Source organism: Pseudomonas sp. PvP009 (assembly GCF_017832995.1).
Lineage (GTDB): Bacteria > Pseudomonadota > Gammaproteobacteria > Pseudomonadales > Pseudomonadaceae > Aquipseudomonas > Aquipseudomonas syringae.
In genome coordinates this window covers 497,501-555,171 of sequence record NZ_JAFIBG010000001.1, presented here as the reverse complement: position 1 = coordinate 555,171, position 57,671 = coordinate 497,501, and the positions used below count along the sequence as shown (strand labels likewise).

The window sequence follows — 57,671 nt, the reverse complement described above, 5'->3', positions numbered from 1 at the left end:
CGGTAATACATGTCTGGTTGATCCAACCACGGCATGCGCCTGATCCGAGACTGTGCCGAAAGCTCAAATGACACCGCCAGTGTCAACGAGCACATTAAATGTCGCACTTGAGCGGAATCAGTGTCGCATCACCAAGGGTGAGGACACCGACGAATACCGATTTTTTTGTTTCAATTTGGACGAGAGCTTGGCTTAGCCAAAGCTACCAGCACACGCCATGCTCTCAGCCCCTTTAGGGATGATTTGATGGACGAAGTGATTGAACATGGTTGTAGACTCATCGAAACAAACCGCACCCTTGCTTGGCCGCTTGGCCGCTTGGCCGCTTGGCCGCTGTAGGTGAGCAAAGTTAATCGCCATTTTGGCCGAAGTTAAGCATTTCGGCCTAAATTAATGGCCCGCTGCCATGAAGACAAACCCCGGTTGGCCGAAAGGTCTGCCGGGGTTTTCTTTTGGCTGCTGCCAGCATTGCCAATTGATAGACTGCCGTGATTTGGCATCTGTGCCGTACCAGCTGTACTCAAAAGGAATTCACATGTCCGCGCTCACTGCCCTGCTCAACACTTATCGCACTGCCTCAGTCAGCGAGCGCGAGAAGGGCACCTACTTTGAAGAGCTAATTTGTACCTACCTGCGCAACGAGGCGACCTACCGTGACTTGTATGAACAGGTGTGGACGTATTCCGACTGGGCGAAGGAGCACGGGTTAGATGGTCGCGACACTGGTATCGACCTCGTAGCCAAAACCAAGGGCACGGGCGAATTTCACGCCATCCAATGCAAGTTTTACGCAGACAATTACCGTGTTCAAAGAAGTGACGTCAATAGCTTCCTAGCTGCATCGGGCCAAAAACCGTTCGAGCATCGCGTTATCGTCACTACCACCAACAACTGGAACGAACACGCCGCCGACGCCTTGCAAAACCAGCAGCCGCCGGTGAGCAAAATTGATCGGCAAGATCTGGAAAACAGCCAGATCGACTGGGCACGCTATCAGCCGAATCAGGCAGTAGTCTTCAAGGCCAAGAAGGAGCTGCGCGATCACCAAAAACGTGCTCTGTTATCCGTTGCCAACGGCCTGCAAAACGCCGAACGAGGCAAGTTAATCATGGCTTGCGGTACGGGTAAAACCTTCACCAGCTTAAGGATTGCAGAACAGTTAGCTGGCGCGGGCAAGCGCGTGCTGTTTTTGGTGCCTAGCCTGTCGCTGCTGTCTCAAACCCTGACTGAGTGGACGCAGGAGAGCGAAACACCGTTGCACAGCTTTGCTGTTTGCTCCGACAGCGACGTGGGTAAGAAGCGCAAGAAAGACGATGATGCTGTGCAAACCTTTACCCACGAACTGCGTTACCCGGCCACCACCGAGCCAGCTAAGTTGGCGGCAGAAATGCTCAAGCGTCACGACGACCAACACATGAGCGTCGTATTCAGCACCTACCACTCCATTGGTGTGATAAATGATGCCCAGCACCTGTATGGTTTTGCCGACTTTGACTTGATCATCTGCGACGAAGCCCACCGCACCACTGGGGCTACCTTTGGTGACGATGACGAAAGCGCCTTCGTTAAAGTCCACAGTGCCGATTTTATCCGCAGCTCCAAGCGCCTCTATATGACCGCCACGCCGCGCATTTATGGCGAGATGGCCAAGGCCAGCGCGGAAAAAGATAATGTTGCCCTGTGCTCCATGGATGACGCAGTCCTGTACGGCAAAGAGCTGTTCGTCATCACCTTCAGCGAAGCGGTAAAGGCCGAGCTGTTGGTCGATTACAAAGTGCTGGTGCTGGCCATGGATGAAAAGCACATCAGCAGCCGCCTACAAAAACTGCTGGCTGACGATGACAACCAGATCAAGCTGGAAGATGCCGCCAAGATCATCGGTTGCTGGAAGGCCCTGAGCAAACAAGACACCCGTGAAGACCTTGTAGACGATGGCGATCCCATGCGCCGTGCCGTGGCTTTCTGTCAGGTGATCGAGTACCAACGTTTCGCCAAGACCCACAAAGTCAGCTCTAAAAACATCGCCAGCATGTTCGATCAAGTGGTCGAAGCCTATAAAACTAGCAACCCCGAAAACACCAACACCGCAGCCACTCTCATCTGCGAAGCCTCCCACGTGGACGGCGGTATGACCGCCAGCCAGAAAGAGGCCGAACTCGACTGGCTTAAGGCCGAGGTGCCCGACAACACCTGTCGCATCCTCAGCAACGTGCGCTGCCTGTCTGAAGGTGTGGACGTGCCCGCCTTGGACGCCGTGCTGTTCCTCACTCCGCGAAATTCACAGGTAGACGTGGTGCAATCGGTTGGTCGCGTTATGCGCAAGGCCGAAGGCAAGAAGCGTGGCTATGTGATTTTGCCGGTCGTCATCCCTGCCGGCATGGCACCCGATGAAGCGCTGAACGACAACAAAACCTACAAGGTCGTCTGGCAAGTGCTGCAAGCCCTGCGCTCACACGATGACCGCTTCGACGCCATGATCAACAAACTCGACCTGATCGGCAGCGACCCGGCCAAGATGGAAATCATCGCCGTTACCGAGAAGCTCAACAAGAAAACCGACCGCAGCAACACCGGCAAAGACAATGGGAAGGACACTTATGGCATCGGCGAAAAGAGCGGCAAATATGATCACGGCCCTGCGCCTGAACAGTTCGGCCTAGAGTTTGAGATTGGTGAAATTGAGCGCGCTATCTATGCCAAGGTGGTGCAGAAGTGCGGCAACCGAAGCCACTGGGAAGACTGGGCCAAGGACATCGCCCAAATTGCCCGCACCCACATCACGCGCATCACCAGCATCATTGAGGATAAAGCCAACACCCGTGAGCGCGAAGCCTTTTTTAGCTTTGCCGGCGAGCTGCGTGACGACTTGAACGACAGTATCAGCAACGGCGAAGTAATAGAGATGTTGGCCCAGCACCTAATTACCAAACCAGTGTTTGACGCGCTGTTTGAGGGGTACAGCTTCGCCAGCAATAACCCCATGTCGTGCGCGATGCAAAACGTCCTGGACGTGCTTCAAGAGCACCACCTGGACAAAGAAGCCGACACCCTCCAGCGCTTTTACGACAGCGTAAAAATGCGTGCCGACGGCATCGACAATGCCGAAGGAAAACAGAAAATCATTGTCGAGCTATACGACAAGTTTTTCCGTAACGCCTTCCCGCGCATGACCGAGCGCCTAGGCATTGTCTACACCCCGGTGGAAGTGGTGGATTTCATCATTCACAGCGTAAACGACATACTACAAAGCGAGTTCGGCCAAACCCTGGGCAGCGATGGCGTGCATATCATCGACCCCTTCACCGGCACTGGCACTTTCATCACCCGCCTGCTGCAAAGCGGCCTGATTAGCAAAGAACAGCTACAGAGCAAATACCAAGGCCAAATCCATGCCAACGAAATCGTATTGCTGGCCTATTACATTGCAGCCATCAATATCGAAGCCGTCTATCACAGCATTGTCGGTGGCGCGTACCAGTCCTTCGAGGGCATCTGCTTAACCGACACCTTCCAGCTCTATGAAAAAGACGACCTAGTCAGTGAGCTGCTGGTGGATAACAGTGCCCGCCGTAGCCGCCAGAAAGCGCTGGATATTCGAGTGATCATTGGTAACCCGCCATATTCAGTTGGGCAGGCCAGCGAGAACGACAATAATTCTAATGTTGTCTATCCACTGCTCGACAGCCGTATTCGAGACACCTATGCAGCCCAGTCAAAAGCTACGCTTTCCAAGGGGCTATATGACAGTTACATCCGTGCCATTCGTTGGGCCTCTGACCGCATTGGCGACAGTGGTGTTATCGGCTTTGTAACCAACGCCGGTTTTACCGACTCAAACTCGGCAGACGGCTTGCGCAAGTGTTTGGCGGATGAGTTCTCCAGTATTTATGTGTTCCATTTACGCGGAAATCAACGGACATCTGGCGAGCTTTCTCGAAGAGAGGGGGGCAAGATATTCGGCAGCGGCAGCCGCGCCCCGATTGCCATTACGCTGCTGGTCAAGAACCCAGCCGCCAGGCAACACGGACAAATTCACTGGCACGATATTGGAGACTACTTAAGCCAGAGCGAGAAACTAGAAAAGATCAGCGCTTTTGCCAGTATTGCCGGTATTACCGCAGCAAACGCTTGGCAGCCCGTCGTCCCCGACGACCATGGCGATTGGGTGAACCAGCGCGACAACAGTTTTGGTGAATTTATTGTTCTGGGCGATAAGAAAGGAGATGCAAAGAAGGTTTTTGAAAACTTCTCGCAAGGGGTGCTCACAGCACGGGACGCTTGGTGCTTCAACGCTAGCAAGTCTAGGGCAGCGTCCAACATGAACGGGATGATTGAATTTTATAATGCGGAGGTAACACGCTTTAACGTCGCGTATGCTGGCCTAGACAGGAAAGCCCGCGACTCTAAGGTGGAAGGTTTCATCAATACCGATCCAACGCAAATCAGTTGGTCGCACAACATCAAGCAGGAACTGGCTAAAGACCGTCGTTTAAACTTTGAGGCTACCTGTTTGGTTCCTAGCCTCTACCGGCCCTTCACCAAGCAGTGGCTCTATTACAACCGCACTCTCAACGAAAGGGTCTACCAAATGCCGCGTATCTTCCCCGGAGATGGGGCGGATAATCGGATAATTATGGTTAAAGCAAGATGGTCAAATGGCCAGATTGCCCTCATTACTGATCGCGCTCCTGGGTTCACGCCTGATGGCGGAGAACAATGCTTCCCGCTTTACCTTTACGACAGTCCTGAAGATCAAGCCAAGGCCAGTAAGGCAGTTCCGAGCCTGTTTGACACCTCGGCACAGCCAAGTACCAGCCGCCGCGACGCCATCACCGATGAAGGTCTGGCGCACTTTAGCGCCGCTTACCCAGGCGAGGTCATCAGCAAGGAAGACCTGTTCTATTACGTCTACGGCCTGCTGCATTCGCCGGAATACCGCGACAAGTATGCCGATAACCTCAGCAAAGAGTTGCCGCATATACCGGCGGTAAAAGCCGCTACTGACTTCTGGGCGTACTCCAAGGCAGGCCGTGACCTGGCTGATATGCACTTGGGTTATGAAACCGTGCCCATGTACCCCGCCAACCTACAAAGCAGCGCCAGCAGCGACAGTGACTACCGCGTAACCAAGATGAAGTACGGCAAAAAGGGCAAGGACAAAGACCTCAGCACCGTGCACTACAACGCCAAGATCACCGTCACCGGCATCCCGCTGCAAGCCTACGACTACATTGTCAACGGTAAGCCCGCGCTGGATTGGGTCGTAGAACGCCAATGCGTCAGCACCCACAAAGACAGTGGCATCACCAACGACGCCAACGACTGGGCCACAGAAACCATGGGCAACCCACGCTATCCGCTAGAGCTGTTCCTGCGTGTGGTCACGGTCAGCCTTGAAACCATGAAAATCGTTAAGTCCCTCCCTCCCCTCGATATCTGATCGAGAGCGTGTCACCGGCTCGTTTGTTGAAACGACCGGTGACATTTTCTAGTTGCATATCGTCCATCAACTCAGGTAAAACTGTTAGCGCTGGGTGTTACCGCCCAGGTGCTCTTTAAACATGGTTATAAATCGGGCTTGCAGTTGGTGGTCGGGAAACTGACCAGCTTTGGTGTTCTCCAGAGCTACCTTCGCCCCACACCTGTCGTCATCCCGATGTGCTCAGCGCTGAGGGTTTCGTGGCAAACGTCACGAGGCTGTCAGCGACGTTCCATCGGTTAATCGACAGAAGTACGGCGGACGGCTTATCAAGGAGTTGATAAGCAGAACTGTGGTTTGTAGCGGCATCTTCAAAGTTCCATTCGGCCCGGAATACCTGGCGGCGGAGTAATCCACCGTAAGGAACTGTAACCATGAAAAAGGTAAAGAATGCTGTCGGTATTCGTACCGATCAGCACATGCACAACACTGAAGATGCCCGCGTCATCGTAAAAGCAGTGCCCCATAAACCGGAGAGGAAATGGATTTGTAAGTCGAAGATTGCAGCCAAATGGCTCGCAAATTTTCTGCTAACTCGTTCCGCAGTCTGGATATGGAATAACGCTGGGAGTATTTGGGATTGGCTTCACAGTAATGTAGGGCCTCTCCTATGACGCAACAAACCACATCATTCGAATTCTAGTGAGGCCGATCCAGTGATCGGCCTCACGTCATTTCAGGGACAGGAAATGGATGCTTCGCTTTATCCCTTCAAACCGATCTACAGCCTGAAGGCACTGTCGTTGACCCTTGGTGAACCCGCCGAACTTCTCGAAAGTTTGGCCAAGCGCAGCTCCAATTTGTATCGTCATGTGCCGCAAACCAAGAAAGACGGCACTCCCCGTGATACGTATGATGCCTACGAACCGTTGAAAGCCATTCAGCGCAAGATCGTTGATCGACTGCTGGCTCGCGTTCGCTTTCCAGGCTATCTCCATGGCGGGATTAAGGATTCGGTTAAACGCCGCAGTATTTACTCCAATGCGCACATCCACGGTCGTGCCCAGTGCGTGGTGCTTCAGGATATTAAGGACTTTTTTCCATCTATCAAGACGCAGCATGTTCAGCAACTGTTCGTGGGCTTGTTCGGGTTTTCCGAGCCCGTGGCGAGCATCTTGGCGCTGCTGACAACCCGCCATGGCGTCGTACCGCAAGGTGCCAGCAGTAGTGGTTATATAGCCAACTTGGTGTTCTGGGATATCGAACCGGCATTAGTGGCAAAGTTAGATGCGCAGGGGTTCAACTATTCTAGGTTCGCGGATGACATCACCATCACATCCATTAAGCTCCTCGATCCATCAGCACTAACAAGCATCGTCTCGGCTGTCACCAACATGCTGGCTCAGAAAGGCTGCCACCAGAAGCGCTCAAAGCTGCATATTCGCAAGCGCGGACAAACAGTTCTCTCCAAAAATGGATTCGAGCCTTTGACCGTTACCGGGCTGACGATCTTTAACGCAGTCCCAGGTATACCCAAGGCCGAGCGTAAGGCGATTCGAGCGGTGGTAAAACAGTTAGAGGATCACGCGATGCAGGGTACGACGTGGACAGAGCTTGAGCCTTTGGTTCGCCGTGCAATGGGCCGTGTGGGGCGCTTGATTGCCTGTTCGCATCCCGATGGTGAACGCCTGAAACAACGACTGCATGCCCTCAAAGCCCGAAGCCAGGTTCCATTATTGGATCGCTACACGGCGGCAATGCAAGACGCGGCGATTACAGGTCAGTTACCTGGAAAATGCGAATCTAATTAGAGTTTGACCGTTAGTACCTTGATGCCCACTCCTCAGCAGAACCGTCCCACGGCGGTCAACCAAGAATACTGGTGACGAGACGAGCACGGGTAGGTAAAGGCGTTGACCTGACGGTTAGTCTCCACAGAATCGATTTTTTGGCTCACGATGGCGGTAAATGCTGCCATCGGCCTTTTTGCCACTGCTACTGTGGCAGCCACCGCATAGAGGAGCTCAGCATGGGCTGGTTTAGAAAAACTCGGGAAATGACCTACTGGGAGCGTCGTAAGCAAGCGGTCATCGATACAATCAACCAACTCAAAACGTTACACTTCACGCCGGAGGGCGCCATGTCTATTGATCCGGAGGAGCTTCGCGAACAGGTCATGGCTTCTCGTGAGCACCTAAAGCAATTTGTGGTCAAGTAGTAGGCCAAGACAGTCGGCGGCCTCCATTAAGCTCTTGATTGCACAGAAACGTTTCCCAAGCAAAAGCATTAGGGTTAGGTGCTTTGCTATCTCCGGTCGAAATTCCGTGCGGAGGTAGGCTCGTCGGCCTGTAGATAGAATCAAATTTTAATTGCATCAGGTACGTCATAAATATTACTGGTGACCTCACTCATCAAGCGGTGATCCAACAGCACTTGTAGAATCGTAGGTGCCGTTGCACTGCAGACGATAATCTTGTCATTCGTTTGGTCAAAGTTCATCCCCCAGTTCCTTAGTGCATTAACTTGTTTTAGACTGGTCATAAACCCAGGGTTTGAATAAAGGGATTTTTGCTCAATCGTAGCCATGCGTCGCAATTGCGTGGAATTGGTTCCGATATACTCAACAAGGGGAGCAATATCAGCGAATAGGTTGGAAAAATCGACATTGGCTTGCAACGTCGTGAAAGCTTGCGTGTAAGCCTCTTTGTATTGCATCAGTGATTCGAATGCGCGTTTAGCAGTGATCAACAATGTGTCTGCTGAACAGTAGAAGTCAAAGTTTTTTTCTATAGTAAAGCCGTTATCCTCGGCAGCCGAGAGCTCGCCGTTCCTGAAAACCATATTGATGAATTTTTTGGGGTACGAAGTTTTCCATGAGGCCGTGGAGCGTTTCACTGCATAGAGGGTTTGGCCGTTATGAGTAAATTTTACCACGTAGCCTTGGGCGCCCTTCAACTCGGCAACGGACTTTACGGCACACTCAGGCTCTGGACGGTCTACCTGGACTTTTAATAGCGAAAAATTTGTGGCGAGTGCCGGGGTGGACAAGCAACTGTTTTCATTCGTTTGAGCAAGGTAGGAGTATTGTGCAAATTCGGTGGTTCGATTAACCTCGTGTATAAGCACATTTTTAAGCTGGGTATTGACAGCCTCATCAGTTTGAACATAGGCGGTGTTGAATTTTCGATCTGTGGTGCTTTTTTTGAAAATCCACAAATGCACCGTGGAATCGATATAGTTAAAATTTCTAAAGCTATCAAAGTGCACTTGCATGGCTATTCCTTGCAGATATAAAAATCTTGGACGGTTTGTGCTTTGTAGTTTCCAGGAGGGAAAGATACCCTCTTCAGGATTTTTACCACTCGCGAAACACCATTGATTTGGATATTGGCCTCATAAAGATTCCAACCGAAAATCAACAAAAGCGGATTCATGATGATTTGTCCAGACTTGTAGGTGATGGCAAACATCCACAGGAGAAACACCAAGAAACCTAGAAGCTTTTCCGGTTCGGAGTAGCTTATTCCCATGAATGACACTACATAGGGAAATGTATAGTTGATAATTTCGTTAGGTACTGCTTTAACGGATAAGACTTCAATGCGATGCGGGAAAGCGATCCGCTTGAAGAGTTGGCTCGCTAAAAATGCCGAACTTACAGTTAAAGCGACCATTAAAATAGCGAGCAACGGATTTTTAAATGGGTTGGTGGCGCATGTAAACGCCAGTAATTTAGGCAGTTCGCAAATAGGGCGAGACCACCACTCGAATGGAATATTTTGGATCGCGAGAATGATTGCCAGCGGCGTATAAGACCCAATGAAAATCAGGAACGCAGCGCTAAGCCTAAACTGCATAGAGCCCCCTCGTAACAAGGGCGCCTGGAGCCGTAGCTGTATTTTTTCGAGCGCTTCCGTGCACCATCCGTATGTCCCTTTCAGTCAATGGCTAAAAGCTATCACAGTGCACTTCAATGTGCGTGGTTTTTGTGACCAAAGGCAAGTAATCATCCGTCCCGGTGATTGAGACTTTTAGAAGAGATGCTGGTTGCTGGCCATCCCCTGATCACCTTTTTGAATAACTGGCCAAGAATTCCGGCACCATCCCCCCACTAGGCTCCCCCGCAGACTTACTGCAGAACAGGAGGCGTGAAGATGTACCGGCCCTGCGTAACTCGCTGGAATGTCTTGAGACTGGCCCTACTGTAGCCATCAGGATTTCCCTTCCGAAGAGTCGCGATCAACGAAAGGCAGTGGCGCATCAAGCTTGTCTTCGGACACGTTGAATTTATGGGCGTTGTACTGCCACCGCATGAAGCGCTCCAAGAGTCGCGCGTTCTCACGCTCCAGCCGATTGTTCTCGGCTTCAAGCCGCCGAATCCGCTGCTCGGCGATACTCAAACTCGCCGGGCGTTTCGTGGAAACGAACCCTGACTTCAGCCTGGCCTTATGGTGAGTGAACGCGCTCTTGATCTTCTCGTGCGAATTCAGGGTTTGCCGAGTAGGCCGCGTCCCTATCAACGGTTCAATAGCGTCGCAGAGCGCCTCCCAGGCAAACTTACCCTCCCAGCCGTCAATCAGGCTGACAATCAGATCTAGGTCTTTTGGACTCAAATGCTTTGCCATGGCTTACATCCCCATCAACGCACGGAGCTCGTCCATATCCGGCTCTTCTTTTTTGGGAGCAGGTAGGCTTGGCGCAGTTGACCGGGCGGCAATAGCACGCTTCAGCGGGCTGAACTCCTGGTCATTGCTCAACCGGATGATGGTGCCGTCAGGAGTGTCCTTCGTCTCCAAAATCTCGATCAGTTGATCAGCCCGTTCCAGGGTTTTGATCTGATGCTGACTCCAGCGGTCGGCACCGAAGATACCGTCTTCGTTCGCCGCCTGAGCCTTGCCAAGCTGAAGGCGGATACTGTCACGATGGCTTTTTAGTCTTTCGAGATTGTTGGCATCCCCCTTGACGCAGACTTGCTCAGTGCAGTTCAGGCAGTCACGGTGCTTCTGACACGGCAGCATTGAATAGTCATGCACACAGAAGCCGAAAATTGTGATGTGGGCAATCCCCTCCCCCATGGCGTCGAGGTCAGCCAACGTTACTGGTGTATTCTCCCTAATCTTTGTCAAAGCGACACCAATCCCCGCTTCCCTGGCCATCTCGACGTGCTCATCGGCTGTCATATGGTTATAGGTAGCGTTCTGGTGGATGTTGGCTCGCCCTGACCATTTGGCGATGTCCAACTGGCCTAGGCTGCCGCGCTGAGCCAGCGTATTTAGGTAGTGGCGAACTTGGTGAGACCCCATAGAAATAGGGGTTCCATCAGGGTTTTTGTAGCTATTCCTCTCCCAAATGCTGCGCTCCTGACCATCGATGTAGTTGATGTCCGTTGTGAACGTACTCTTCCCCGGAGACCAGACAATAATCGGTCGTGCCGGATAGTCCATTCTCAGTTCGTTTTGCCTGAAACAGCAGAGCGCCTCGGAATACTTGATGTGCCGCTCTTTGTTGAGCCACGGCCACCCCTTCGGCAGCTTGCTGTGCATGAAGCCGTTCAGAAACCGCAATGTGACGTACCCGTTCTCTGCATAAAAGGCCGGAAATGGTTTGTAGGATTTCATTCCCGCTTTCAGCCTAACGGTAGCTGCGGACGCTACGTCACTCGGATCTAACCCTAGAGCAAGGCATGCTTGGGTGTCAGTTAGAGGGTGATCTTCACCAACGTTAGGGCAGCTTTCATGGCGATAGAACTTGTCCGGATTGCTTTCAAGCCACTTCGCGAGCATGCGCCCAGGCTCCGACATTTCTGTGAGACGGCGAACCGCTTCCTCAGCGGTTTGCATCAGAACAGTAGGAAGCCATTTAATATCAGATTCATACCCCTTCCCAGCGTAAAACCTGAGCCCGAGACGCTCTACGCCTTTGCTGTCGGTCTCCCGGTGCAAGCAGTTAAGGGGAAGGTCTTGTACTTCGCTAATGCGGGATGGAGCGCACATGCAGAGCGCAAAAATTGACGTAGTGAAGCGATCTCGCGCTCCCTGAAGGTCGTTGCTGAACATCTCCGCCATTGCTTCAAGCGTTCGCTCTGGAGGCATTTTGTCCTCGCGCCGTTGCTTGCCGACGGAATCAGTACGATGAATCTCCTTAGGTTTTTTAACCGGGTTCTTCCAGGAAATCGGTGCAGGGATGATTCGGCTTTGATTCAGGAACTCAACGAGTTTCGCCAAGCTGATGCCCGCTTGATATGAACTTGCGCCGTAAGTAAACGCTACCTTGGCGGCTTCATCCAAGACACTGATATCTGTCTGCGTGATGTCAGCACAGCCTTTGATTTCAAGCAAAGCAGCTTCAACGCAGCGAATGGCCTTGAACTCACTCTTCAGCTTGCTAGGGTTATGGCCTTGCTGATAACGAACGTATGCTTTGGCGAATGAAATGATGCCTGCGTCCAGAAGCTGCGCTTCGCTATAGCCGCGAGACGGAGCACCCTTTTTTGTGAAGTTGCCTACACCTGGCCACGCATGGCTGTTCCAATCTAAATCGGCACCAAACACTGCAAGCCTGTCCCGACACATGACGATGAACTCATCAAGGTTCTGCAGGCTGGCAGCTTGGGCCTTCGGAATAAACTGAAAGATGTTAGACATTGGCTAGGTCGCTCTTCATGGCATTGCAACGAGTTACTACGTCACTAACTGCGAGGATGAGCCGGTCATTGACGGATGCGATCTTCAGGTCGCCTGTGTCTTCATAGACGCCGTCACGCTCAAGAATTAGCTGATCTAAGACAGCCTCATGAGGTCCATCCAGCCAAGGCTGAAAATGCGAACAGGTATAACAGGCGAGCGGGGCCAGAGCGCCACAAAACCCATAGCTGCCGCAGCTACCTACGTTGCCGCCTGCACTGCAAATTCTGCTTGAACGATCCCCACCACGGCGAGCCTTGGTTTCATCAACAACAAGGACGCCTTGGAACGCTTGCGCAAGTGGAGCCAATTGCAGCGCCACAGCTTTATCAATGCGTTCAACGATCTCGGGAATGTTCCTCACATAGACTCCGGCATTTTGGATATCGGAGTGATCAAGCGCTTGCGCGATGATGTATTCACCTCTGCCTTCCCTCGCCAGGTTGGTTCCGAGAGTGTAGCGAAAGCGGTAGGGATTGATGTTGGTGTAAGCGCCAGTTCTGTGACTGATAACGGCGATCACTTCTTTAACACTCGACATTGAGTAACCGATCTCACTCACGCGGGCATGCAAAAAATCTCCTGCCAGTTGCACCCCAAGATCTTTATTCATATCGTAGTGTTTGATTGCCGGAAACAGTGGCAGTTCGGGCACAAGATTCTGCTGGACAGACCCACCGCAAAGATTAGAGATAACTGATTTCACATGGGCGAGCTGTTCCTGAAGAAGCATCCACAAGTCCTCAACAACTTCAAACTTAGAGAACGACTGACGCCACCCAACGTGCTTTTGCTTACCACGCGGAAAATTAATGAAGTAACGCTGCTCAACATGGATAAGGTCTTTAATCTTCAATGCTGCAATTTGAGCTGGGCGCCTGCCAGTCATAGCTAAAATCATCGCAAAGCAAGTTTGTCGCAGATCAATCCTCCCCTCTGCATAACAATCCAGTACGCCTGAAACAATAGCCTCCATCTCAATATCTGTGAGCGGACCATTTTCTGGACACATCGACTGTACTGCGTAGCCTTTTTCATTCCCTTTTATCCTCCAGCCCTCCATCATTTTTAGAGTATCGGCGGAGGCTCCAGGATATCCAAGACTGACCCATGTGCGAATGAACGCACGCATAGAGCTCAGCTCCCACTCAGCATCAGCTATCTGCGAGCGATAGGAAATCATCGATTCTGGGCTGAATAGCGGGAGAGCATGAGTTGCTTCAAAATAAGATCTGAACCGGCGGTACAGTGCCATCGTGTACTGCGCTGAACAGGTCTCTCCATAGATGGACAGAACCTGCTTAAATGTGCGCTTGAAATCATCATCCAGCCATGTGGGAAGAGTGTTGAGGAAGAATCCGATATCTTTACTCAACCTCCAATGACTCGCATATACATCCACCTCATGGCCATCTTTGGAGACAAACGAAGTGCGCTCATAGCGAGCTAGGACTGCATTATTATTCATTATCATCAGATGATTTTCCCAGGTGTTTTTTTTGCAATCCCATCACAGCCTTCCCAGCCTCTTGCTTGATATGGCGCTTGTTATAAATTGACGCAGTACCAGAAGTCTCACTCCACCCCATCAAGTAAGAGCGAAGCTTTTGTTCTCGCTCTGGGGTTATGCCGTCTTCATCGCATTTCCTCGAAAATATGTAGTTCCAATGGTGCCGAAGGGCATGGGTATGCAGGCCAGAAAATTCATCGGCTAGAGTCGACAGAGTTGCAATAAATTTTCCGAAGCCAGAGTTAGAAAGTGGCCAGCCCACAGTTCTTCCTGAACGATGAATCACAAAAAGATATCCATGCTTACGAGCACCTGAAATCTTGTTGCGGAATTTGGCGATGTACTCATGGATTCGCTGCATGAGCTCAGGGCTCAGAGGAAATGTGCGCTCCCGCGTCTTAGCGACCGGCTGATAAGTTCTCGGATCGCCAACAGAGTCTGCACGCCGCACAATCTTGACCGTGTTTTTCGCAAAATCGAAGTCTTCGGTTCTGAGGTTCAGCAGTTCTCCACGCCGCATTCCGGTGAGACGAAGAATTGTGAACATCAATGCGTTGCGAAATTGAAGACCTACCTCGGCAACCGGGTTGGATTCACTCCCTGGCTTGAGAATTTCTTCAACCGCATCCAAAACGAAGTCATCCAGATGGGAGTCAGATCTATCCTCTTCAGTTTTATCGCTAATTTTCGGTCGATTTGCTTTGATCTGAGCCACCATCGCATTAATTTCATGCGCACTGGTGCCTGTTACTGGGTGCAATCTTCCCGCAAGAAATCCGACGTACTCAGCGATAGCGGTAATTCGGTTGTACTGATTGTCCTTGGCGACCCTTCTTTGACGGCCTTTGAGGGCCACGATCTGCTTGTCCTTTGCACACATATCTTCCAGAGGCTTTTGCATGAAGTCCCGCAAAGATTGGATTTCATGACGACAAAGCAGCTTGCTTTGCTTAAAGCGCGACTCTAGATCAAGGTCGTAGTAACTCTGCCAGGCGCACATCGCCTTGAGCGCAGATAGTGCGTTATTAATAGTGTTAATGGAAAGCGAGCGCCCACGCATCTCAGCAGTTACGTACAGCGCAGGGTAATAGAGCGGCATGCCGGCGTTATCGACTAGGATTGAAAACCTCTCTCCTGATTCCCCCTGAAACCGTCTGATTGCTAACTGCATACAAACCTCGAATTCCTTACGTAAATTCAAGGTATGAACCTAGTTAAAACACGTCAACTTATTTTTTACACCGCGAAAACGAGAAAGCCCCCGCATTGCGGGGGCTTCCAGAAGAAACTTTACAAAGAAGTCTCTACAGCTCCTCAGAACGGAATATCATCATCAAAGCTATCAAAGTCAGCAGCTGGCTGCGGCGCTTGTTGTTGCGGCGCTGGGCGCGAGTCGCGCTGTTGTGGCGGCTGCTGGTTGTAGTTCTGCTGAGGTGCAGATTGCTGCGGCGCCGACTGTTGTGGGCGCGACTGCTGTGGACGCGGTGCGGACTGGTTGTAGTTGCCGCCGCCCTGACCTTGTTGAGCGTCGCCCTGTGGACGGCCGCCCAGCAGTTGCATGGTGCCCTGCATGTCGACGACGATTTCAGTGGTGTAGCGCTTGATGCCGTCTTTTTCCCACTCGCGGGTCTGCAGCTTGCCTTCGATGTACACCTGCGAACCCTTGCGCAGGTATTCGCCGGCGATTTCGGCGACTTTGCCGAACATCGATACACGGTGCCATTCGGTCTTTTCGACTTTCTGACCGGACTGCTTGTCAGTCCACTGTTCGCTGGTTGCCAGACTCAGGTTGGTCACGGCGTTACCGTTAGGCAAGTAGCGAACTTCGGGATCCTGGCCGCATGTACCGACCAATATGACTTTGTTAACCCCACGGGCCATAACGTTCTCCTAGGCTTCGCACGCTTCTGACGCTGGATTGACCAGCTTTTCGAGAGAGGCACGATCCAATAATTTTGTGTCGAGTTTTATGTAGATGGCTGCCTCTTCCGCAACCACCACTGCATCTGTCACGCCTGCTACGGACATCAAACGCTCTGCCAGGCCTGCTTCACGCTGCGCCTGCGGCGACAACGGCAGACGTAGGCTGGTCACGTAAGGCGGTTCTCGCATGGTCACTGCGAAGGCGAGCCAGACGGCGGCCATGGCTGCACCACCCAGGAACACCACATCGAGCCCACCATGCTGGAACAACCAGCCGCCCAGTATCCCACCTGCGGCCGATCCAAGAAACTGGCTGGTGGAATAAACTCCCATTGCCGTGCCTTTTCCGCCGGCCGGTGAAACCTTGCTGATCAGCGACGGCAACGACGCTTCCAGCAGGTTGAACGCGGTGAAGAATACCACTGTCCCGATGACCAGTGCCCGCAACGTGTCCCCGTATGCCCAGAAGAATAGCTCAGCCAGCATCAAAACTGTGACGGCGCCCAGCAGAACGCGCTTCATTTGACGTTTCTTCTCGCCATAGATGATGAACGGGATCATCGCGAAGAAGGAAACCAGCAAGGCGGTCAGGTAGACCCACCAGTGTTGTTCCTTGGGCAAACCGGCTTTTTCGACCAGCGCCAGCGGCAAGGCCACGAAGCTGGACATGAGCATCGCATGCAACACGAAGATACCCAAATCCAGGCGCAGCAGGTCCGGATGACGCAACGTCGCCCCCAGCGCCTGTTTGGCGACGCCGGACTCGCGGTGCATTAATGCCCCGCTGGCCTTGGGCACCACGTAGGCGACGATGAGAACGCCTATCAAGGCCATGCCGCCGGTGGCCAGGAACAACCCGGAAAGCCCGAACATGCCAGTAATCACCGGGCCGACGACCATGGCGATGGCGAACGACAGGCCGATGGTCATGCCGATCATGGCCATGGCCTTGGTGCGGTGTTGTTCGCGGGTCAGGTCGGAGAGCAGCGCCATGACTGCCGCGGAAATAGCGCCAGCCCCCTGCAGGATGCGTCCGGCAATGATTCCCCAGATCGAATCCGCGTTCGCCGCCACCACGCTGCCGATCGCAAAGATGATCAGGCCGAAATAAATGACCGGTCGCCGGCCGATACGGTCGGAAATGATCCCGAACGGTATCTGCAACACCGCCTGGGTCAGGCCGTAGGCGCCAATCGCCAGACCGATCAGTGCAGGGCTCGCGCCTGCCAGGTCCATGCCGTAGGTTGCCAGAACCGGCAAGACCATGAACATGCCAAGCATGCGGAACGCGAACACCAGGGCCAGACCGCCTGCTGCGCGGGTCTCGCCGCTACTCATACGCTCGCTGTGGGTATCGTGCATGGAATAACCTCGTGTGAACCGGCGGCGATTCTACCAGTCCCATCGTTGTACAGCACATACGCGACGCTTTGCCGCGTGATGGCTCGGAGCCGTATACTCCGTCGTTTATGCCCGCCAAGCGAGGCCGCAGTGGACAAGATCCTGATACGTGGGGCACGAACCCACAACCTGAAAAATATTGACCTGACACTTCCCCGCGACAAACTGATCGTTATCACCGGGCTCTCCGGCTCAGGCAAGTCTTCGCTGGCTTTCGATACGCTGTACGCCGAAGGGCAACGCCGCTATGTCGAATCGCTGTCGGCCTATGCCCGCCAGTTTCTGTCGATGATGGAAAAACCGGACGTCGACACGATCGAAGGTCTGTCGCCGGCGATTTCCATCGAGCAGAAGTCTACTTCACATAACCCGCGCTCGACCGTGGGTACGATCACCGAAATTTACGATTACCTGCGTCTTTTGTATGCGCGTGTCGGCCAGCCTCGCTGCCCCGACCACGATATCCCGCTGGAAGCCCAGACGGTCAGCCAGATGGTCGACCTGGTGCTGACCCAGCCGGAGGGCAGCAAACTCATGCTGCTTGCGCCGGTTATCCGCGAGCGCAAGGGTGAGCATCTTTCGGTTTTTGAAGAGCTGCGCGCGCAGGGCTTTGTCCGGGCGCGAGTCAACGGCAAGCTGTGCGAGCTGGATGAGCTGCCGAAGCTGGACAAGCAGAAGAAGCACTCGATCGATGTGGTCGTGGACCGTTTCAAGGTCCGCGCCGACCTGCAGCAGCGTCTGGCCGAGTCCTTTGAGACCGCCCTGAAGCTGGCCGACGGTATCGCCCTGGTTGCGCCGATGGACGACGAGCCGGGCGAGGAAGTGATTTTCTCCGCCCGCTTCGCCTGCCCTATCTGTGGCCATGCGATCAGCGAGCTGGAACCGAAGCTGTTCTCTTTCAACAACCCGGCTGGCGCGTGCCCGACCTGTGACGGCCTGGGCGTGAAGCAGTTCTTCGATATCAAGCGGCTGGTGAATGCCGAACTGACGCTTGCCGAAGGCGCGATACGAGGCTGGGACAGGCGTAACGTCTATTACTTCCAGATGCTCGGCTCGCTCTCCAAGCACTATGGCTTCAGCCTGGAAATGCCGTTCAAGCAGATCCCGGCCGACATGCAGAAGATCCTGCTCAACGGCAGTGGCTCGCAAAGTGTCGACTTCCGCTACCTGAATGACCGCGGCGATATCGTCAAGCGCGCGCACCCGTTCGAAGGCATCGTGCCGAATCTGGAGCGTCGCTATCGGGAAACCGAATCGGCCACAGTCCGCGAAGAGCTCGCCAAGTTCCTGGGCACGCAGCCCTGCCCTGACTGCCGAGGCACCCGTCTGCGTCGTGAAGCGCGCCATGTGTGGGTGGGTGAAAAGACTCTGCCTGCAGTCACCAATCTGCCGATTGGCGACGCGACGCATTACTTCGAAACGCTCAAGCTGACCGGACGACGTGGCGAGATCGCCGACAAGATTCTCAAGGAAATTCGTGAGCGTCTGCAGTTTCTGGTCAACGTGGGGTTGGACTACCTGACCCTGGACCGTAGCGCGGACACCCTGTCCGGCGGCGAAGCACAGCGTATTCGTCTGGCCAGCCAGATCGGTGCGGGCCTGGTCGGGGTGATGTACATCCTCGATGAGCCGTCCATCGGTCTGCACCAGCGCGACAACGATCGCTTGCTGGGCACGCTCAAGCACCTGCGCGACATTGGCAATACGGTGATTGTGGTCGAGCACGATGAAGATGCGATTCGCCTGGCCGACTACGTGGTCGACATTGGCCCGGGTGCCGGCGTGCATGGTGGTCATATCGTTGCCGAAGGTACGCCGGACGAAGTGATGTCGCACCCCGACTCGCTGACCGGCAAATACCTGTCGGGGCGCGTGAAGATTGCCGTTCCTGCCAAGCGCACCCCGCGTAACAAAAAGCTCTCGCTGACCCTCAAGGGCGCGCGTGGCAACAACCTGCAAAACGTCAACCTGGAAATCCCGATCGGTCTGCTGACCTGCGTGACGGGTGTGTCCGGCTCGGGCAAGTCGACGCTGATCAACAACACCCTGTTCCCGCTGAGCGCTACGGCGCTGAACGGCGCCACGACGCTGGAAGCGGCTACGCACGACAGCATCAATGGCCTGCAGCACCTGGATAAGGTGGTGGACATCGACCAGAGCCCTATCGGTCGTACGCCGCGCTCCAATCCGGCGACCTATACCGGGCTGTTCACGCCGATTCGCGAGCTGTTCGCCGGGGTTCCGGAGTCACGCTCGCGGGGCTACGGTCCGGGGCGGTTCTCGTTCAACGTCAAAGGCGGCCGCTGCGAGGCGTGCCAGGGTGACGGGCTGATCAAGGTCGAGATGCACTTTTTGCCAGACATCTACGTACCCTGCGATGTGTGCAAGAGCAAGCGTTACAACCGTGAAACGCTTGAGGTCAAGTACAAGGGCAAGAACATCCACGAAGTGCTGGAAATGACCATCGAGGAAGCGCGTGAGTTCTTCGACGCCGTTCCGGCACTGGCGCGCAAGCTGCAAACCCTGATGGATGTAGGACTTTCCTATATCAAGCTGGGGCAATCGGCAACGACCTTGTCAGGCGGTGAAGCGCAGCGGGTCAAGCTGTCGCGTGAGCTGTCCAAGCGCGACACTGGCAAGACGCTGTACATCCTCGACGAGCCGACCACAGGCCTGCACTTCGCGGATATTCAGCAGTTGCTGGATGTATTGCATCGCCTACGCGACCACGGCAATACCGTGGTGGTGATCGAGCACAACCTGGATGTGATCAAGACGGCCGACTGGCTGGTGGATCTGGGTCCGGAAGGCGGGTCGAGAGGTGGGCAGATCATTGCGACGGGCACACCTGAACAGGTCGCCGAGATGGAACAGTCCTACACCGGTCATTACCTAAAGCCTCTGTTGACCAGAGACAAAGCCTGACGCGTGTGATGAAAACGGGTTCGGCATCAGTCGAACCCGGATACAAAAAAGCTCCTGTCACGCAAGTGCAGGAGCTTTTTTATGAGCGGCTGAATCAGAACTGCGATTGCAGGTAGTTCTGCAGACCGATGGACTTGATCAGCCCCATCTGCTGTTCGAGCCAGTAGGTATGGTCTTCTTCCGTATCAGCCAACTGTACGCGCAGGATTTCGCGGGTCACGTAGTCGCTGTGCAGTTCACAGAGCTCGATACCCTTGCACAGGGCAGCACGTACCTTGTATTCGAGACGCAGATCGCTGGCGAGCATCTCAGGCACTGTGGTGCCGACGTCAAGGTCGTCCGGGCGCATGCGCGGCGTGCCTTCCAGCATCAGGATACGACGCATCAGCGCATCAGCGTGTTGCGCCTCTTCTTCCATCTCATGATTGATACGCTCGTAGAGCTTCGAAAAGCCCCAGTCTTCGTACATGCGTGAGTGGACGAAATATTGGTCACGAGCTGCCAGTTCGCCCGTGAGCAACGTGTTGAGATAATCGATTACTTCGGGGTGGCCTTGCATCGCACCAGACTCCTGCTTCAAAGCCGATAGTTTGAACCAAGCGCCGCGCGAGGTCACTGAGAAAAACGCAATAAACCGACGAAAAGTGGCGAAACTACGCCGTTAAGAAGCGAAAAACCGTCCAAATGAGGGCGGTTCTGTTTCTCACTTCGAGTCAGCCCGACAATTCAACGTATGCTGATTAGCACCCTGGTTTAGCCTGCCTGAATCGCGTGCAACAAAAAACCGGGCACTAGGCCCGGTTTCATGTTCAAACTGATGTCTTATTCAGCAGCTTCTACAGAGCCACCGATAGGACGATCAACCAACTCGACGTACGCCATTGGCGCGTTGTCGCCAGCGCGGAAACCGCACTTGAGGATGCGCAGATAGCCGCCCTGACGGGTTGCGTAGCGCTTGCCCAGATCGTTGAACAGCTTGCCGACGATTTCTTTCGAACGAGTACGGTCGAAAGCGAGACGACGGTTAGCAACGCTGTCTTCCTTGGCCAGGGTGATCAGCGGCTCGGCAACGCGGCGCAGTTCCTTGGCTTTCGGCAGGGTAGTTTTGATCAGCTCGTGCTCGAACAGCGACACCGCCATGTTTTGAAACATGGCTTTGCGGTGAGAGCTGGTACGGCTCAGGTGACGTCCACTTTTACGATGACGCATGGTTCATTCCTTACCAAACTCGCGTTCGGTGATTACGACGATCAGGCCGTAGCCTTGTCGTCCTTCTTAAGACTTGCCGGCGGCCAGTTGTCGAGGCGCATGCCGAGGGAGAGACCACGAGAAGCCAGAACGTCCTTGATCTCGGTCAAGGATTTCTTGCCCAGGTTCGGAGTCTTCAACAGCTCTACTTCGGTGCGCTGAATCAGATCGCCGATGTAGTAGATGTTCTCCGCCTTAAGGCAGTTGGCCGAACGCACGGTCAGTTCCAAATCGTCAACCGGACGAAGCAGGATCGGATCGATCTCGTCTTCCTGTTCGATTACCACTGGTTCGCTGTCGCCTTTGAGGTCCACGAACGCAGCCAACTGCTGTTGCAGGATGGTTGCAGCGCGACGGATAGCCTCTTCAGGGTCCAGAGTACCGTTGGTTTCCAGATCAATAACCAGCTTGTCCAGGTTAGTACGCTGTTCGACACGGGCGTTTTCCACCACGTATGCGATACGGCGAACCGGGCTGAACGAAGAGTCAAGCTGCAAGCGACCAATGCTGCGGCTTTCGTCTTCATCGCTTTGACGCGAGTCTGCCGGCTCATAACCACGACCACGAGCTACGGTGAGCTTCATGTTCAAGACGCCGTTAGACGCCAGGTTAGCGATTACGTGATCGGGGTTAACGATCTCGACATCATGATCCAGCTGAATATCGGCAGCGGTAACCACCCCCGAACCCTTCTTCGACAAGGTCAGCGTAACTTCGTCTCGACCGTGCAGCTTGATAGCCAGACCTTTAAGGTTCAACAGGATTTCAATGACGTCTTCCTGTACACCTTCGATGGCGCTGTACTCATGGAGTACACCGTCAATCTCGGCCTCGACTACTGCACAGCCGGGCATGGAGGACAACAAAATGCGGCGAAGCGCGTTGCCCAGGGTATGGCCGAAACCACGCTCGAGAGGCTCGAGAGTGATTTTGGCGCGGGTTGGACTGACAACCTGCACATCAATGTGGCGGGGTGTCAGGAACTCATTTACCGAAATCTGCATGGATGCACCTATTTTCTAGCCCTTACTTGGAGTAGAGCTCGACAATCAGGCTTTCGTTGATGTCGGCGGATAGATCACTGCGAGCTGGAACGTTCTTGAAAACGCCCGATTTCTTCTCAGTGTCTACTTCTACCCATTCTACGCGGCCACGTTGGGCACACAGATCGAGAGCCTGGACAATACGCAGCTGATTCTTAGCTTTTTCGCGGATAGCAACAACGTCGCCAGCACGAACCTGATAAGAAGGAACGTTAACGGTTTTGCCGTTTACGCTGACCGACTTGTGCGAAACCAATTGACGGGATTCGGCACGCGTCGAGCCGAAGCCCATGCGGTATACAACGTTGTCCAGACGGCATTCGAGCAGTTGCAGCAGGTTCTCGCCTGTTGCACCTTTCTTGCCGGCGGCTTCTTTGTAGTAGCCGCTGAACTGACGCTCGAGAACGCCGTAGATACGACGGACTTTTTGCTTTTCACGCAGCTGAGTACCGTAATCGGACTGGCGACCACGACGTTGGCCGTGGATACCTGGAGCTGCTTCGATGTTGCACTTGGATTCGATAGCGCGAACGCCGCTCTTCAAAAAGAGATCGGTGCCTTCACGACGAGCAAGTTTGCATTTTGGACCAATGTAACGAGCCATTTCTTACAGTCTCCTGGATTACACGCGGCGCTTCTTCGGCGGACGGCACCCGTTGTGCGGGATTGGCGTCACGTCGGTGATGCTGGCGATCTTATAGCCACAGCCGTTCAATGCACGGACAGCGGATTCACGACCTGGGCCTGGACCCTTGACATTGACGTCGAGGTTCTTCAGACCGTACTCCAGCGCAGCTTGACCAGCACGTTCAGCAGCTACTTGAGCAGCGAACGGGGTGGACTTGCGCGAACCACGGAAACCCGAACCGCCGGAGGTAGCCCACGAAAGAGCGTTACCTTGACGATCGGTAATGGTGACGATTGTGTTGTTAAACGACGCGTGGATGTGGGCGATGCCATCAACCACTGTCTTTTTAACTTTTTTACGAGGACGAGCAGCAGGTTTTGCCATGACTAAATTCCTGTCGTTGCGCTGGTGCGATTACTTGCGGATCGGCTTACGCGGACCTTTGCGAGTACGCGCGTTGGTCTTGGTACGCTGACCGCGCACTGGAAGACCACGACGATGACGCAGACCGCGGTAGCAGCCCAAGTCCATCAAGCGCTTGATTTTCATGTTGATTTCGCGACGCAGGTCACCTTCAGTGGTGAACTTCGCCACTTCGCCACGCAGCTGTTCAATCTGCTCGTCGCTCAGATCTTTGATTTTCACCGCCGGATTTACGCCGGTGGTTGCACAAATTTTCTGTGCGGTGGTGCGACCAACACCATAGATGTAGGTCAACGAGATAACAGTATGCTTGTTATCTGGAATGTTAACGCCTGCAATACGGGCCATTCAGTGGGACTCCAATTGACAGCTACCTACGCCCCGGAAGCCAAGAAATAGGGCGCGAGATAATATCGCTGTAGTAACAAATAATCAACCCAGCAGCGCACTAGCTGCTGGGCTTAAGCACAAATCACAATCAGCCTTGGCGCTGCTTATGACGTGGTTCCGCGCTGCAAATTACTCGAACCACACCTTCGCGGCGGATAATCTTGCAGTTACGGCACAGCTTTTTCACCGATGCACGAACTTTCATCACCAACTCCTCGAACCTTAGGGGTGCTTCAGCGCAGCATACCGCCGCTGCCACCGTAGCCCTTCAGGTTGGCTTTCTTCATCAGGGATTCATACTGGTGCGAAACGAGGTGAGATTGCACTTGCGACATAAAGTCCATCACAACCACGACCACGATCAGCAACGAGGTCCCGCCAAGGTAGAACGGTACGTTTGCCGCGACCACCAGGAACTGGGGAAGCAGACACACGGCCGTCATATATAGAGCACCGAACATGGTCAAGCGAGTCAAAACGCCATCAATATAGCGTGCCGACTGCTCGCCTGGACGAATACCCGGAATAAAGGCACCGGACTTCTTCAGGTTTTCCGCTACGTCTTTCGGATTGAACATCAACGCCGTATAGAAGAAGCAGAAGAAAATAATCCCTGCACTAAACAGCAGAATATTCAACGGCTGACCAGGAGCGATCGACTGCGAGATGTCCTGCAACCAGCCCAGACCTTCAGACTGACCGAACCAGGACCCCAACGAAGCCGGGAACAGCAAAATGCTGCTCGCGAAAATGGCCGGTATAACACCAGCCATGTTCACTTTCAGCGGCAAGTGGCTGGTCTGCGCAGCGAAGACCTTGCGGCCCTGCTGACGCTTGGCGTAGTGAACAGCGATACGACGCTGACCACGCTCAATGAACACCACAAAACCGATGATCGCTACCGCCAGCAAACCGATTGCAACCAGAGCGAAGATATTGATATCACCCTGACGTGCAGACTCGAAAGACTGCCCTATTGCTCTCGGAAGACCGGCGACGATACCTGCGAAAATCAACATCGAGATACCGTTGCCGACACCGCGTTCGGTGATCTGCTCGCCCAGCCACATCATGAACATCGCACCTGCCACGAAGGTAGTTACGGCCACAAAGTGGAAACCCAGGTCCCCAGAAAACGCGACGCCCTGACTCGCCAGACCAACGGACATGCCGATAGCTTGGACCAGAGCCAGGACAACGGTGCCATAGCGGGTGTACTGGCTTATCTTGCGACGGCCAGCTTCACCTTCCTTCTTCAACTGCTCCAGCTGCGGACTGACGGCGGTCATCAGCTGCATGATGATCGATGCCGAAATGTACGGCATGATCCCCAATGCAAAGATGCTCATCCGTTCCAGCGCGCCGCCGGAAAACATGTTGAACAAGCTAAGAATGGTCCCCTCATTCTGTCGAAACAGTTCTGCGAGTCGGTCCGGGTTGATACCTGGAACCGGGATGTGTGCGCCTATTCGGTAGACGATAATCGCCAGGAACAGAAAACGCAGACGAGCCCAGAGTTCAGACATACCGCCTTTGCCGAGCGCTGAGAGAGCACCTTGCTTAGCCATTTATTCCTCGAACTTGCCGCCAGCTGCTTCGATAGCCGCACGCGCACCTTTGGTGGCGGCGATACCCTTGATAGTGACAGCGCGAGTAACTTCGCCCGACAGCATGATTTTCACACGCTGAACGTTCTGGTTAATCACGTTGGCATCTTTCAGGGACTGCACAGTTACGATGTCGCCTTCCACTTTAGCCAGCTCGGACAGACGCACTTCTGCGCGGTCCATGGCCTTCAGGGAAACGAAACCGAATTTTGGCAGGCGACGATGCAGCGGCTGTTGGCCGCCCTCAAAGCCCGGAGCAATAGTGCCACCGGAGCGGGAGCTTTGACCTTTGTGGCCACGGCCACCGGTCTTGCCCAAACCACTACCGATACCACGGCCCGGACGATGCTTTTCGCGACGGGAACCCGGCGCTGGACTCAGATCATTGAGTTTCATCGATTAACCCTCGACTCGCAGCATGTAGTAAGCCTTGTTGATCATCCCGCGATTTTCGGGAGTATCCAGGACTTCTACAGTGTGACCGATGCGACGCAGACCCAAACCCTTAATGCACAATCTGTGATTAGGGATGCGGCCGGTCATGCTTTTGATCAGCGTTACTTTAACGGTAGCCATGATCAGATGATCTCCTCAACACGCTTGCCACGTTTGGCAGCGATCGACTCAGGAGACTGCATGCCCTTCAAACCCTTGAACGTAGCGTGAACCACGTTTACCGGATTAGTAGAACCGTAGCACTTGGCCAATACGTTCTGGACACCAGCAACTTCCAGCACTGCGCGCATTGCGCCGCCAGCGATGATACCGGTACCTTCAGAAGCAGGCTGCATGTACACCTTGGAGGCGCCATGAGCAGACTTCATCGCGTACTGCAGGGTAGTGCCGTTCAGATCAACCTGAATCATGTTGCGGCGAGCAGCTTCCATCGCTTTCTGGATCGCAGCAGGCACTTCACGTGACTTGCCACGGCCGAAGCCAACGCGCCCTTTACCATCACCCACTACGGTCAACGCAGTGAAAGTGAAGATACGGCCGCCTTTTACGGTTTTGGCCACGCGGTTAACTTGAACCAGCTTCTCGATGTAGCCTTCGTCGCGTTTTTGGTCGTGATTTGACATAACTTAGAACTCCAGCCCGCCTTCACGAGCAGCATCAGCCAGCGCTTTGACACGGCCGTGGTACTTGAAGCCAGAACGGTCGAAAGCGACTTGCGATACACCCGCGGCTTTCGCGCGCTCGGCGACCAGCTTGCCAACCTTAGTGGCCGCGTCGATGTTGCCAGTGGCGCCATCACGCAGTTCTTTGTCCAAAGTCGAGGCGCTTGCCAGGACTTTGCTGCCGTCGGCCGAGATGACCTGGGCATAAATGTGCTGCGAAGAGCGGTGCACGCAGAGACGCACGACTTCTAGCTCGTGCATTTTCAGGCGTGCTTTGCGAGCGCGACGCAGTCGGGTAACTTTTTTGACGGTCATTTGCTATGCCCTACTTCTTCTTGGCTTCTTTACGGCGGACGACTTCGTCTGCGTAACGCACACCTTTGCCTTTGTAAGGCTCAGGACGGCGGAAGTCGCGGATCTCAGCGGCCACTTGACCAACCAACTGCTTATCGATACCGCGAATCAGGATATCGGTCTGGCTGGGGGTCTCAGCGGTGATGCCATTCGGCAATTCGTAGTCCACTGGGTGCGAGAAGCCAAGTGCAAGGTTCAGTACCGTGCCTTTTGCTTGCGCCTTGTAACCAACACCGACCAGCTGGAGCTTACGCTCGAAGCCTTGGCTTACGCCTTGGACCATGTTGTTTACCAGTGCACGAGTGGTGCCTGCCATTGCGCGGGTTTGTTGATCGCCATTGCGAGCAGCAAAACGCAGCTCACCAGCTTCTTCAACAATCTCAACGGACGAATGGATGTTCAGTTCTAGAGTGCCCTTGGCACCCTTCACCGAAAGCAGCTGGCCGACGAGTTTGACTTCGACGCCGGATGGCAGCTTAACGGGGTTCTTAGCGACGCGTGACATGCTTATCCCCCCTTAGAACACAGTGCAAAGCACTTCGCCACCGACACCGGCAGCGCGCGCAGCACGATCCGTCATCACACCTTTACTGGTGGAGACGATAGACACACCAAGACCGCCACGAACTTTCGGCAGATCATCGGAGGACTTGTACTGACGCAAGCCTGGGCGGCTGACGCGCTTAACCTCTTCGATGACCGGACGGCCTTCGAAGTACTTAAGCTCGATGGACAGCGAGGATTTAACTTCGCTGCTGATCTGATAACCCGCAATGTAGCCTTCGTCCTTCAGGACTTTTGCTACAGCAACCTTCAACGTGGAAGATGGCATGCTTACGACGGGCTTTTCAGCCATCTGGGCATTACGGATACGAGTTAGCATGTCCGCTAACGGGTCCTGCATACTCATGGGCTAGACGCTCCTAAAACAAAATAATTAGCCTTGCGGCTACAGCTTGATCGCCGAGAACTTCCGGGCAAGTAAAAACACGGGCTCAGGCGAGCCGGCAATTCTAGTCCTACCCCAGAAATGAATCAAGCCCCAAAAGGGGCTTGATTCAAATTCAGGCGCCATCCCGACCGGTGACTTGCGTAACCGGCGGGAGGGCGCGAGAGGTGTCGCCTTACCAGCTGGCTTTGACCAGACCTGGAACGTCGCCACGCATAGCTGCTTCACGCAGCTTGTTACGGCCAAGGCCGAACTTGCGGTAAACGCCGTGTGGACGACCAGTGATGCGGCAACGGTTACGCATGCGCGCAGCGCTTGCGTCACGTGGTTGCTTCTGCAGGGCTACGGTAGCTTCCCAACGCGCTTCTGGACTTGCGTTCAGATCAACGATGATTGCTTTCAGCTCTGCACGCTTCTTGGCGTACTTGGCAACGGTGAGCTGACGCTTCAGCTCACGGTTTTTCATGCTCTTCTTGGCCATTTTCCTACTCCAATCAGTTGCGGAACGGGAATTTGAAAGCACGCAGCAATGCGCGACCTTCATCATCGTTCTTGGCAGTGGTGGTCAGGGTAATGTCCAGACCGCGGAGAGCATCGATCTTGTCGTAGTCGATTTCCGGGAAGATGATCTGCTCTTTTACGCCCATGCTGTAGTTACCACGACCATCGAAGGACTTGGCATTCAGGCCGCGGAAGTCGCGAACCCGAGGCAGGGAGATCGACAGCAGACGATCCAGGAATTCGTACATACGATCGCGGCGCAGAGTCACTTTGACGCCGATCGGCCAACCTTCACGGACTTTAAAGCCAGCGATGGATTTCCGAGCGTAAGTCACAACGACTTTTTGACCGGTGATCTTTTCCAGGTCAGCAACAGCGTGCTCGATGACTTTTTTGTCGCCGATCGCTTCGCCCAGACCCATGTTCAGGGTGATTTTGGTAACGCGCGGAACTTCCATCACGTTCGAAAGCTTAAGTTCTTCCTTAAGTTTCGGAGCGATTTCCTTCCGGTAAATCTCTTTTAGTCGTGCCATGGTCTTCTACCTAGCAGTGTTCAAGCATCAACCGCTTTTTGGGTCGACTTGAAGACACGAATTTTCTTGCCGTCTTCAACTTTGAAACCAACGCGGTCAGCCTTGTTGGTTGCGCCGTTGAAAATGGCGACGTTAGAAGCGTGCATTGGCGCTTCTTTCTCGACGATACCGCCCTGTACGCCCGACATCGGGTTTGGCTTGGTATGACGCTTCACCAGGTTGATCCCACCAACGACCAAACGGTCGTCAGCGAGAACCTTGAGCACCTTACCGCGCTTACCTTTGTCTTTGCCGGCGATCACGATGATCTCGTCGTCACGACGAATCTTTTGCATGTCGGATCTCCTTAGAGCACTTCTGGGGCGAGCGAGACGATCTTCATGAACTTCTCAGTACGAAGTTCACGGGTCACTGGCCCAAAGATACGGGTACCGATCGGCTCTTGCTTGTTGTTCAACAGAACAGCAGCGTTGCCATCGAAGCGGATGATGGAGCCGTCTGCACGACGAACACCGTGGCGAGTGCGGACTACAACTGCAGTCATCACCTGGCCTTTCTTCACCTTGCCGCGAGGAATTGCTTCCTTGACGGTTACTTTGATGATGTCACCGATACCAGCGTAACGACGATGGGAGCCACCCAGCACCTTGATGCACATAACGCGGCGTGCGCCGCTGTTATCGGCCACATCGAGCATGGATTGAGTCTGAATCATATAATTTCTCCGACCCCTAGCCCTTAGACTTCCACAGCGCGTTCGAGGATATCAACCAACGCCCAAGACTTGGTCTTGGCTACCGGACGAGTTTCACGAATAGTGACCTTGTCGCCGATATGGCATTGATTGGTTTCGTCGTGTGCGTGCAGCTTAGTCGAACGCTTAACGTATTTACCGTAGATCGGGTGCTTTACGCGACGCTCGATCAGAACGGTGATGGTCTTGTCCATCTTGTCGCTGACAACACGGCCAGTCAGCGTACGGACAGTTTTTTCGGCTTCAGCCATGATTACTTACCTGCCTGCTGGTTGAGCACAGTTTTCACGCGAGCGATGTCACGCTTAACTTGCGAGAGCAGATGAGACTGCCCCAACTGGCCAGTTGCTTTCTGCATACGCAGATTGAACTGGTCGCGCAGCAGGCCGAGCAGTTGCTCGTTCAGCTGCTGTGCTGATTTTTCACGAAGTTCATTCGCTTTCATCACATCACCGTCCGCTTAACAAAGGAGGTGGCGAGCGGCAGCTTTGCAGCAGCCAGGGCGAAAGCCTCACGCGCCAGCTCTTCAGTAACACCCTCGATTTCATACAGGACTTTGCCTGGCTGAATCTGGGCAACCCAGTACTCCACGTTACCCTTACCTTTACCCATCCGAACTTCGAGTGGCTTTTTGGTTACAGGCTTGTCCGGGAACACACGGATCCAGATCTTGCCGCCACGTTTAACGTGACGGGTCAGAGCACGACGCGCTGACTCGATCTGACGAGCGGTGAGACGACCACGAGCAACAGACTTCAGCGCGAACTCGCCGAAGCTGACTTTGCTACCGCGCAGTGCCAGACCACGGTTGTGGCCGGTCATCTGCTTGCGGAACTTCGTACGCTTTGGTTGCAACATTTGGCGTACCCCTTACTTAGCAGCTTTTTTACGAGGCGCTGGTGCTTGTGGTTTCAGTTCTTCTTGGCGACCACCAATTACTTCGCCTTTGAAGATCCAAACCTTTACACCGATCACACCGTAAGTGGTGTGAGCTTCGTAGTTGGCATAGTCGATGTCGGCACGCAGGGTGTGCAATGGCACACGACCTTCGCGATACCATTCAGTACGTGCGATTTCAGCACCGCCGAGACGACCGCTCACTTGGATTTTGATGCCTTTGGCACCAATGCGCATGGCGTTCTGAACAGCGCGCTTCATAGCGCGACGGAACATTACGCGACGCTCCAGCTGCTGAGCTACGCTCTGCGCAACCAGCATACCGTCGAGCTCCGGCTTACGGATCTCTTCGATATTGATGTGCACAGGCACACCCATTTGCTTGGTCAGGTCCTGACGCAGTTTCTCAACATCTTCACCTTTCTTCCCGATAACGATACCTGGACGAGCGGTGTGGATGGTGATACGTGCTGTCTGAGCCGGACGATGGATATCGATACGGCTGACGGACGCGCTTTTTAATTTGTCTTGGAGGTACTCACGCACTTTCAGATCAGCGAACAAATAGTCCGCATAAGTCCGACCGTCTGCGTACCAGACGGAGGTGTGCTCCTTGACGATTCCCAGGCGAATGCCAATGGGATGTACTTTCTGACCCATCTCTTCGACTCCGTTACTTGTCAGCAACCTTGACAGTGATATGGCAAGACCGCTTGACGATGCGATCAGCACGGCCTTTAGCACGTGGCATGATGCGCTTCAGCGAACGCCCTTCGTTGACGAAAACGGTGGAGACCTTGAGGTCATCAACGTCTGCGCCTTCGTTATGCTCGGCGTTGGCTACAGCCGACTCCAGCACTTTCTTCAGGATCTCGGCGGCTTTCTTACTGCTGAAAGCCAACAGGTTGAGCGCTTCGCCCACCTTCTTCCCGCGGATCTGGTCGGCGACCAAGCGGGCTTTCTGGGCGGAGATTCGAGCGCCCGACAACTTAGCGGCTACTTCCATCGTTCCTTACCCCTTAACGCTTGGCTTTCTTGTCTGCCACGTGCCCACGATATGTGCGGGTACCGGCAAACTCGCCTAGTTTATGGCCGACCATGTCTTCGTTCACGAGAACTGGAACATGCTGGCGACCGTTATGCACTGCAATGGTCAAACCGACCATTTGTGGCAGGATCATCGAACGACGCGACCAGGTCTTAACTGGTTTGCGATCGTTCTTTTCCGCCGCCACTTCGATCTTCTTCAGTAGGTGAAGATCAATAAAAGGACCTTTTTTCAGAGAACGTGGCACTGTCGTATCCCTCTATTTACTTGCGACGACGGACGATCATTTTGTCGGTACGCTTATTACCACGAGTCTTCGCGCCCTTAGTCGGGAAGCCCCACGGCGATACCGGATGACGACCACCAGAGGTACGACCTTCACCACCACCATGTGGGTGGTCAACCGGGTTCATGGCAACACCACGAACGGTTGGGCGAACGCCACGCCAGCGTTTGGCACCCGCTTTACCCAGCGAACGAAGGCTGTGCTCGGAGTTCGAGACTTCACCCAGCGTTGCACGGCACTCAGACAGTACTTTACGCATTTCACCGGAGCGAAGGCGCAGGGTCACATACACACCTTCACGAGCGATCAGCTGTGCCGAGGCACCAGCGGAACGAGCGATCTGTGCGCCTTTACCTGGCTTCAGTTCGATGCCGTGTACGGTGCTACCAACTGGAATGTTGCGCAGTTGAAGAGCGTTGCCCGGCTTGATTGGTGCCAGAGCACCTGCAATCAGCTGGTCGCCAGCACTCACGCCTTTAGGGGCGATGATGTAGCGGCGCTCGCCGTCTGCGTAAAGCAGCAGAGCAATGTGAGCAGTACGGTTTGGATCGTATTCGATACGCTCGACGGTGGCAGCGATGCCATCCTTGTCGTTGCGACGGAAGTCGACCAGACGATAATGCTGTTTATGGCCACCACCGATATGACGGGTAGTAATACGACCATTGTTGTTACGACCACCAGACTTCGATTTTTTCTCGAGCAGCGGTGCGTGAGGAGCGCCTTTATGCAGCTCCTGGTTGACCACCTTGACCACAAAACGGCGGCCAGGGGAAGTCGGTTTGCATTTAACGATTGCCATGATGCACCCCTTCCTTACTCAGCACTGCTGCTGAAATCGAGATCTTGGCCTGGCTGAAGGGAGATAACTGCCTTCTTCCAGTCATTACGCTTGCCCAGACCGCGAGCAGTGCGCTTGCTCTTACCCAGAACATTCAGGGTAGTAACACGCTCTACTTTCACGCTGAACAGGCTTTCGACGGCCTTCTTGATTTCCAGCTTGGTTGCGTCAGTAGCAACCTTGAAAACGAACTGACCTTTTTTGTCTGCAAGAACCGTAGCCTTCTCGGAAACGTGCGGGCCAAGCAGAACTTTAAATACGCGTTCCTGGTTCATCCCAGCAGCTCCTCGAATTTCTTCACGGCCGACACAGTGATCAACACTTTGTCGTATGCGATCAGACTAACTGGATCGGAACCTTGAACGTCACGTACATCAACGTGCGGCAGGTTACGAGCAGCCAGGTACAGATTCTGGTCAACAGCGTCAGACACGATCAGGACGTCAGTCAGGCCCATGCCAGTCAGCTTGTTCAGCAAATCTTTGGTTTTCGGTGCTTCAACAGCGAAGTCCTGAACCACGACCAAACGATCAGTACGAACCAGTTCAGCAAGGATGGAGCGCAGAGCAGCGCGATACATCTTCTTGTTGAGCTTCTGAGTGTGATCCTGAGGACGAGCTGCGAAAGTGGTACCGCCGCCACGCCAGATTGGGCTACGGATAGTACCGGCACGAGCACGGCCAGTACCTTTCTGACGCCAAGGGCGCTTACCGCCACCACGAACGTCGGAACGGGTCTTTTGCTGCTTGCTACCCTGACGACCGCCAGCCATGTAGGCCACGACTGCCTGGTGAACCAGCGTCTCGTTGAATTCGCCGCCAAATGTCAGTTCGGAAACTTCGATTGCCTGAGCGTCATTTACATTTAATTGCATGTCAGCTTCCCCTTAACCGCGAGCCTTGGCTGCCGGACGTACAACCAGGTTGCCGCCAGTAGCGCCAGGAACAGCACCCTTGACCAACAACAGATTGCGTTCAGCGTCCACGCGCACTACTTCCAGGGACTGCACGGTCACGCGCTCAGCGCCCATATGACCGGACATTTTTTTGCCCTTGAATACACGACCAGGAGTCTGGCACTGGCCGATAGAGCCTGGGACGCGGTGGGAGACGGAGTTACCATGGGTATTGTCTTGACCACGGAAATTCCAACGCTTGATCGTACCCTGGAAGCCCTTACCTTTGGACTGACCGGTTACATCAACCAGTTGACCAGCGGCAAAGATTTCAGCGTTGATCTGATCGCCAGCCTGGTAGTCGCCTTCTTCAAGACGGAATTCCATGACGGTACGACCGGCGGCAACGTTCGCCTTAGCGAAGTGGCCAGCCTGAGCGGCTGTAACACGCGAAGCGCGACGCTCGCCCACAGTGACTTGCACTGCACGATAGCCATCGGTTTCTTCGGTTTTGAACTGAGTGACGCGATTCGGCTCGATCTCAATGACCGTGACCGGAATGGAGACACCTTCTTCGGTGAAAATACGGGTCATACCGCATTTACGACCGACTACACCAATAGTCATGTTGTAAACCTCATGAGTGTACGGGGCTTTCACCCGCTATGGCCGCCCATTTCAGAGCGTTACACGACTAAGACCCAAGTCTTAGCCGAGGCTGATCTGAACTTCCACACCGGCCGCAAGATCAAGCTTCATAAGCGCATCAACGGTTTTTTCCGTTGGCTGGACAATGTCCAGAACACGCTTGTGAGTACGGATCTCATACTGGTCGCGCGCGTCTTTGTTGACGTGCGGAGAAACCAGAACGGTGAACCGCTCTTTACGAGTCGGCAGTGGAATCGGACCACGCACCTGTGCACCAGTACGTTTCGCGGTTTCCACGATTTCCTGGGTTGATTGGTCGATCAGGCGATGGTCAAAAGCCTTCAACCTGATACGGATTTGCTGGTTTTGCATTGGATTCAGACTCCAGATTGCTGTTCCCACCGAGCGCAATACGCCCGTTAAAAGGAGGCGCAATTCTATAGACGACCTAACAAGGTGTCAACCCAATAAAAAAGCCCCCGCAGTGCGGGGGCTCTTTTTGGGACTCAACGCTTAAGCGATGATTTTGGCTACGACGCCAGCACCGACGGTACGACCGCCTTCACGGATTGCGAAACGCAGACCATCTTCCATTGCGATTGGCTTGATCAGGGTAACGGAAACTTTAACGTTATCACCTGGCATAACCATTTCTACGCCTTCCGGCAGTTCGCAGCTACCAGTTACGTCGGTAGTACGGAAGTAGAACTGTGGACGGTAGCCTTTGAAGAACGGAGTGTGACGACCGCCTTCTTCCTTGCTCAGAACGTAGATTTCAGCTTCGAACTGAGTGTGCGGCTTGACGCTGCCTGGCTTGACCAGAACCTGGCCACGCTCAACGTCGTCACGCTTGGTGCCGCGCAGCAGCACGCCGCAGTTCTCGCCAGCACGACCTTCGTCGAGCAGTTTGCGGAACATTTCAACACCGGTGCAGGTGGTGACGGTAGTGTCACGCAGACCAACGATTTCCAGTGGATCCTGAACCTTGACGATACCGCGCTCAATACGACCAGTCACAACAGTACCGCGACCGGAGATCGAGAACACGTCTTCGATTGGCATCAGGAACGGCTTGTCGGTAACACGAACTGGTTCTGGAATGTACGAGTCCAGTGTTTCAACCAGTTTACGAACGGCAGTGGTGCCCATTTCGTTGTCGTCTTTACCTTCCAGAGCCATACGAGCAGAACCGATGATGATCGGAGTGTCGTCGCCTGGGAAGTCGTAAGTGCTCAGCAGATCGCGCACTTCCATCTCAACCAGTTCCAGCAGCTCAGCGTCGTCTACCAGGTCAGCCTTATTCAGGAAGACCACGATGTACGGAACGCCAACCTGACGGGACAGCAGGATGTGCTCACGGGTTTGTGGCATCGGACCATCAGCGGCCGAACAAACCAGAATCGCGCCGTCCATCTGGGCAGCACCAGTGATCATGTTCTTCACGTAGTCAGCGTGACCTGGGCAGTCAACGTGAGCGTAGTGACGGATCAACGATTTGTATTCGACGTGCGCGGTATTGATGGTAATACCACGAGCTTTTTCTTCCGGTGCGCTGTCGATCTTGTCGAATTCAACAGCAGCCGAACCGAAAACTTCGGAGCAGACGCGAGTCAGAGCAGCGGTCAGCGTGGTTTTACCGTGGTCAACGTGACCAATGGTGCCAACGTTGACGTGCGGGAGGGAACGATCAAATTTTTCTTTAGCCACGACAAATAACTCCTAGCCTAAAGGCGCTGAATCAGCCTTGTTTTTTGGTTACAGTTTCGACGATGTGCGACGGAGCTGTATTGTATTTTTTGAATTCCATAGAGTAGCTTGCGCGACCCTGAGACATGGAGCGAACGTCGGTCGCATAACCGAACATCTCACCCAACGGAACCTCGGCACGAATTACTTTGCCGGAAACCGTATCTTCCATACCCAGAATCATGCCGCGACGGCGGTTAAGGTCGCCCATCACGTCACCCATATAGTCTTCAGGCGTAACAACCTCTACCGCCATGATCGGCTCAAGCAGCTCACCACCGCCCTTCTGGGCCAGTTGCTTGGTCGCCATGGAAGCAGCCACCTTAAACGCCATCTCGTTCGAGTCGACGTCATGGTAGGAACCATCAAACACGGTAGCCTTCAGGCCGATCAGCGGATAACCGGCAACAACGCCGTTCTTCATCTGCTCTTCGATACCCTTCTGGATAGCCGGGATGTATTCCTTGGGAACAACACCACCTACCACTTCGTTTACGAATTGCAGACCTTCCTGACCTTCGTCAGCAGGTGCAAAACGGATCCAGCAGTGACCGAACTGGCCACGACCGCCGGATTGACGAACGAACTTGCCTTCGATTTCACAGTTCTTCGTGATGCGCTCACGATAGGAAACCTGAGGCTTGCCGATGTTGGCTTCGACGTTGAACTCACGGCGCATCCGGTCAACCAGGATGTCCAGGTGCAGCTCGCCCATGCCAGAGATGATCGTTTGACCAGTCTCTTCATCAGTCTTGACGCGGAAAGACGGGTCTTCCTGAGCAAGCTTGCCCAGTGCGATACCCATTTTTTCCTGGTCATCCTTGGTTTTAGGCTCAACGGCAACCGAAATAACCGGCTCCGGGAAGTCCATACGAACCAGGATGATTGGCTTGTCAGCGTTGCACAAGGTCTCACCAGTGGTGACGTCCTTCATGCCGATCAAGGCCGCGATGTCACCAGCGCGCACTTCCTTGATCTCTTCGCGGGCGTTTGCGTGCATCTGCACCATACGACCCACACGCTCTTTCTTGCCCTTGACCGAGTTGATCACGCCGTCGCCGGATGCCAACACGCCCGAGTAAACGCGGACGAAAGTCAAGGTACCCACGAATGGGTCGGTAGCGATCTTGAACGCCAGAGCCGAGAACGGCTCGTTGTCGTCTGCATGACGCTCCATCAGGATTTCTTCGTTATCAGGATCGGAACCCTTGATAGCTGGAATATCGATTGGAGCCGGCAGGTAGTCGATCACGGCGTCGAGAACCAGGGGAACACCCTTGTTCTTGAAGGAAGAACCGCAAACAGCAAGAACGATCTCACCAGCGATAGTACGCTGACGCAGAGCGGCCTTGATTTCCTCGTTGGTGAGTTCTTCACCCTCAAGGTACTTGTTCATCAGCTCTTCGCTGGCTTCGGCCGCAGCCTCGACCATGTTGCTGCGCCACTCGTCAGCCAGTTCCTGCAGTTCAGCAGGGATAGGCTCACGACGTGGAACCATACCCTTGTCGGCATCGTTCCAGTAAACAGCTTCCATGGACATCAGATCGATCTGACCCTGGAAGTTGTCTTCGGCACCAATGGCCAGCTGGATCGGCACCGGGGTGTGACCCAGACGCTGCTTGATCTGAGCGATTACGCGCAGAAAGTTCGCACCAGCACGGTCCATCTTGTTCACGTAAACGATACGTGGAACACCGTACTTGTTGGCTTGACGCCATACGGTTTCGGACTGCGGCTCTACGCCAGAAGTACCACAGAACACAACGACCGCGCCGTCGAGTACACGCAGGGAACGCTCAACTTCAATGGTGAAGTCAACGTGGCCCGGGGTGTCAATAACGTTGAAACGGTATTGATCTTTGTGTTGCTTCTCGGAACCCTGCCAGAAGGCAGTAATAGCAGCAGAAGTAATGGTAATACCACGCTCCTGCTCCTGAACCATCCAGTCCGTGGTCGCGGCGCCGTCATGCACCTCGCCCATTTTGTGGCTTTTGCCGGTGTAAAAAAGGACGCGCTCGGTGGTGGTGGTTTTACCAGCATCCACGTGAGCGACGATACCAATGTTACGGTAGCGGCCAATCGGAGTAGTACGAGCCATAAAGCCCTCGCAAAATTAGTGACGCTGAAATTAGAAGCGGTAGTGCGAGAAAGCCTTGTTGGCCTCAGCCATACGGTGCACGTCTTCACGCTTCTTGACCGCAGCACCTTTACCTTCGGCGGCGTCCAGCAGTTCGCCAGCCAAACGCAGCGCCATTGACTTCTCACCGCGCTTGCGCGCGAAGTCTACCAGCCAACGCATTGCCAGAGCATTACGACGGGACGGACGAACTTCGACAGGAACCTGGTAAGTAGCACCGCCTACACGGCGCGACTTTACTTCGACCAGCGGAGCGATGGCGTCGAGAGCTTTCTCGAAGATTTCCAGGGGGTCGCTGTTCTTACGTTCTTTAACCTTTTCCAGCGCGCCATAAACGATACGCTCGGCAACGGCTTTCTTGCCGCTTTCCATTACGTGGTTCATGAACTTGGCCAGAATCTGGCTGCCGTATTTTGGATCGTCAAGCACTTCGCGCTTGGCTGCTACGCGTCTTCTTGGCATGGATAAGCCCTCAAACGGTCTTCAGGTTAGCTCGGGACCACCATCCTGCAAGGGATGCGCCCGACCTTACTCTTATCGACTCAGAAAAATAGAAATCTGCAATTTCAAACAGAAGCCAAAAACTACTTAGGCTTCTTGGTACCGTATTTCGAGCGACCCTGGTTACGACCTTTAACGCCGGAAGTATCCAAAGAACCACGAACGGTGTGATAACGAACACCTGGCAAGTCTTTTACACGACCGCCACGGATCAGTACCACGCTGTGTTCTTGCAGGTTGTGACCTTCACCACCGATGTACGAGGAAACCTCGAAACCGTTGGTCAGGCGCACACGGCAGACTTTACGCAATGCCGAGTTAGGTTTTTTCGGCGTGGTGGTATACACACGAGTGCACACACCGCGACGTTGCGGGCAGTTCTGCAGCGCAGGTACGTCGGATTTCTCGACGATACGCTTACGCGGCTGACGTACCAGCTGGTTGATAGTTGCCATCTACTAGCTCCACTGTTGTCTTGCGACGCTATTGTCTTACAAGAAAAGCAAATGACAGGGCACAGGCCCCGCCAAATTTAGGGGTACAAGAGTCTAAAGAGGATCCCGCCCCCAGTCAAGACAAAGCCCCGACGTCCTCACCGGGCAAACAACACGAAAACGTGCTGTCTGCCAGATGAAAAATGCCGAGGCTCTGGTCTCAATTACCGCTGGAGTTCAACGCTTCCGTCAGAGCCGCTTCTACTTCGCTCGCGCTGACGCGGGTCGGTTTGTCCATTTCACGACGACGCTTGCGCTCGCTGTGATAAGCCAGACCGGTACCGGCCGGGATCAGACGACCCACGACCACGTTTTCCTTCAGGCCGCGCAGGTAATCGCGCTTGCCGGTCACAGCCGCTTCGGTCAGTACGCGGGTTGTCTCCTGGAAGGAGGCCGCGGAGATGAACGACTCGGTGGACAGCGATGCCTTGGTGATACCCAGCAACACGCGAGTGAACTTGGAAACAAACTTGTCTTCCGTGCTCAAACGCTCGTTTTCTACCAGTACGTGAGTCAATTCCATCTGGTCGCCCTTGATGAAACTGGAATCGCCAGACTCGGCAATCTCAACCTTACGCAGCATCTGACGCAGAATCGTCTCGATGTGCTTGTCGTTGATCTTCACGCCCTGCAGACGGTATACGTCCTGAATCTCGTTGACGATGTACTTGGCCAGCGCACTCACACCCAGCAGACGCAGGATGTCGTGTGGATCGCTCGGGCCGTCGGAGATAACTTCGCCGCGGTTCACTTGCTCGCCTTCGAAGACGTTCAGGTGACGCCACTTCGGAATCAGCTCCTCGTACGGATCGCTACCGTCGTTCGGGGTAATGACCAGACGGCGCTTGCCTTTGGTCTCCTTACCGAATGCGATGGTACCGCTGACTTCTGCAAGGATCGACGCCTCTTTCGGACGACGCGCTTCGAACAGGTCGGCAACACGCGGCAGACCACCGGTGATGTCACGAGTCTTCGAAGTTTCCTGCGGAATACGAGCGATAACATCACCGATCGCGATCTGCGCACCGTCAGCAACACCAACAAGGGCGTTGGCCGGCAGGAAGTACTGGGCCGGTACGTCAGTACCTGGCAGCAGCAGATCCTTGCCATCCAGACCGACCATCTTCACAGCAGGACGGATGTCCTTGCCGGCAGCCGGGCGGTCTTTGGCGTCGAGCACTTCAATGTTGGTCATACCGGTCAATTCGTCTGTCTGACGCTTGATAGTGATGCCTTCTTCCATGCCTACGTAGGTAACAGTACCTTTCATCTCGGTGACGATTGGGTGAGTGTGCGGATCCCACTTGGCCACGATAGAGCCAGCGTCGACCTTGTCGCCTTCCTTCACCGAAATCACTGCACCGTATGGCAGCTTGTAACGCTCACGCTCGCGACCGAAGTCATCTGCGATTGCCAGCTCACCGGAGCGGGATACCGCAACCAGGTGACCGTCAACACGCTCGACGTGCTTCAGGTTGTGCAGACGGACAGTACCGCCATTCTTCACCTGAACGCTGTCGGCTGCCGAGGTCCGGCTTGCCGCGCCACCGATGTGGAACGTACGCATTGTCAGCTGGGTACCCGGCTCACCGATCGACTGTGCAGCGATTACGCCGACAGCTTCACCGATGTTGACCTGGTGACCGCGTGCCAGGTCGCGACCGTAGCACTTGGCGCAGATGCCGTAGCGGGTTTCACAGCTGATTGGCGAACGCACGATGACTTCGTCGATGCTGTTCAGCTCGATGAACTCGACCCACTTCTCGTCTACCAGCGTGCCAGCAGGCACGATGACCTCTTCTGTGCCCGGCTTGAACACGTCACGGGCAATGACTCGACCCAGTACGCGCTCACCCAGCGGCTCTACAACGTCACCGCCTTCAATGTGCGGAGTCATCAGCAGACCGTGCTCGGTACCGCAATCAACCTCGGTAACCACCAGATCCTGCGCGACGTCTACCAGACGACGTGTCAGATAACCGGAGTTAGCGGTTTTCAACGCGGTATCCGCAAGACCCTTACGAGCACCGTGAGTAGAGATGAAGTACTGAAGTACGCTCAAACCTTCACGGAAGTTCGCAGTGATCGGCGTTTCGATGATGGAGCCGTCAGGCTTGGCCATCAGACCACGCATACCGGCCAGCTGACGAATCTGGGCAGCAGAACCACGCGCCCCGGAGTCAGCCATCATGTACATCGAGTTGAAGGATTCCTGATCAACTTCGACGCCGTGACGGTCGATAACGCGCTCTTTGGACAGGTTCGACATCATCGCTTTCGAGACTTCGTCGTTCGCTTTGGACCAAAGGTCGATTACCTTGTTGTACTTCTCGCCCTGGGTTACCAGGCCGGAGGCGTACTGACTTTCGATCTCTTTAACTTCTTCGGTGGCCGCGTCGATGATGCGAGCTTTTTCATCAGGGATAACGAAGTCGTTAACGCCAATGGAAACACCCGAAATGGTCGAGTAGGCAAAACCGGTGTACATCAACTGGTCAGCGAAGATAACGGTCTCTTTCAGGCCAACCACGCGATAGCACTGGTTGATCAGCTTGGAGATCGCCTTCTTCTTCATCGGCTGGTTGACGACGTCGTATGACAGGCCGGCCGGAACCACCTGGAACAGCAGCGCACGGCCGACAGTGGTGTCGACGATACGGGTGTTCTTGACGCTGCCACCATCACGGTCGTTGACCGTTTCGTGGATACGAACCTTGACCTTGGCGTGCAGGGCCGCTTCGCCGGCGCGGAATACGCGGTCGACTTCCTGCAGATCCGCAAATACACGACCTTCGCCCTTGGCGTTGATCGCTTCGCGAGTCATGTAGTACAGACCCAGTACAACGTCCTGCGAAGGAACGATGATTGGCTCACCGTTGGCTGGCGACAGAATGTTGTTGGTCGACATCATCAGCGCGCGCGCTTCGAGCTGAGCTTCCAGCGTCAGAGGCACGTGAACGGCCATCTGGTCACCGTCGAAGTCGGCGTTGTACGCAGCACAGACCAGCGGGTGCAGCTGAATAGCTTTACCTTCGATCAGTACCGGTTCAAACGCCTGGATGCCCAGACGGTGAAGCGTCGGCGCACGGTTCAGAAGCACCGGGTGTTCGCGAATCACTTCAGCGAGAACGTCCCAGACCTCTGGCAGCTCGCGCTCGACCATCTTCTTGGCAGCTTTGATGGTCGTAGCCAGGCCACGCATTTCCAGCTTGCCAAAAATGAACGGTTTGAACAGCTCGAGAGCCATCTTCTTCGGCAGACCGCACTGGTGCAGACGCAGGGTCGGACCTACGGTAATTACCGAACGGCCCGAGTAGTCAACACGCTTACCGAGCAAGTTCTGACGGAAACGACCCTGCTTACCCTTGATCATGTCAGCCAGGGATTTCAGAGGACGCTTGTTCGAACCAGTGATCGCACGACCGCGACGGCCGTTGTCGAGCAGTGCATCGACCGCTTCCTGCAGCATGCGTTTTTCGTTACGCACGATGATATCGGGAGCGGACAGATCCAGCAGGCGCTTCAGACGGTTGTTACGGTTGATCACTCGACGATACAGATCGTTGAGGTCGGACGTCGCGAAACGGCCACCGTCAAGCGGAACCAGAGGACGCAGATCTGGCGGCAGAACCGGCAGAACGGTCAGCACCATCCACTCAGGAAGGTTGCCGGAACCCTGGAAGGCTTCCATCAATTTCAGACGCTTGGACAGCTTCTTGATTTTGGTCTCGGAATTGGTTTGCGGAATTTCTTCGCGCAGGCGGCCAATTTCGTGTTCCAGATCAATAGCGTGCAGCAGCTCGCGAACAGCCTCGGCACCCATGCGGGCATCGAAGTCGTCACCGAACTCTTCGAGGGCTTCGAAGTACTGCTCGTCGTTCAGCAGCTGACCTTTTTCAAGGGTGGTCATGCCTGGATCGATAACGACATAGCTCTCGAAGTAGAGAACACGTTCGATATCACGCAGGGTCATGTCCATCAGCAAACCGATACGGGACGGCAGCGATTTCAGGAACCAGATGTGGGCAACCGGCGAAGCCAGCTCGATGTGAGCCATGCGCTCGCGACGAACCTTGGCCAGTGCTACTTCAACACCGCACTTTTCGCAGATGACACCACGGTGCTTCAGGCGCTTGTACTTACCGCACAGGCACTCGTAATCTTTTACCGGGCCAAAGATCTTGGCGCAGAACAGACCGTCACGCTCAGGCTTGAACGTACGGTAGTTGATGGTTTCCGGCTTTTTAACTTCACCGAACGACCAAGAGCGGATCATCTCAGGCGATGCAAGTCCGATACGGATTGCGTCGAACTCTTCGACTTGACCCTGGTTTTTCAGCAAATTCAGTAGGTCTTTCAAGGCTTTTCCTCCTGGCGGAGCAGGGAGCAGGCAGTACCGCCCTGCCCCCGATTCGCGTCACGTGTTATTCGGTTTCCAGATCGATATCGATACCGAGCGAACGGATTTCTTTGATCAACACGTTGAAAGACTCGGGCATGCCCGGCTCCATACGGTGATCGCCGTCCACGATGTTTTTGTACATCTTGGTACGACCGTTCACATCGTCCGACTTCACTGTGAGCATTTCCTGCAGAGTGTACGCCGCGCCGTATGCTTCCAGCGCCCACACTTCCATCTCCCCGAAACGCTGACCACCGAACTGTGCCTTACCACCCAGCGGCTGCTGGGTAACCAGGCTGTACGAACCAGTGGAACGCGCGTGCATCTTGTCGTCCACCAAGTGGTTCAGCTTCAGCATGTACATGTAGCCAACCGTTACAGCACGTTCAAACTTGTTGCCGGTACGACCGTCGAACAGCTGCATCTGGCCGCTTTCCGGCATATCTGCCAGCTTGAGCATTGCCTTGATTTCGCTTTCCTTGGCACCGTCGAAAACCGGGGTAGCCATCGGTACGCCGTTACGCAGGTTCTTCGCGAGGTCCAGAATCTCGTTGTCGGTGAGGTCTTCCAGAGACTCCTGACGACCGCCGATTTCGTTATAGATCTCGTTGAGGAACTTGCGCAGCTCAGCAACTTTACGCTGCTCTTCGAGCATGCGGTTGATCTTCTCGCCCAGACCTTTGGCCGCGAGGCCCAGGTGGGTTTCGAGAATCTGACCAACGTTCATACGCGAAGGTACGCCCAGCGGGTTGAGGACGATATCGACCGGCGTGCCATTGGCATCGTGCGGCATGTCTTCAACCGGCATGATCACAGAGACCACACCCTTGTTACCGTGACGACCGGCCATCTTGTCGCCCGGCTGGATGCGGCGACGGATTGCCAGGTAGACCTTGACGATTTTCAGAACGCCTGGAGCCAGGTCATCGCCCTGCTGCAGTTTGCGTTTCTTGTCTTCGAACTTGTCATCCAGAAGACGGCGACGATCAACGATGTAGGCCTGAGCCTTTTCGAGCTGCTCGTTGAGAGCATCTTCAGCCATGCGCAGCTTGAACCACTGACCATGCTCAAGACCATCGAGCACTTCGTTGGTGATTTCCTGGCCCTTTTTGAGGCCAGCGCCGCCTTCAGCTACACGACCCACCAGCGCAGAGCGCAGACGTTCGAAAGTAGCGCCTTCGACAATACGGAACTCTTCGTTCAGATCCTTGCGGATCTCGTCGAGTTGCGATTTCTCGATGGACAGGGCACGCGCATCACGCTCGACACCATCACGGGTGAAGACCTGAACGTCAATGACAGTACCTTTGGTACCGGTTGGTACACGCAGGGAGGTATCTTTAACGTCGCTGGCCTTCTCGCCGAAGATCGCGCGCAACAGTTTTTCTTCCGGAGTCAGCTGGGTCTCGCCTTTCGGAGTGACCTTACCGACCAGGATGTCGCCGGCGCCGACTTCGGCACCTACATAAACGATACCCGCTTCGTCCAGCTTGTTCAGAGCAGCTTCACCCACGTTAGGGATGTCAGCTGTGATTTCCTCTGGCCCAAGCTTGGTGTCACGCGCCACACAGGTCAGTTCCTGAATGTGGATCGTGGTGAAGCGGTCTTCCTGAACGACACGCTCAGAAAGACAGATGGAGTCTTCGAAGTTGAAACCGTTCCAGGCCATGAACGCGATGCGCATGTTCTGACCCAGCGCCAGTTCACCCATATCGGTGGACGGGCCGTCAGCCATGATGTCGCTACGCTGAACACGGTCACCCTTGCTGACCAGCGGACGCTGGTTGATGCAGGTGTTCTGGTTCGAACGGGTGTATTTGGTCAGGTTGTAGATGTCTACACCCGCCTCACCTGTTTCAACTTCATCATCGGCAACGCGAACAACGATACGGCTGGCGTCAACCGAGTCGATCACACCACCACGACGAGCCACGACGCAAACGCCGGAGTCGCGAGCAACGTTGCGCTCCATGCCAGTACCTACCAGCGGCTTGTCGGCACGCAGAGTAGGAACAGCCTGACGCTGCATGTTCGAACCCATCAACGCACGGTTGGCGTCATCGTGCTCGAGGAACGGAATCAGCGATGCGGCTACCGAGACAACCTGCTTGGGCGAAACGTCCATCAGGGTGACATCGGCTGGCGCCTTGACGGTGAATTCGTTCAAGTGACGCACAGCAACCAGCTCGTCGATCAGCTCTTGCTTGTCGTTCATTGCGGCCGAAGCCTGGGCAATGACGTGGTCCGCTTCTTCGATCGCCGAAAGGAAGACGATCTCTTCGGTGACCAGACCTTCCTTGACCACACGGTACGGGCTCTCGAGGAATCCGTACTGGTTGGTGCGGGCATAGGCCGCCAGGGAGTTGATCAGACCGATATTCGGACCTTCAGGCGTCTCGATCGGGCACACACGGCCGTAGTGAGTCGGGTGAACGTCTCGAACTTCAAAGCCGGCGCGCTCACGCGTCAGACCGCCAGGGCCGAGTGCGGAAACACGACGCTTGTGCGTGATCTCGGACAGCGGGTTGTTCTGGTCCATGAACTGGGAAAGCTGGCTGGAACCGAAGAACTCTTTGACCGCCGCCGCAACAGGTTTGGCGTTGATCAGGTCCTGAGGCATCAGGCCTTCGCTTTCTGCCATCGACAGACGTTCTTTAACAGCGCGCTCGACACGGACCAGACCTACACGGAACTGGTTCTCGGCCATCTCGCCGACGCAACGAACGCGACGGTTACCGAGGTGGTCGATGTCATCGACGATGCCTTTGCCGTTGCGGATATCAACGAGGGTCTTGAGGACCGCTACGATGTCTTCCTTGCACAGCACGCCCGAGCCTTCGATTTCGGTACGACCGATACGACGGTTGAACTTCATACGGCCTACAGCAGACAGGTCGTAGCGCTCAGGGCTGAAGAACAGGTTGTTGAACAGTGTTTCAGCAGCATCCTTGGTTGGCGGCTCGCCAGGACGCATCATGCGATAGATCTCGACCAGCGCTTCCAGTTGGTTGCTGGTGGAGTCGATCTTCAGTGTGTCGGAGACGAACGGACCGCAATCGATGTCGTTGGTGTACAACGTTTCGATACGAACAACCTGAGCCTTGGCGATCTTGGCCAGGATTTCGGTGTTCAGCTCGGTGTTGCACTCGGCAATGATCTCACCGGTTGCCGGATGCACGATGACCTTGGCTGTAGTACGACCCAGGACGTAGTCCAGAGGCACTTCCAGCTCTTTGATCCCGGCCTTTTCCAGCTGGTTGATGTGACGGGCAGTGATACGACGACCCTGCTCGACAATGACCTTGCCCTTGTCGTCCAGGATATCCAGAACGGCAATTTCACCACGCAGGCGCTGAGGCACCAGCTCCAGGCTCAGGTTTTCACCGCGCACATGGAATACGTTGGTGGTGTAGAAAGCATCAAGCACTTGCTCGGTGGTGTAACCCAGAGCGCGCAGAAGTACGGACGCAGGCAGCTTGCGACGACGGTCGATACGGACGAATACGCAGTCTTTCGGATCGAACTCGAAGTCCAGCCACGAACCGCGGTAAGGAATGATACGAGCGGAGTACAGCAGCTTGCCGGAGCTGTGCGTCTTGCCACGGTCGTGGTCGAAGAATACGCCAGGCGAACGGTGAAGCTGAGACACGATAACGCGCTCGGTGCCATTGATTACAAAGGTACCGTTCTCAGTCATCAGGGGGATTTCACCCATGTAGACTTCTTGCTCTTTGATGTCCTTGATCGCTTTGTTCGACGATTCTTTGTCGAAAATGATCAGACGGACCTTGACTCGCAGAGGTACTGCGTAAGTCACACCGCGCAGCACGCATTCCTTGACATCAAATGCCGGTTCGCCCAAGCGATAACCTACATACTCCAGCGCAGCATTGCCGGAGTAGCTGATGATCGGGAAAACGGATTTGAAGGCTGCATGCAGACCGACGTCGCGGAACTGATCTTTGGTCGCTCCCGCCTGCAGGAATTCGCGATACGAATCCAGCTGGATGGCCAAGAGATACGGCACATCCATTACGTCCGGCAACTTGCTAAAGTCCTTGCGGATACGTTTTTTCTCAGTATATGAGTAAGCCATCAGCGTTCCCCAGCTTGGTCACCTGCTTGTTTGGCTCCCTCCCGACGGAAGCAGCCAGAAAATCTTGCAAACCCCTTGGTTTGCGCCACCGCCATCGGTGGATGCCACACGTTACAGACGTTGACAGCGCCAATCGTCTATAACGGAAAAAGGCCGGTGGCAAAAGCCACCAGCCATCAGCCTTTCGCTAAACGCGTGGGCTGGACACTCAAAATCGATGCTTATTTCAGCTCGACTTTAGCGCCTGCTTCTTCCAGGGTAGCTTTTGCTTTGTCAGCTGCGTCTTTCGACACTGCTTCCAGAACCTGGGCAGGAGCGCCGTCAACTACAGCCTTGGCTTCTTTCAGGCCCAGACCGGTCAGTTCACGAACTGCCTTGATCACGTTTACTTTCTTCTCGCCAGCTTCCAGCAGCATGACGTTGAATTCAGTTTGTTCTTCAACAACAGCAGCTGCAGCAGCTGGACCAGCAGAGCCGGCAGCAGCAGTAACGCCGAACTTCTCTTCGAAAGCCTTGATCAGTTCTACAACCTGCAGAACGGACATTTCAGCTACGGCGTTAAGGATATCGTCTTGAGAGATGGACATGACTCAATTTCCTGAATTGGGGGACGGCCTACGCGACCATCAAAATAAACAAAAATACGCGAAAAGATCTGACTCAGCCTTAGGCTGCAGCTGCTTCTTTTTGGTCGCGAACAGCCGCCAGAGTACGAGCCAACTTGCTGGTAGCGCCTTGAATCACGCTCATCAGCTGAGAAATTGCTTCGTTACGGGTCGGCAGGCTTGCCAGTACATCGATCTGATTAGCTGCGAGGAACTTGCCCTCGAACGCAGCTGCCTTGATCTCGAACTTGTCCTGACCTTTAGCGAATTCCTTGAACAAACGGGCAGCAGCGCCAGGATGTTCGTTGGAGAACGCGATCAAGGTCGGGCCAGTGAACACGTCGTTGAGGACACTGAATTCAGTGTCAGCAACAGCGCGCTTGAGCAGGGTGTTACGTACAACACGTACGTAAACGCCAGCTTCACGAGCCTCTTTACGGAGTCCGGTCATTGCGCCAACCGTCACGCCACGGGCATCAGCCACGACAGCGGACAGACCAGCTTTGGCAGCCTCGTTGACTTCAGCGACGATGGCCTTCTTGTCTTCGAGTTTAATTGCCACGGGTTTAACTCCTGCTTGTTACCGTTTCATCCGACCGAAGCCAGATGTCGTTTTGGTGTCTGATTCGGTAAGGAACCGGGAGCACCATCTGCGTAGGCTTGTGGTTTAAGACTTGCGTCGCCTACGGTCTTGGATAGCCCCCGCCAGGCAGGGACCCCAATCTTTCAAACGGTACGGCAATCGATCACCGTACCATTTTGTCTTACGCTTCCAACGAACCCTGGTCGATGACCAGGCCTGGGCCCATAGTGGTGCTCAGGGTGATGCGCTTGACGTAAATACCTTTCGAAGAAGCAGGCTTGATACGCTTCAGATCAGCGATCAGGGCTTCAACGTTTTCCTTCAGCTTGACAGCGTCGAAACCGACCTTGCCAACGGAAGTGTGGATGATGCCGTTTTTGTCGGTGCGATAACGAACCTGACCAGCCTTGGCGTTCTTGACGGCGGTAGCGACGTCAGGAGTAACGGTGCCGACTTTCGGGTTAGGCATCAGACCGCGAGGACCGAGAACCTGACCCAGCTGACCCACAACGCGCATTGCGTCAGGGGAAGCGATAACGACGTCGTAGTTCAGATCGCCAGCTTTCATTTCAGCGGCCAGATCGTCCATACCAACACGGTCAGCGCCGGCAGCCAGAGCAGCTTCAGCAGCAGGGCCCTGGGTGAACACTGCAACGCGTACAGTTTTACCGGTGCCGTGCGGCAGTACGGTAGCGCTACGTACGACCTGGTCGGATTTACGAGGATCAACACCCAGGTTGACAGCGACGTCGATCGACTCGCTGAACTTGACAGTCGACAGCTCGGTGAGCAACGCAGCGGCGTCTACAAAATTGTAAGACTTGCCAGCTTCGATTTTCTCGGCGATTGCCTTTTGACGCTTGGTCAGCTTAGCCATTACACACCCTCCACGTTAAGGCCCATGCTACGAGCGGAACCGGCGATGGTACGCACGGCCGCTTCCATGTCAGCTGCAGTCAGATCCGCATTTTTTGCTTTAGCGATATCTTCCAGCTGAGCACGAGTCACGGTGCCAACTTTAACGGTGTTCGGGCGAGCCGAGCCGCTGGTCAAGCCTGCAGCTTTCTTCAGCAGAACCGATGCAGGAGTACTTTTTGTTTCGAAAGTGAAGCTACGGTCGCTGTATACAGTGATGATCACTGGAGTCGGCAAGCCTGGCTCAATACCCTGAGTACGGGCGTTGAACGCTTTGCAGAATTCCATGATGTTCACACCGTGCTGACCCAGAGCAGGACCAACTGGCGGGCTTGGGTTAGCCTGAGCGGCTTTCACTTGCAGCTTGATGTATGCGGTTATCTTCTTGGCCATGAGGCACTCCAATTACGGGTTCAAGCGCCAACAAAGGCTCCCCGGTTACTTACGCGTATATCCCAGTGACGAAAAAACCCCACAGCCTTGGGCTGCGGGGTATGGGATTCCAGCTCAGTTATGCCTTTTCGACCTGACTGAACTCCAGCTCTACCGGAGTAGAGCGTCCGAAAATGAGCACCGCCACTTGAATCCGGCTCTTTTCGTAGTTAACTTCTTCGACCGTGCCATTGAAATCGGCGAACGGACCGTCGGTGACGCGAACAACCTCACCTGGTTCGAACAGCGTTTTCGGCTTCGGCTTGTCGCTACCGTCAGCGACGCGACGCAGAATCGCTTCTGCCTCTTTATCAGTGATGGGAGCTGGCTTATCAGCGGTACCGCCGATGAAGCCCATGACACGCGGGGTGTCCTTGACCAAGTGCCAAGTACCCTCATTCATGTCCATCTGAACAAGCACATAACCAGGGAAGAACTTGCGCTCGCTTTTGCGCTTCTGGCCATTACGCATTTCAACCACTTCTTCAGTGGGAACCAGAATTTCGCCGAAGCCATCTTCCATGCCTGCCAGCTTCACACGCTCGACCAACGAGCGCATGACATGCTTCTCGTAACCCGAGTAAGCATGCACTACGTACCAACGCTTAGCCACGGGACACCCTTAGCCAACTATCAAGGAAACAAGCCAGCCGAGCAGGGAATCAAGCCCCCACAACAGCAACGCCATAACCAGCACAACAGCCACAACGATCAACGTGGTTTGAGTGGTTTCTTGGCGAGTAGGCCATACGACTTTACGGATCTCGGCACGGGCTTCTTTCGCCAAAACGAAGAAGGCCTTACCTTTGCCTGTCTGCAGCGCTACAAACGCAGCAGCTGCAGCAATCACAAGGAGAGCGAGAACGCGATACAGGATCGGCTCAGCAGAATAATACTGATTGCCGACAACACCCACGACAACCAAAACGACTACCAGGAGCCACTTCAGCATATCAAAGCGAGAGTCTGATGCTTCAGCCTTGGGATTCATCTACGGAGATCCTGTGAAAAGAAAGCCAGATTACATCTAGGGAATCTGGCAGGTCAGGAGGGAATCGAACCCCCAACCTACGGTTTTGGAGACCGTCGCTCTGCCAATTGAGCTACTGACCTAAAAGCAAAATCAGGCCGACCATTATGCGGACCTGACGAGAGTTTTTCAACACCTTATTCGAAGAGCACCTAACAGGCAGCACACCACGAACAAGGTTTAGACGGCGCACGCAGCGCGGAACCGCCTAAAACAAAGGCAGATATTTTCATATCTGCCTTTATCAATGGAGCTCTTGAGCGGATTTGAACCGCTGACCTCACCCTTACCAAGGGTGTGCTCTACCAACTGAGCTACAAGAGCAAAACACTATGCATGAACCACAAGCCTGGAGCGGGTAGCGGGAATCGAACCCGCATCATCAGCTTGGAAGGCTGAGGTTCTACCACTAAACTATACCCGCACAACTTGCAGCTCGCGCTAAATCTGGTGGAGGGGGAAGGATTCGAACCTTCGAAGTCGTAGACGTCAGATTTACAGTCTGATCCCTTTGGCCGCTCGGGAACCCCTCCTAAGCGAGGCAGCATTTTCAACTCATGCTACCCTTCTGTCAACCTTTTTCTCAGTAAAAACCTGAGGTTACATGCGTTGACTACTACCACTCCGTTCGTGAGACTTTCACCTCACTGCGAAGCGGGCGCCATTCTATGTAAACTAATCAGCAGTTGCAATGCCCTCGCACGACATTATTTGATTTTTTAATTGCGGGAAATCCTGACCCAGCTGACTGATCAAGCCAGCTTCGACAAGGCGTCGACTTTCCGGGGCGATTTTCAGCCAGTAGGCGGTCGCCCCGCTCGTTTGCAAGGGCTGAAATTGAGACTGGATATCCAGACTGTTCAATCGCTGCTCTACCAGGCGCGCATCCTCTTGCCTGGCAAAGCCACCGACGTACAGACATTGGGCGTCACGATCGTGGGACACCCGCCCGGCATCCGATTCGCTGAGCAGACGAATATCCTGCTGAGAAGCACGGTGCAACGACAAGGGCATGACCTCTTTGGCCCTGAGCGGAGCCTCCTGCTGATGCCAGATGTAATAAAAGGCATTAAGCATCAACAGCAGAAGAAATAACCAACGCATAGAGACCTCAGCGCAAAGGGCAGGCGAGAGCCAACCCCACGAAGACCAGATCAGGAACGATACGAGCTCCCGGCAGCACATCCGCAACCAAGACAGCGTCCCCGCCAGTCACAAAAATAGCAAAGTCCTCACCCCAATACCCACGAGCTATCTCGACCTGAGTCACTGCGAACCCCCGAAGCATCAGCGAGCAACCACGCTCTACGGCTTCTGCGGTTGCACGCCCGGGAACGAGACGAACCAAAGCCCTTTCCGCCTCTGTATCGTCATATCTGATGCGACGGGTATGGGTGCGCAACTGATTGCGCATCAAGGGCATCCCTGGACAGATGAAACCACCAAGATGCGCGCCGTCGGCGTCGACGAAATCAGATGTCACTGCGGTGCCCAGATCAATCACCAGGCATGCACGCTTGACAAGGTGGTACGCACCCACGAAAGCCAGCCAGCGATCCAGGCCGAGGCGCTCGAAATCGTCATAGCCGTTAATCACTCCTCCCAGCTCACGGGCAGGCACTGCGCAGACAGGGGCAACGGAGAACGCGTCAGCCAGCACAGAAACCAGACGCGCCGTTTCTTCGGCACTTCGGACACTTACCAGACGGCAGTCGCTGAACGTTGTGTCCGGCAGATTACGCAGGTGCTCCAACAAGGCTGCGTCAGAGTCAACGACACCAACACTGACCACTGCTGCATCGCTTTTAGTGGTAATACGCCACTTGATGAAGCTGTTGCCACAATCGAGCTCAAGAATCATCTCGCAACCTCAGGCTCAGCTCTCCACCACTAAAGCTTTTTTCCACACCATTGACTTCCAACCGCAGCGCTCCAAGCGAGTCGACCCCTAACACCACTCCCTCCACGACACCTACTCCCGAGAGCAACTTGACTGCAGCCCCCTGCCACAAATGCCCGCGCTCCCACTCCTTCTGAAATGCCGCAAAGCCTTCCTTGCGATGAACCGTCATGAGAGCCTCAAGCTGTGTGCTTATACGAGCAGCGACCTGATTGCGGTCAACAAGGCCGCCTGTTTCGAGTCTGACCGACGTCCACAGCTGATCGACCTCGCTGGTGGAGCGCATGTTTACGTTCACCCCTATTCCGATGATCACATGACACACGTCCGCCGGATCGCCAATCAGTTCGAGCAAAATGCCGGCGATCTTCTGCCTGCCAACGAGCACGTCGTTTGGCCATTTAAGGCCTGCGCCCTGCACGCCCATATCACGCAGCACATTCATTACCGCGAGCCCCACCAGCAAGCTGAGGCCTTCCAGCTGACGCATCCCGCCATCGATGCGCAGGACCAGGCTGTAATACAGGTTTTCAGCAAATGGACTTACCCACTTTCGACCACGCCGCCCTCTTCCGGAGGTCTGCTGCTCGGCCACCACCAGTACAGGCATGGCAACGCCTTGAGTGATCAGACGTGCGGCCTCAGCGTTGGTCGAGTCGATGGAATCGTAAGTGCGTATAGACCAGTTGGCAGGAAAGCCTGACTGCTCGATACCGGCAGGACTTAGAAGAGAAATAGGCGCTGCGAGTCTGTAACCACGACCACGCACCTTGTGGACATCTATGCCCAGGTCCGCCTCAAGCTGCTGAAGCTGCTTCCAGACAGCACTGCGACTTATGCCGAGGGCATCGCCCAATACCTGCCCAGAATGAAACGCACCATCGGCAAGAAGCTTTAACAAGGTCAGCATTTGGAATCGCCTGGCAATAAGGCACGCATCATAGCCACGCAGAAGCATGATGCATAGAAACGAAAACGTGTTTTCACGCTGGTTTTTTTGCAGGCACCAGACAAACAAAAACCCTCAACGCGTAAGCGATGAGGGTTTCTGGAATTTAATCTTGACGATGACCTACTCTCACATGGGGAAACCCCACACTACCATCGGCGATACATCGTTTCACTACTGAGTTCGGGATGGGATCAGGTGGTTCCAATGCTCTATGGTCGTCAAGAAATTCGGGTACCGAATCGTGCCCTGCGGCGCGCTTCAGCAAATCGGGTATGTGATAGCAAGCTGTTTCAGGTGTCGTTCGTGACGCAAACTTTCGGTTCCTGTCATCTTCACAGTCACCGCAATCTGGTCATTCGACGCAAATTGCTTGGGTGTTATATGGTCAAGCCTCACGGGCAATTAGTATTGGTTAGCTCAACGCCTCACAGCGCTTACACACCCAACCTATCAACGTCGTAGTCTTCGACGGCCCTTTAGGGAACTCAAGGTTCCAGTGAGATCTCATCTTGAGGCAAGTTTCCCGCTTAGATGCTTTCAGCGGTTATCTTTTCCGAACATAGCTACCCGGCAATGCCACTGGCGTGACAACCGGAACACCAGAGGTTCGTCCACTCCGGTCCTCTCGTACTAGGAGCAGCCCCTCTCAAATCTCAAACGTCCACGGCAGATAGGGACCGAACTGTCTCACGACGTTCTAAACCCAGCTCGCGTACCACTTTAAATGGCGAACAGCCATACCCTTGGGACCGGCTTCAGCCCCAGGATGTGATGAGCCGACATCGAGGTGCCAAACACCGCCGTCGATATGAACTCTTGGGCGGTATCAGCCTGTTATCCCCGGAGTACCTTTTATCCGTTGAGCGATGGCCCTTCCATACAGAACCACCGGATCACTAAGACCTACTTTCGTACCTGCTCGACGTGTCTGTCTCGCAGTCAAGCGCGCTTTTGCCTTTATACTCTACGACCGATTTCCGACCGGTCTGAGCGCACCTTCGTACTCCTCCGTTACTCTTTAGGAGGAGACCGCCCCAGTCAAACTACCCACCATACACTGTCCTCGATCCGGATAACGGACCTGAGTTAGAACCTCAAAGTTGCCAGGGTGGTATTTCAAGGTTGGCTCCACGCAGACTGGCGTCCACGCTTCAAAGCCTCCCACCTATCCTACACAAGCAAATTCAAAGTCCAGTGCAAAGCTATAGTAAAGGTTCACGGGGTCTTTCCGTCTAGCCGCGGATACACTGCATCTTCACAGCGATTTCAATTTCACTGAGTCTCGGGTGGAGACAGCGCCGCCATCGTTACGCCATTCGTGCAGGTCGGAACTTACCCGACAAGGAATTTCGCTACCTTAGGACCGTTATAGTTACGGCCGCCGTTTACCGGGGCTTCGATCAAGAGCTTCGCTTGCGCTAACCCCATCAATTAACCTTCCGGCACCGGGCAGGCGTCACACCCTATACGTCCACTTTCGTGTTTGCAGAGTGCTGTGTTTTTAATAAACAGTCGCAGCGGCCTGGTATCTTCGACCGGCAGGGGCTTACGCAGTAAATGCTTCACCTCCACCGGCGCACCTTCTCCCGAAGTTACGGTGCCATTTTGCCTAGTTCCTTCACCCGAGTTCTCTCAAGCGCCTTGGTATTCTCTACCCAACCACCTGTGTCGGTTTGGGGTACGGTTCCTGGTTACCTGAAGCTTAGAAGCTTTTCTTGGAAGCATGGCATCAACCACTTCGTGTTCTAAAAGAACACTCGTCATCAGCTCTCGGCCTTAAGATCCCGGATTTACCTAAGATCTCAGCCTACCACCTTAAACCTGGACTACCAACGCCAGGCTGGCCTAGCCTTCTCCGTCCCTCCATCGCAATAACCAGAAGTACAGGAATATTAACCTGTTTTCCATCGACTACGCTTTTCAGCCTCGCCTTAGGGACCGACTAACCCTGCGTCGATTAACGTTGCGCAGGAAACCTTGGTCTTTCGGCGTGGGTGTTTTTCACACCCATTGTCGTTACTCATGTCAGCATTCGCACTTCTGATACCTCCAGCAAGCTTCTCAACTCACCTTCACAGGCTTACAGAACGCTCCTCTACCGCATCATCAAAAGATGATACCCGTAGCTTCGGTGCATGGTTTGAGCCCCGTTACATCTTCCGCGCAGGCCGACTCGACTAGTGAGCTATTACGCTTTCTTTAAAGGGTGGCTGCTTCTAAGCCAACCTCCTAGCTGTCTAAGCCTTCCCACATCGTTTCCCACTTAACCATGACTTTGGGACCTTAGCTGACGGTCTGGGTTGTTTCCCTTTTCACGACGGACGTTAGCACCCGCCGTGTGTCTCCCATGCTCGGCACTTGTAGGTATTCGGAGTTTGCATCGGTTTGGTAAGTCGGGATGACCCCCTAGCCGAAACAGTGCTCTACCCCCTACAGTGATACATGAGGCGCTACCTAAATAGCTTTCGAGGAGAACCAGCTATCTCCGAGCTTGATTAGCCTTTCACTCCGATCCACAGGTCATCCGCTAACTTTTCAACGGTAGTCGGTTCGGTCCTCCAGTTAGTGTTACCCAACCTTCAACCTGCCCATGGATAGATCGCCCGGTTTCGGGTCTATTCCCAGCGACTAGACGCCCTATTAAGACTCGCTTTCGCTACGCCTCCCCTATTCGGTTAAGCTCGCCACTGAAAATAAGTCGCTGACCCATTATACAAAAGGTACGCAGTCACCCAACAAAGTGGGCTCCCACTGCTTGTACGCATACGGTTTCAGGATCTATTTCACTCCGCTCTCCGCGGTTCTTTTCGCCTTTCCCTCACGGTACTGGTTCACTATCGGTCAGTCAGTAGTATTTAGCCTTGGAGGATGGTCCCCCCATATTCAGACAAGGTTTCTCGTGCCCCGTCCTACTCGATTTCATTGCAAAGGGATTTTCGCGTACAGGGCTATCACCCACTATGGCCGTCCTTTCCAGAACGTTCCGCTAATCTCAATACAACTTAAGGGCTGGTCCCCGTTCGCTCGCCACTACTAAGGGAATCTCGGTTGATTTCTTTTCCTCAGGGTACTTAGATGTTTCAGTTCCCCTGGTTCGCCTCTTGCACCTATGTATTCAGTACAAGATAACCATCTTATGATGGCTGGGTTCCCCCATTCAGACATCTCCGGATCACAGTCTGTTTGCCGACTCCCCGAAGCTTTTCGCAGGCTACCACGTCTTTCATCGCCTCTGACTGCCAAGGCATCCACCGTATGCGCTTCTTCACTTGACCATATAACCCCAAGCAATCTGGTTATACTGTGAAGACGACATTCGCCGAAAGTTTGCATTTCACAAACTTTACCTTAGCCCGGACACGCACCAGTGAAAGAGGTGCCCGGTCTATATTTCTTTCTATCACATACCCAAATTTTTAAAGAACGATCTAATCAAAGACTAGAAATCAACATTCAGGCACCCCTTGTCTTGCAGGGTGGAATGCTCATTTCTAAGCTTTCAAACAGAAGCAGTAAGTGGTGGAGCCAAGCGGGATCGAACCGCTGACCTCCTGCGTGCAAGGCAGGCGCTCTCCCAGCTGAGCTATGGCCCCGTATTTCTACATACCGTGGAGGCGTCTCTCTGACCAGCTATCTCACCAGTAAACTGGTGGGTCTGGGCAGATTCGAACTGCCGACCTCACCCTTATCAGGGGTGCGCTCTAACCAACTGAGCTACAGACCCGAACTCGGGCGCTGCTTCTAATCGTCTTCTTCAATGAATCAAGCAATTCGTGTGGGTGCTTATGGTGCAGCTGAGTCGTCGATTAAGGAGGTGATCCAGCCGCAGGTTCCCCTACGGCTACCTTGTTACG

Annotated in this window: 57 protein-coding genes, 6 tRNA genes and 3 rRNA genes (1 of these 66 cut by a window edge); 5 read left to right on the top strand and 61 right to left on the bottom strand. The window is 54.3% G+C overall.

What is annotated here, in order from left to right; all coding sequences use genetic code 11:
- Positions 1-535: 535 nt before the first annotated feature.
- From JOE29_RS02455 to JOE29_RS02440, 4 genes are all read left to right on the top strand, one after another.
- Positions 536-5,440, top strand: coding sequence for a type ISP restriction/modification enzyme (locus tag JOE29_RS02455; RefSeq protein WP_210078763.1), 4,905 nt, complete (start codon positions 536-538; stop codon positions 5,438-5,440).
- Positions 5,441-5,853: 413 nt separating this feature from the next.
- The gene (locus tag JOE29_RS02450) at positions 5,854-6,093 is read left to right on the top strand and encodes a hypothetical protein (protein ID WP_016982043.1); all 240 of its coding nucleotides are present in this window, start codon (positions 5,854-5,856) and stop codon (positions 6,091-6,093) included.
- A 75-nt stretch (positions 6,094-6,168) separates the two neighbouring features.
- Entirely contained in the window at positions 6,169-7,230 is a 1,062-nt protein-coding gene (locus JOE29_RS02445) for a reverse transcriptase family protein (protein ID WP_210078762.1), read from the top strand.
- Positions 7,231-7,448: 218 nt separating this feature from the next.
- A complete protein-coding gene (locus JOE29_RS02440; protein WP_210078761.1) occupies positions 7,449-7,637 on the top strand; it encodes a hypothetical protein in 189 nt (62 codons plus the stop codon).
- Positions 7,638-7,777: 140 nt separating this feature from the next.
- On the opposite strand, the gene JOE29_RS02435 is transcribed toward JOE29_RS02440, so the two are convergent.
- The 8 genes from JOE29_RS02435 to JOE29_RS02400 form a co-directional block, all read right to left on the bottom strand.
- Positions 7,778-8,692 (bottom strand): DUF4868 domain-containing protein, encoded by a 915-nt coding sequence (locus JOE29_RS02435; protein ID WP_210078760.1) that lies wholly within the window; start codon positions 8,690-8,692, stop codon positions 7,778-7,780.
- A 2-nt stretch (positions 8,693-8,694) separates the two neighbouring features.
- A complete protein-coding gene (locus JOE29_RS02430) occupies positions 8,695-9,276 on the bottom strand; it encodes a hypothetical protein (protein ID WP_016982040.1) in 582 nt (193 codons plus the stop codon).
- Positions 9,277-9,630: 354 nt separating this feature from the next.
- Positions 9,631-10,044, bottom strand: a complete 414-nt coding sequence (locus tag JOE29_RS02425; RefSeq protein WP_016982039.1) for a hypothetical protein — start codon at positions 10,042-10,044, stop codon at positions 9,631-9,633.
- Between the two features lie 3 nt (positions 10,045-10,047).
- Entirely contained in the window at positions 10,048-12,063 is a 2,016-nt protein-coding gene (locus tag JOE29_RS02420) for an integrase (RefSeq protein ID WP_016982038.1), read from the bottom strand.
- Entirely contained in the window at positions 12,056-13,576 is a 1,521-nt protein-coding gene (locus JOE29_RS02415) for a site-specific integrase (RefSeq protein ID WP_210078759.1), read from the bottom strand. The genes JOE29_RS02420 and JOE29_RS02415 overlap by 8 nt, the downstream gene beginning before the upstream one ends.
- Positions 13,563-14,783, bottom strand: a complete 1,221-nt coding sequence (locus tag JOE29_RS02410) for a site-specific integrase (RefSeq protein WP_016982036.1) — start codon at positions 14,781-14,783, stop codon at positions 13,563-13,565. Before JOE29_RS02410 ends, JOE29_RS02415 begins: the two co-directional genes overlap by 14 nt.
- 143 nt (positions 14,784-14,926) lie before the next feature.
- The gene (locus JOE29_RS02405) at positions 14,927-15,493 is read right to left on the bottom strand and encodes a single-stranded DNA-binding protein (RefSeq protein WP_003317093.1); all 567 of its coding nucleotides are present in this window, start codon (positions 15,491-15,493) and stop codon (positions 14,927-14,929) included.
- Positions 15,494-15,502: 9 nt separating this feature from the next.
- Positions 15,503-16,897 (bottom strand): MFS transporter, encoded by a 1,395-nt coding sequence (locus tag JOE29_RS02400; RefSeq protein WP_003426593.1) that lies wholly within the window; start codon positions 16,895-16,897, stop codon positions 15,503-15,505.
- A gap of 129 nt (positions 16,898-17,026) precedes the next feature.
- Between JOE29_RS02400 and uvrA the strand changes: the two genes are divergently transcribed.
- Positions 17,027-19,861 (top strand): excinuclease ABC subunit UvrA, encoded by a 2,835-nt coding sequence (gene uvrA / locus JOE29_RS02395; RefSeq protein WP_003317094.1) that lies wholly within the window; start codon positions 17,027-17,029, stop codon positions 19,859-19,861.
- Positions 19,862-19,955: 94 nt separating this feature from the next.
- Here the strand turns inward: uvrA and bfr are convergent, their stop codons facing one another.
- The 53 genes from bfr to JOE29_RS02130 form a co-directional block, all read right to left on the bottom strand.
- Positions 19,956-20,420 (bottom strand): bacterioferritin, encoded by a 465-nt coding sequence (gene bfr, locus JOE29_RS02390; protein WP_003317095.1) that lies wholly within the window; start codon positions 20,418-20,420, stop codon positions 19,956-19,958.
- Positions 20,421-20,683: 263 nt separating this feature from the next.
- Positions 20,684-21,070: a 50S ribosomal protein L17 gene (gene rplQ / locus JOE29_RS02385; protein WP_003317096.1), complete on the bottom strand. Its 387-nt coding sequence runs from the start codon at positions 21,068-21,070 to the stop codon at positions 20,684-20,686.
- Positions 21,071-21,111: 41 nt separating this feature from the next.
- A complete protein-coding gene (rpoA, locus tag JOE29_RS02380) occupies positions 21,112-22,113 on the bottom strand; it encodes a DNA-directed RNA polymerase subunit alpha (RefSeq protein ID WP_002555464.1) in 1,002 nt (333 codons plus the stop codon).
- A 22-nt stretch (positions 22,114-22,135) separates the two neighbouring features.
- A complete protein-coding gene (gene rpsD, locus JOE29_RS02375; RefSeq protein WP_002555465.1) occupies positions 22,136-22,756 on the bottom strand; it encodes a 30S ribosomal protein S4 in 621 nt (206 codons plus the stop codon).
- Between the two features lie 18 nt (positions 22,757-22,774).
- On the bottom strand, positions 22,775-23,164 hold the full coding sequence (rpsK, locus tag JOE29_RS02370) for a 30S ribosomal protein S11 (RefSeq protein WP_002555466.1): 390 nt from the start codon (positions 23,162-23,164) through the stop codon (positions 22,775-22,777).
- 30 nt (positions 23,165-23,194) lie between these two features.
- Complete coding sequence (gene rpsM, locus JOE29_RS02365) at positions 23,195-23,551, bottom strand: 30S ribosomal protein S13 (protein ID WP_002555467.1); 357 nt, start codon at positions 23,549-23,551, stop codon at positions 23,195-23,197.
- A 130-nt stretch (positions 23,552-23,681) separates the two neighbouring features.
- Positions 23,682-23,798, bottom strand: a complete 117-nt coding sequence (gene rpmJ, locus JOE29_RS02360; protein WP_002555468.1) for a 50S ribosomal protein L36 — start codon at positions 23,796-23,798, stop codon at positions 23,682-23,684.
- Positions 23,799-23,826: 28 nt separating this feature from the next.
- On the bottom strand, positions 23,827-25,161 hold the full coding sequence (gene secY, locus JOE29_RS02355; protein WP_002555469.1) for a preprotein translocase subunit SecY: 1,335 nt from the start codon (positions 25,159-25,161) through the stop codon (positions 23,827-23,829).
- Positions 25,162-25,596, bottom strand: a complete 435-nt coding sequence (rplO, locus tag JOE29_RS02350) for a 50S ribosomal protein L15 (RefSeq protein ID WP_002555470.1) — start codon at positions 25,594-25,596, stop codon at positions 25,162-25,164.
- Between the two features lie 3 nt (positions 25,597-25,599).
- Entirely contained in the window at positions 25,600-25,776 is a 177-nt protein-coding gene (gene rpmD / locus JOE29_RS02345) for a 50S ribosomal protein L30 (RefSeq protein WP_002555471.1), read from the bottom strand.
- Between the two features lie 2 nt (positions 25,777-25,778).
- Positions 25,779-26,279: a 30S ribosomal protein S5 gene (rpsE, locus tag JOE29_RS02340; protein ID WP_003317099.1), complete on the bottom strand. Its 501-nt coding sequence runs from the start codon at positions 26,277-26,279 to the stop codon at positions 25,779-25,781.
- A gap of 3 nt (positions 26,280-26,282) precedes the next feature.
- A complete protein-coding gene (gene rplR / locus JOE29_RS02335; protein WP_002555473.1) occupies positions 26,283-26,633 on the bottom strand; it encodes a 50S ribosomal protein L18 in 351 nt (116 codons plus the stop codon).
- A gap of 10 nt (positions 26,634-26,643) precedes the next feature.
- Complete coding sequence (rplF, locus tag JOE29_RS02330) at positions 26,644-27,177, bottom strand: 50S ribosomal protein L6 (RefSeq protein ID WP_002555474.1); 534 nt, start codon at positions 27,175-27,177, stop codon at positions 26,644-26,646.
- A 12-nt stretch (positions 27,178-27,189) separates the two neighbouring features.
- Positions 27,190-27,582: a 30S ribosomal protein S8 gene (gene rpsH / locus JOE29_RS02325; RefSeq protein ID WP_002555475.1), complete on the bottom strand. Its 393-nt coding sequence runs from the start codon at positions 27,580-27,582 to the stop codon at positions 27,190-27,192.
- Between the two features lie 214 nt (positions 27,583-27,796).
- Positions 27,797-28,102 carry a 30S ribosomal protein S14 gene (gene rpsN / locus JOE29_RS02320; RefSeq protein WP_002555476.1) on the bottom strand — a complete coding sequence of 102 codons (306 nt, stop codon included), beginning with the start codon at positions 28,100-28,102 and terminating at the stop codon, positions 27,797-27,799.
- Between the two features lie 13 nt (positions 28,103-28,115).
- Positions 28,116-28,655 carry a 50S ribosomal protein L5 gene (gene rplE, locus JOE29_RS02315; RefSeq protein ID WP_002555477.1) on the bottom strand — a complete coding sequence of 180 codons (540 nt, stop codon included), beginning with the start codon at positions 28,653-28,655 and terminating at the stop codon, positions 28,116-28,118.
- Between the two features lie 20 nt (positions 28,656-28,675).
- Positions 28,676-28,990, bottom strand: coding sequence for a 50S ribosomal protein L24 (rplX, locus tag JOE29_RS02310; protein WP_003317102.1), 315 nt, complete (start codon positions 28,988-28,990; stop codon positions 28,676-28,678).
- 11 nt (positions 28,991-29,001) lie between these two features.
- Complete coding sequence (rplN, locus tag JOE29_RS02305) at positions 29,002-29,370, bottom strand: 50S ribosomal protein L14 (protein ID WP_002555479.1); 369 nt, start codon at positions 29,368-29,370, stop codon at positions 29,002-29,004.
- 23 nt (positions 29,371-29,393) lie between these two features.
- Positions 29,394-29,660 carry a 30S ribosomal protein S17 gene (gene rpsQ, locus JOE29_RS02300; protein WP_002555480.1) on the bottom strand — a complete coding sequence of 89 codons (267 nt, stop codon included), beginning with the start codon at positions 29,658-29,660 and terminating at the stop codon, positions 29,394-29,396.
- Positions 29,661-29,662: 2 nt separating this feature from the next.
- Positions 29,663-29,854 carry a 50S ribosomal protein L29 gene (gene rpmC, locus JOE29_RS02295; RefSeq protein ID WP_002555481.1) on the bottom strand — a complete coding sequence of 64 codons (192 nt, stop codon included), beginning with the start codon at positions 29,852-29,854 and terminating at the stop codon, positions 29,663-29,665.
- Entirely contained in the window at positions 29,854-30,267 is a 414-nt protein-coding gene (gene rplP, locus JOE29_RS02290) for a 50S ribosomal protein L16 (RefSeq protein WP_002555482.1), read from the bottom strand. The genes rpmC and rplP overlap by 1 nt, the downstream gene beginning before the upstream one ends.
- A gap of 12 nt (positions 30,268-30,279) precedes the next feature.
- Positions 30,280-30,966: a 30S ribosomal protein S3 gene (gene rpsC, locus JOE29_RS02285; RefSeq protein WP_003176422.1), complete on the bottom strand. Its 687-nt coding sequence runs from the start codon at positions 30,964-30,966 to the stop codon at positions 30,280-30,282.
- A gap of 13 nt (positions 30,967-30,979) precedes the next feature.
- Positions 30,980-31,312: a 50S ribosomal protein L22 gene (gene rplV, locus JOE29_RS02280; protein WP_002555485.1), complete on the bottom strand. Its 333-nt coding sequence runs from the start codon at positions 31,310-31,312 to the stop codon at positions 30,980-30,982.
- A 13-nt stretch (positions 31,313-31,325) separates the two neighbouring features.
- On the bottom strand, positions 31,326-31,601 hold the full coding sequence (gene rpsS / locus JOE29_RS02275) for a 30S ribosomal protein S19 (RefSeq protein ID WP_002555486.1): 276 nt from the start codon (positions 31,599-31,601) through the stop codon (positions 31,326-31,328).
- A gap of 16 nt (positions 31,602-31,617) precedes the next feature.
- Positions 31,618-32,442 (bottom strand): 50S ribosomal protein L2, encoded by an 825-nt coding sequence (gene rplB, locus JOE29_RS02270; protein WP_003317104.1) that lies wholly within the window; start codon positions 32,440-32,442, stop codon positions 31,618-31,620.
- Positions 32,443-32,456: 14 nt separating this feature from the next.
- On the bottom strand, positions 32,457-32,756 hold the full coding sequence (gene rplW / locus JOE29_RS02265; RefSeq protein WP_002555488.1) for a 50S ribosomal protein L23: 300 nt from the start codon (positions 32,754-32,756) through the stop codon (positions 32,457-32,459).
- The gene (gene rplD / locus JOE29_RS02260) at positions 32,753-33,355 is read right to left on the bottom strand and encodes a 50S ribosomal protein L4 (RefSeq protein WP_002555489.1); all 603 of its coding nucleotides are present in this window, start codon (positions 33,353-33,355) and stop codon (positions 32,753-32,755) included. Before rplD ends, rplW begins: the two co-directional genes overlap by 4 nt.
- Before the next feature lie 12 nt (positions 33,356-33,367).
- Complete coding sequence (rplC, locus tag JOE29_RS02255) at positions 33,368-34,003, bottom strand: 50S ribosomal protein L3 (protein ID WP_002555490.1); 636 nt, start codon at positions 34,001-34,003, stop codon at positions 33,368-33,370.
- Between the two features lie 81 nt (positions 34,004-34,084).
- A complete protein-coding gene (rpsJ, locus tag JOE29_RS02250) occupies positions 34,085-34,396 on the bottom strand; it encodes a 30S ribosomal protein S10 (RefSeq protein ID WP_002555491.1) in 312 nt (103 codons plus the stop codon).
- Positions 34,397-34,537: 141 nt separating this feature from the next.
- Positions 34,538-35,731 carry an elongation factor Tu gene (gene tuf / locus JOE29_RS02245; RefSeq protein ID WP_003344210.1) on the bottom strand — a complete coding sequence of 398 codons (1,194 nt, stop codon included), beginning with the start codon at positions 35,729-35,731 and terminating at the stop codon, positions 34,538-34,540.
- Between the two features lie 31 nt (positions 35,732-35,762).
- The gene (gene fusA / locus JOE29_RS02240) at positions 35,763-37,868 is read right to left on the bottom strand and encodes an elongation factor G (protein ID WP_003317109.1); all 2,106 of its coding nucleotides are present in this window, start codon (positions 37,866-37,868) and stop codon (positions 35,763-35,765) included.
- Between the two features lie 30 nt (positions 37,869-37,898).
- On the bottom strand, positions 37,899-38,369 hold the full coding sequence (gene rpsG / locus JOE29_RS02235) for a 30S ribosomal protein S7 (RefSeq protein WP_002555493.1): 471 nt from the start codon (positions 38,367-38,369) through the stop codon (positions 37,899-37,901).
- A gap of 122 nt (positions 38,370-38,491) precedes the next feature.
- The gene (gene rpsL / locus JOE29_RS02230) at positions 38,492-38,863 is read right to left on the bottom strand and encodes a 30S ribosomal protein S12 (RefSeq protein WP_002555494.1); all 372 of its coding nucleotides are present in this window, start codon (positions 38,861-38,863) and stop codon (positions 38,492-38,494) included.
- A 199-nt stretch (positions 38,864-39,062) separates the two neighbouring features.
- The gene (rpoC, locus tag JOE29_RS02225; RefSeq protein WP_003391781.1) at positions 39,063-43,262 is read right to left on the bottom strand and encodes a DNA-directed RNA polymerase subunit beta'; all 4,200 of its coding nucleotides are present in this window, start codon (positions 43,260-43,262) and stop codon (positions 39,063-39,065) included.
- Between the two features lie 64 nt (positions 43,263-43,326).
- Positions 43,327-47,400, bottom strand: coding sequence for a DNA-directed RNA polymerase subunit beta (gene rpoB / locus JOE29_RS02220; protein WP_003317110.1), 4,074 nt, complete (start codon positions 47,398-47,400; stop codon positions 43,327-43,329).
- A gap of 221 nt (positions 47,401-47,621) precedes the next feature.
- Positions 47,622-47,987 (bottom strand): 50S ribosomal protein L7/L12, encoded by a 366-nt coding sequence (gene rplL / locus JOE29_RS02215; protein ID WP_003317111.1) that lies wholly within the window; start codon positions 47,985-47,987, stop codon positions 47,622-47,624.
- 79 nt (positions 47,988-48,066) lie between these two features.
- Positions 48,067-48,567 (bottom strand): 50S ribosomal protein L10, encoded by a 501-nt coding sequence (rplJ, locus tag JOE29_RS02210; RefSeq protein ID WP_002555498.1) that lies wholly within the window; start codon positions 48,565-48,567, stop codon positions 48,067-48,069.
- 202 nt (positions 48,568-48,769) lie between these two features.
- Positions 48,770-49,465 (bottom strand): 50S ribosomal protein L1, encoded by a 696-nt coding sequence (rplA, locus tag JOE29_RS02205; RefSeq protein ID WP_003317112.1) that lies wholly within the window; start codon positions 49,463-49,465, stop codon positions 48,770-48,772.
- On the bottom strand, positions 49,465-49,896 hold the full coding sequence (rplK, locus tag JOE29_RS02200) for a 50S ribosomal protein L11 (RefSeq protein WP_002555500.1): 432 nt from the start codon (positions 49,894-49,896) through the stop codon (positions 49,465-49,467). The genes rplA and rplK overlap by 1 nt, the downstream gene beginning before the upstream one ends.
- Positions 49,897-50,014: 118 nt before the next feature.
- Positions 50,015-50,548 (bottom strand): transcription termination/antitermination protein NusG, encoded by a 534-nt coding sequence (gene nusG / locus JOE29_RS02195; RefSeq protein ID WP_003317113.1) that lies wholly within the window; start codon positions 50,546-50,548, stop codon positions 50,015-50,017.
- A 9-nt stretch (positions 50,549-50,557) separates the two neighbouring features.
- Positions 50,558-50,926: a preprotein translocase subunit SecE gene (secE, locus tag JOE29_RS02190; protein ID WP_002555502.1), complete on the bottom strand. Its 369-nt coding sequence runs from the start codon at positions 50,924-50,926 to the stop codon at positions 50,558-50,560.
- Positions 50,927-50,972: 46 nt separating this feature from the next.
- A tRNA-Trp gene (locus tag JOE29_RS02185) sits at positions 50,973-51,048 on the bottom strand.
- 165 nt (positions 51,049-51,213) lie between these two features.
- Positions 51,214-51,289 (bottom strand) — tRNA-Thr (locus JOE29_RS02180).
- A gap of 26 nt (positions 51,290-51,315) precedes the next feature.
- Positions 51,316-51,389: transfer RNA gene (locus JOE29_RS02175), tRNA-Gly, on the bottom strand.
- A 24-nt stretch (positions 51,390-51,413) separates the two neighbouring features.
- A tRNA-Tyr gene (locus JOE29_RS02170) sits at positions 51,414-51,498 on the bottom strand.
- A gap of 142 nt (positions 51,499-51,640) precedes the next feature.
- Positions 51,641-52,069: a hypothetical protein gene (locus tag JOE29_RS02165; RefSeq protein ID WP_003391762.1), complete on the bottom strand. Its 429-nt coding sequence runs from the start codon at positions 52,067-52,069 to the stop codon at positions 51,641-51,643.
- A gap of 7 nt (positions 52,070-52,076) precedes the next feature.
- Positions 52,077-52,826, bottom strand: coding sequence for a pantothenate kinase (locus JOE29_RS02160; RefSeq protein WP_016569111.1), 750 nt, complete (start codon positions 52,824-52,826; stop codon positions 52,077-52,079).
- Complete coding sequence (gene birA / locus JOE29_RS02155) at positions 52,816-53,775, bottom strand: bifunctional biotin--[acetyl-CoA-carboxylase] ligase/biotin operon repressor BirA (protein ID WP_074955888.1); 960 nt, start codon at positions 53,773-53,775, stop codon at positions 52,816-52,818. The genes JOE29_RS02160 and birA overlap by 11 nt, the downstream gene beginning before the upstream one ends.
- A 149-nt stretch (positions 53,776-53,924) precedes the next feature.
- A 5S ribosomal RNA gene (rrf, locus tag JOE29_RS02150) occupies positions 53,925-54,040 on the bottom strand.
- Positions 54,041-54,198: 158 nt separating this feature from the next.
- Positions 54,199-57,092 (bottom strand): 23S ribosomal RNA (locus JOE29_RS02145).
- A gap of 242 nt (positions 57,093-57,334) precedes the next feature.
- A tRNA-Ala gene (locus JOE29_RS02140) sits at positions 57,335-57,410 on the bottom strand.
- A 54-nt stretch (positions 57,411-57,464) separates the two neighbouring features.
- A tRNA-Ile gene (locus JOE29_RS02135) sits at positions 57,465-57,541 on the bottom strand.
- 83 nt (positions 57,542-57,624) lie between these two features.
- Positions 57,625-57,671: ribosomal RNA gene (locus tag JOE29_RS02130) — 16S ribosomal RNA — on the bottom strand (it continues 1,492 nt past the right edge of the window).
- Together the 16S, 23S and 5S rRNA genes with 2 tRNA genes alongside form the textbook arrangement of a ribosomal RNA operon.

Coding starts and splice junctions, on each gene's coding strand:
- JOE29_RS02165 (WP_003391762.1), bottom strand. CDS start 52,069: ATGCGTTGGTTATTTCTTCTGCTGTTGATGCTTAATGCCTTTTATTAC.
- rplQ (WP_003317096.1), bottom strand. CDS start 21,070: ATGCGTCATCGTAAAAGTGGACGTCACCTGAGCCGTACCAGCTCTCAC.
- rpoB (WP_003317110.1), bottom strand. CDS start 47,400: ATGGCTTACTCATATACTGAGAAAAAACGTATCCGCAAGGACTTTAGC.
- rpoA (WP_002555464.1), bottom strand. CDS start 22,113: ATGCAGATTTCGGTAAATGAGTTCCTGACACCCCGCCACATTGATGTG.
- rplR (WP_002555473.1), bottom strand. CDS start 26,633: ATGACCGTCAAAAAAGTTACCCGACTGCGTCGCGCTCGCAAAGCACGC.
- JOE29_RS02435 (WP_210078760.1), bottom strand. CDS start 8,692: ATGCAAGTGCACTTTGATAGCTTTAGAAATTTTAACTATATCGATTCC.
- rpsD (WP_002555465.1), bottom strand. CDS start 22,756: ATGGCTCGTTACATTGGTCCAAAATGCAAACTTGCTCGTCGTGAAGGC.
- rpsE (WP_003317099.1), bottom strand. CDS start 26,279: ATGTCAAATCACGACCAAAAACGCGACGAAGGCTACATCGAGAAGCTG.
- JOE29_RS02440 (WP_210078761.1), top strand. CDS start 7,449: ATGGGCTGGTTTAGAAAAACTCGGGAAATGACCTACTGGGAGCGTCGT.
- JOE29_RS02450 (WP_016982043.1), top strand. CDS start 5,854: ATGAAAAAGGTAAAGAATGCTGTCGGTATTCGTACCGATCAGCACATG.
- JOE29_RS02425 (WP_016982039.1), bottom strand. CDS start 10,044: ATGGCAAAGCATTTGAGTCCAAAAGACCTAGATCTGATTGTCAGCCTG.
- bfr (WP_003317095.1), bottom strand. CDS start 20,420: ATGCAAGGCCACCCCGAAGTAATCGATTATCTCAACACGTTGCTCACG.
- rpsK (WP_002555466.1), bottom strand. CDS start 23,164: ATGGCAAAACCTGCTGCTCGTCCTCGTAAAAAAGTTAAAAAGACAGTG.
- rpsQ (WP_002555480.1), bottom strand. CDS start 29,660: ATGGCTGAAGCCGAAAAAACTGTCCGTACGCTGACTGGCCGTGTTGTC.
- rpmJ (WP_002555468.1), bottom strand. CDS start 23,798: ATGAAAGTTCGTGCATCGGTGAAAAAGCTGTGCCGTAACTGCAAGATT.
- rpsC (WP_003176422.1), bottom strand. CDS start 30,966: ATGGGTCAGAAAGTACATCCCATTGGCATTCGCCTGGGAATCGTCAAG.
- rpsG (WP_002555493.1), bottom strand. CDS start 38,369: ATGCCAAGAAGACGCGTAGCAGCCAAGCGCGAAGTGCTTGACGATCCA.
- JOE29_RS02420 (WP_016982038.1), bottom strand. CDS start 12,063: ATGTCTAACATCTTTCAGTTTATTCCGAAGGCCCAAGCTGCCAGCCTG.
- JOE29_RS02415 (WP_210078759.1), bottom strand. CDS start 13,576: ATGATAATGAATAATAATGCAGTCCTAGCTCGCTATGAGCGCACTTCG.
- rpsJ (WP_002555491.1), bottom strand. CDS start 34,396: ATGCAAAACCAGCAAATCCGTATCAGGTTGAAGGCTTTTGACCATCGC.
- rpsL (WP_002555494.1), bottom strand. CDS start 38,863: ATGGCAACTATCAACCAGCTGGTACGTCAGCCGCGTAAGCGTATCGTC.
- rpmD (WP_002555471.1), bottom strand. CDS start 25,776: ATGGCTACCGTTAAAGTAACGCTGATCAAAAGCATGACCGGCCGCATC.
- JOE29_RS02445 (WP_210078762.1), top strand. CDS start 6,169: ATGGATGCTTCGCTTTATCCCTTCAAACCGATCTACAGCCTGAAGGCA.
- rplE (WP_002555477.1), bottom strand. CDS start 28,655: ATGGCACGACTAAAAGAGATTTACCGGAAGGAAATCGCTCCGAAACTT.
- JOE29_RS02160 (WP_016569111.1), bottom strand. CDS start 52,826: ATGATTCTTGAGCTCGATTGTGGCAACAGCTTCATCAAGTGGCGTATT.
- rplF (WP_002555474.1), bottom strand. CDS start 27,177: ATGTCACGCGTCGCTAAGAACCCCGTTAAGCTGCCATCCGGCGTCGAA.
- JOE29_RS02400 (WP_003426593.1), bottom strand. CDS start 16,897: ATGCACGATACCCACAGCGAGCGTATGAGTAGCGGCGAGACCCGCGCA.
- rplN (WP_002555479.1), bottom strand. CDS start 29,370: ATGATTCAGACTCAATCCATGCTCGATGTGGCCGATAACAGCGGCGCA.
- JOE29_RS02405 (WP_003317093.1), bottom strand. CDS start 15,493: ATGGCCCGTGGGGTTAACAAAGTCATATTGGTCGGTACATGCGGCCAG.
- rplO (WP_002555470.1), bottom strand. CDS start 25,596: ATGAAACTCAATGATCTGAGTCCAGCGCCGGGTTCCCGTCGCGAAAAG.
- rplV (WP_002555485.1), bottom strand. CDS start 31,312: ATGGAAGTAGCCGCTAAGTTGTCGGGCGCTCGAATCTCCGCCCAGAAA.
- rplC (WP_002555490.1), bottom strand. CDS start 34,003: ATGACTATTGGTGTAGTCGGTCGTAAATGCGGTATGACCCGTATTTTC.
- rplD (WP_002555489.1), bottom strand. CDS start 33,355: ATGCAATTAAATGTAAATGACGCTCAGGCAATCGAAGTTTCCGAACTG.
- secY (WP_002555469.1), bottom strand. CDS start 25,161: ATGGCTAAGCAAGGTGCTCTCTCAGCGCTCGGCAAAGGCGGTATGTCT.
- rplX (WP_003317102.1), bottom strand. CDS start 28,990: ATGCAAAAGATTCGTCGTGACGACGAGATCATCGTGATCGCCGGCAAA.
- rpmC (WP_002555481.1), bottom strand. CDS start 29,854: ATGAAAGCGAATGAACTTCGTGAAAAATCAGCACAGCAGCTGAACGAG.
- rpsH (WP_002555475.1), bottom strand. CDS start 27,582: ATGAGTATGCAGGACCCGTTAGCGGACATGCTAACTCGTATCCGTAAT.
- rpsM (WP_002555467.1), bottom strand. CDS start 23,551: ATGGCCCGTATTGCAGGCGTTAACATTCCAGATAACAAGCATACTGTT.
- rpsN (WP_002555476.1), bottom strand. CDS start 28,102: ATGGCCAAGAAGAGCATGAAAAACCGTGAGCTGAAGCGTCAGCTCACC.
- JOE29_RS02430 (WP_016982040.1), bottom strand. CDS start 9,276: ATGCAGTTTAGGCTTAGCGCTGCGTTCCTGATTTTCATTGGGTCTTAT.
- rplL (WP_003317111.1), bottom strand. CDS start 47,987: ATGTCCATCTCTCAAGACGATATCCTTAACGCCGTAGCTGAAATGTCC.
- rplA (WP_003317112.1), bottom strand. CDS start 49,465: ATGGCTAAGCTGACCAAGCGTCAAAAGGCAATCGCCGAGAAAATCGAA.
- birA (WP_074955888.1), bottom strand. CDS start 53,775: ATGCTGACCTTGTTAAAGCTTCTTGCCGATGGTGCGTTTCATTCTGGG.
- rplW (WP_002555488.1), bottom strand. CDS start 32,756: ATGAACCAGGAACGCGTATTTAAAGTTCTGCTTGGCCCGCACGTTTCC.
- fusA (WP_003317109.1), bottom strand. CDS start 37,868: ATGGCTCGTACTACTCCGATTGGCCGCTACCGTAACATTGGTATCGTC.
- JOE29_RS02410 (WP_016982036.1), bottom strand. CDS start 14,783: ATGCAGTTAGCAATCAGACGGTTTCAGGGGGAATCAGGAGAGAGGTTT.
- secE (WP_002555502.1), bottom strand. CDS start 50,926: ATGAATCCCAAGGCTGAAGCATCAGACTCTCGCTTTGATATGCTGAAG.
- rplB (WP_003317104.1), bottom strand. CDS start 32,442: ATGGCAATCGTTAAATGCAAACCGACTTCCCCTGGCCGCCGTTTTGTG.
- rplK (WP_002555500.1), bottom strand. CDS start 49,896: ATGGCCAAGAAGATAACCGCATACATCAAGCTGCAAGTGAAAGCCGCT.
- JOE29_RS02455 (WP_210078763.1), top strand. CDS start 536: ATGTCCGCGCTCACTGCCCTGCTCAACACTTATCGCACTGCCTCAGTC.
- rplP (WP_002555482.1), bottom strand. CDS start 30,267: ATGTTGCAACCAAAGCGTACGAAGTTCCGCAAGCAGATGACCGGCCAC.